Annotated in this window: 46 protein-coding genes and 2 tRNA genes; 31 read left to right on the top strand and 17 right to left on the bottom strand. The window is 47.1% G+C overall.

All coding sequences use genetic code 11. From position 1 onward, the window contains the following. The 4 genes from HC229_RS15420 to HC229_RS15405 form a co-directional block, all read left to right on the top strand. The coding region (locus tag HC229_RS15420) for a type IX secretion system plug protein (protein ID WP_191021400.1) at window positions 1-661 on the top strand (661 nt) is incomplete at its 5' end. A gap of 78 nt (window positions 662-739) precedes the next feature. Continuing rightward, entirely contained in the window at window positions 740-1,126 is a 387-nt protein-coding gene (gene apaG / locus HC229_RS15415; protein WP_191021399.1) for a Co2+/Mg2+ efflux protein ApaG, read from the top strand. Window positions 1,127-1,398: 272 nt separating this feature from the next. Further along, window positions 1,399-3,027 carry an L-glutamate gamma-semialdehyde dehydrogenase gene (gene pruA, locus HC229_RS15410; protein WP_191021398.1) on the top strand — a complete coding sequence of 543 codons (1,629 nt, stop codon included), beginning with the start codon at window positions 1,399-1,401 and terminating at the stop codon, window positions 3,025-3,027. A gap of 82 nt (window positions 3,028-3,109) precedes the next feature. Next, window positions 3,110-4,126, top strand: coding sequence for a T9SS type A sorting domain-containing protein (locus tag HC229_RS15405; protein WP_191021397.1), 1,017 nt, complete (start codon window positions 3,110-3,112; stop codon window positions 4,124-4,126). Between the two features lie 33 nt (window positions 4,127-4,159). Here the strand turns inward: HC229_RS15405 and rsmG are convergent, their stop codons facing one another. Then, window positions 4,160-4,789, bottom strand: coding sequence for a 16S rRNA (guanine(527)-N(7))-methyltransferase RsmG (gene rsmG / locus HC229_RS15400; protein WP_191021396.1), 630 nt, complete (start codon window positions 4,787-4,789; stop codon window positions 4,160-4,162). A gap of 135 nt (window positions 4,790-4,924) precedes the next feature. On the opposite strand from rsmG, the gene HC229_RS15395 reads away from it, so the two are divergent. The 9 genes from HC229_RS15395 to HC229_RS15355 all read left to right on the top strand — a co-directional run bounded on the left by HC229_RS15395 (window position 4,925) and on the right by HC229_RS15355 (window position 14,340). Then, entirely contained in the window at window positions 4,925-6,019 is a 1,095-nt protein-coding gene (locus tag HC229_RS15395) for a fatty acid desaturase family protein (RefSeq protein WP_191021395.1), read from the top strand. Between the two features lie 33 nt (window positions 6,020-6,052). Then, window positions 6,053-7,240: a pyridoxal phosphate-dependent aminotransferase gene (locus tag HC229_RS15390; protein ID WP_191021394.1), complete on the top strand. Its 1,188-nt coding sequence runs from the start codon at window positions 6,053-6,055 to the stop codon at window positions 7,238-7,240. A gap of 72 nt (window positions 7,241-7,312) precedes the next feature. Further along, window positions 7,313-8,479 carry a formate-dependent phosphoribosylglycinamide formyltransferase gene (gene purT, locus HC229_RS15385; protein WP_191021393.1) on the top strand — a complete coding sequence of 389 codons (1,167 nt, stop codon included), beginning with the start codon at window positions 7,313-7,315 and terminating at the stop codon, window positions 8,477-8,479. A gap of 558 nt (window positions 8,480-9,037) precedes the next feature. Beyond that, entirely contained in the window at window positions 9,038-9,712 is a 675-nt protein-coding gene (locus tag HC229_RS15380) for a response regulator transcription factor (protein WP_191021392.1), read from the top strand. 1 nt (window position 9,713) lies between these two features. Beyond that, on the top strand, window positions 9,714-11,102 hold the full coding sequence (locus HC229_RS15375) for a HAMP domain-containing sensor histidine kinase (RefSeq protein ID WP_191021391.1): 1,389 nt from the start codon (window positions 9,714-9,716) through the stop codon (window positions 11,100-11,102). Between the two features lie 70 nt (window positions 11,103-11,172). After that, window positions 11,173-11,889 carry a hypothetical protein gene (locus HC229_RS15370; RefSeq protein WP_191021390.1) on the top strand — a complete coding sequence of 239 codons (717 nt, stop codon included), beginning with the start codon at window positions 11,173-11,175 and terminating at the stop codon, window positions 11,887-11,889. 42 nt (window positions 11,890-11,931) lie between these two features. Further along, a complete protein-coding gene (locus tag HC229_RS15365) occupies window positions 11,932-12,858 on the top strand; it encodes a bestrophin family protein (RefSeq protein WP_223845641.1) in 927 nt (308 codons plus the stop codon). Window positions 12,859-12,964: 106 nt separating this feature from the next. Continuing rightward, the gene (gene fabD, locus HC229_RS15360; protein WP_191021388.1) at window positions 12,965-13,840 is read left to right on the top strand and encodes an ACP S-malonyltransferase; all 876 of its coding nucleotides are present in this window, start codon (window positions 12,965-12,967) and stop codon (window positions 13,838-13,840) included. Further along, entirely contained in the window at window positions 13,840-14,340 is a 501-nt protein-coding gene (locus HC229_RS15355; RefSeq protein WP_191021387.1) for a YcxB family protein, read from the top strand. Before fabD ends, HC229_RS15355 begins: the two co-directional genes overlap by 1 nt. A gap of 3 nt (window positions 14,341-14,343) precedes the next feature. Here HC229_RS15355 and galE read toward each other — a convergent pair whose 3' ends face one another. Both galE and HC229_RS15345 read right to left on the bottom strand, forming a co-directional pair. After that, the gene (gene galE, locus HC229_RS15350) at window positions 14,344-15,357 is read right to left on the bottom strand and encodes a UDP-glucose 4-epimerase GalE (protein ID WP_191021386.1); all 1,014 of its coding nucleotides are present in this window, start codon (window positions 15,355-15,357) and stop codon (window positions 14,344-14,346) included. A 159-nt stretch (window positions 15,358-15,516) separates the two neighbouring features. Beyond that, entirely contained in the window at window positions 15,517-16,647 is a 1,131-nt protein-coding gene (locus tag HC229_RS15345; RefSeq protein WP_191021385.1) for a DegT/DnrJ/EryC1/StrS family aminotransferase, read from the bottom strand. A gap of 81 nt (window positions 16,648-16,728) precedes the next feature. Between HC229_RS15345 and HC229_RS15340 the strand changes: the two genes are divergently transcribed. From HC229_RS15340 to HC229_RS15325, 4 genes are all read left to right on the top strand, one after another. After that, window positions 16,729-17,973 (top strand): 3-deoxy-D-manno-octulosonic acid transferase, encoded by a 1,245-nt coding sequence (locus tag HC229_RS15340; RefSeq protein WP_191021384.1) that lies wholly within the window; start codon window positions 16,729-16,731, stop codon window positions 17,971-17,973. Beyond that, on the top strand, window positions 17,960-18,403 hold the full coding sequence (locus tag HC229_RS15335) for a GNAT family N-acetyltransferase (protein WP_223845640.1): 444 nt from the start codon (window positions 17,960-17,962) through the stop codon (window positions 18,401-18,403). Before HC229_RS15340 ends, HC229_RS15335 begins: the two co-directional genes overlap by 14 nt. Window positions 18,404-18,463: 60 nt before the next feature. Further along, complete coding sequence (locus HC229_RS15330; RefSeq protein WP_191021383.1) at window positions 18,464-20,608, top strand: S46 family peptidase; 2,145 nt, start codon at window positions 18,464-18,466, stop codon at window positions 20,606-20,608. A gap of 206 nt (window positions 20,609-20,814) precedes the next feature. Beyond that, the gene (locus HC229_RS15325; protein ID WP_191021382.1) at window positions 20,815-21,015 is read left to right on the top strand and encodes a hypothetical protein; all 201 of its coding nucleotides are present in this window, start codon (window positions 20,815-20,817) and stop codon (window positions 21,013-21,015) included. 416 nt (window positions 21,016-21,431) lie between these two features. On the opposite strand, the gene HC229_RS15320 is transcribed toward HC229_RS15325, so the two are convergent. The 3 genes from HC229_RS15320 to mutS all read right to left on the bottom strand — a co-directional run bounded on the left by HC229_RS15320 (window position 21,432) and on the right by mutS (window position 24,610). Continuing rightward, window positions 21,432-21,517 (bottom strand) — tRNA-Leu (locus HC229_RS15320). Between the two features lie 11 nt (window positions 21,518-21,528). Further along, window positions 21,529-21,604 (bottom strand) — tRNA-Gly (locus HC229_RS15315). A gap of 438 nt (window positions 21,605-22,042) precedes the next feature. Then, complete coding sequence (mutS, locus tag HC229_RS15310) at window positions 22,043-24,610, bottom strand: DNA mismatch repair protein MutS (protein WP_191021402.1); 2,568 nt, start codon at window positions 24,608-24,610, stop codon at window positions 22,043-22,045. Window positions 24,611-24,813: 203 nt separating this feature from the next. On the opposite strand from mutS, the gene HC229_RS15305 reads away from it, so the two are divergent. Together HC229_RS15305 and HC229_RS15300 are read left to right on the top strand one after the other, a co-directional pair. After that, the gene (locus tag HC229_RS15305) at window positions 24,814-25,260 is read left to right on the top strand and encodes a DUF1573 domain-containing protein (RefSeq protein WP_191021381.1); all 447 of its coding nucleotides are present in this window, start codon (window positions 24,814-24,816) and stop codon (window positions 25,258-25,260) included. 62 nt (window positions 25,261-25,322) lie between these two features. Then, window positions 25,323-25,853 (top strand): RNA methyltransferase, encoded by a 531-nt coding sequence (locus tag HC229_RS15300; protein WP_191021380.1) that lies wholly within the window; start codon window positions 25,323-25,325, stop codon window positions 25,851-25,853. Between the two features lie 213 nt (window positions 25,854-26,066). Here HC229_RS15300 and folK read toward each other — a convergent pair whose 3' ends face one another. After that, window positions 26,067-27,200, bottom strand: a complete 1,134-nt coding sequence (gene folK / locus HC229_RS15295) for a 2-amino-4-hydroxy-6-hydroxymethyldihydropteridine diphosphokinase (RefSeq protein ID WP_191021379.1) — start codon at window positions 27,198-27,200, stop codon at window positions 26,067-26,069. Between the two features lie 135 nt (window positions 27,201-27,335). Between folK and sppA the strand changes: the two genes are divergently transcribed. Together sppA and HC229_RS15285 are read left to right on the top strand one after the other, a co-directional pair. Then, entirely contained in the window at window positions 27,336-29,093 is a 1,758-nt protein-coding gene (gene sppA / locus HC229_RS15290) for a signal peptide peptidase SppA (RefSeq protein WP_191021378.1), read from the top strand. A 263-nt stretch (window positions 29,094-29,356) separates the two neighbouring features. Further along, the gene (locus HC229_RS15285; protein WP_191021377.1) at window positions 29,357-31,981 is read left to right on the top strand and encodes an AsmA-like C-terminal region-containing protein; all 2,625 of its coding nucleotides are present in this window, start codon (window positions 29,357-29,359) and stop codon (window positions 31,979-31,981) included. Window positions 31,982-32,291: 310 nt separating this feature from the next. On the opposite strand, the gene HC229_RS15280 is transcribed toward HC229_RS15285, so the two are convergent. Continuing rightward, entirely contained in the window at window positions 32,292-33,086 is a 795-nt protein-coding gene (locus HC229_RS15280) for a DUF2797 domain-containing protein (protein ID WP_191021376.1), read from the bottom strand. Between the two features lie 37 nt (window positions 33,087-33,123). On the opposite strand from HC229_RS15280, the gene HC229_RS15275 reads away from it, so the two are divergent. After that, on the top strand, window positions 33,124-34,647 hold the full coding sequence (locus HC229_RS15275) for a GH3 auxin-responsive promoter family protein (RefSeq protein ID WP_191021375.1): 1,524 nt from the start codon (window positions 33,124-33,126) through the stop codon (window positions 34,645-34,647). A gap of 369 nt (window positions 34,648-35,016) precedes the next feature. On the opposite strand, the gene clpX is transcribed toward HC229_RS15275, so the two are convergent. The 4 genes from clpX to HC229_RS15255 form a co-directional block, all read right to left on the bottom strand. Continuing rightward, window positions 35,017-36,249: an ATP-dependent Clp protease ATP-binding subunit ClpX gene (clpX, locus tag HC229_RS15270; protein ID WP_191021374.1), complete on the bottom strand. Its 1,233-nt coding sequence runs from the start codon at window positions 36,247-36,249 to the stop codon at window positions 35,017-35,019. Between the two features lie 166 nt (window positions 36,250-36,415). Further along, window positions 36,416-37,093 (bottom strand): ATP-dependent Clp endopeptidase proteolytic subunit ClpP, encoded by a 678-nt coding sequence (gene clpP / locus HC229_RS15265; RefSeq protein WP_191021373.1) that lies wholly within the window; start codon window positions 37,091-37,093, stop codon window positions 36,416-36,418. A 90-nt stretch (window positions 37,094-37,183) separates the two neighbouring features. Then, the gene (gene tig / locus HC229_RS15260; protein WP_191021372.1) at window positions 37,184-38,509 is read right to left on the bottom strand and encodes a trigger factor; all 1,326 of its coding nucleotides are present in this window, start codon (window positions 38,507-38,509) and stop codon (window positions 37,184-37,186) included. Window positions 38,510-38,592: 83 nt separating this feature from the next. Continuing rightward, the gene (locus HC229_RS15255) at window positions 38,593-38,931 is read right to left on the bottom strand and encodes a phage holin family protein (protein ID WP_191021371.1); all 339 of its coding nucleotides are present in this window, start codon (window positions 38,929-38,931) and stop codon (window positions 38,593-38,595) included. Window positions 38,932-39,083: 152 nt separating this feature from the next. On the opposite strand from HC229_RS15255, the gene HC229_RS15250 reads away from it, so the two are divergent. Continuing rightward, entirely contained in the window at window positions 39,084-40,046 is a 963-nt protein-coding gene (locus HC229_RS15250; protein WP_191021370.1) for a T9SS-dependent choice-of-anchor J family protein, read from the top strand. Window positions 40,047-40,099: 53 nt separating this feature from the next. Here the strand turns inward: HC229_RS15250 and HC229_RS15245 are convergent, their stop codons facing one another. Together HC229_RS15245 and HC229_RS15240 are read right to left on the bottom strand one after the other, a co-directional pair. After that, window positions 40,100-40,867 (bottom strand): alpha/beta fold hydrolase, encoded by a 768-nt coding sequence (locus HC229_RS15245; protein ID WP_191021369.1) that lies wholly within the window; start codon window positions 40,865-40,867, stop codon window positions 40,100-40,102. Window positions 40,868-41,008: 141 nt separating this feature from the next. Next, window positions 41,009-41,722 (bottom strand): pyridoxine 5'-phosphate synthase, encoded by a 714-nt coding sequence (locus HC229_RS15240; RefSeq protein WP_191021368.1) that lies wholly within the window; start codon window positions 41,720-41,722, stop codon window positions 41,009-41,011. 97 nt (window positions 41,723-41,819) lie between these two features. Between HC229_RS15240 and HC229_RS15235 the strand changes: the two genes are divergently transcribed. The 8 genes from HC229_RS15235 to murI all read left to right on the top strand — a co-directional run bounded on the left by HC229_RS15235 (window position 41,820) and on the right by murI (window position 50,161). Then, the gene (locus HC229_RS15235; RefSeq protein WP_191021367.1) at window positions 41,820-42,479 is read left to right on the top strand and encodes a CBS domain-containing protein; all 660 of its coding nucleotides are present in this window, start codon (window positions 41,820-41,822) and stop codon (window positions 42,477-42,479) included. A gap of 108 nt (window positions 42,480-42,587) precedes the next feature. Next, complete coding sequence (locus HC229_RS15230) at window positions 42,588-43,472, top strand: NAD kinase (RefSeq protein ID WP_191021366.1); 885 nt, start codon at window positions 42,588-42,590, stop codon at window positions 43,470-43,472. 165 nt (window positions 43,473-43,637) lie between these two features. Then, window positions 43,638-44,321, top strand: coding sequence for a type IX secretion system protein PorG (gene porG / locus HC229_RS15225; RefSeq protein WP_191021365.1), 684 nt, complete (start codon window positions 43,638-43,640; stop codon window positions 44,319-44,321). Continuing rightward, window positions 44,322-45,062, top strand: coding sequence for an isoprenyl transferase (locus HC229_RS15220; RefSeq protein ID WP_191021364.1), 741 nt, complete (start codon window positions 44,322-44,324; stop codon window positions 45,060-45,062). After that, window positions 44,959-47,700 (top strand): outer membrane protein assembly factor BamA, encoded by a 2,742-nt coding sequence (gene bamA, locus HC229_RS15215; protein ID WP_191021401.1) that lies wholly within the window; start codon window positions 44,959-44,961, stop codon window positions 47,698-47,700. The genes HC229_RS15220 and bamA overlap by 104 nt, the downstream gene beginning before the upstream one ends. A 33-nt stretch (window positions 47,701-47,733) precedes the next feature. Next, complete coding sequence (locus tag HC229_RS15210; RefSeq protein ID WP_191021363.1) at window positions 47,734-48,795, top strand: OmpH family outer membrane protein; 1,062 nt, start codon at window positions 47,734-47,736, stop codon at window positions 48,793-48,795. A 25-nt stretch (window positions 48,796-48,820) separates the two neighbouring features. After that, window positions 48,821-49,321: an OmpH family outer membrane protein gene (locus HC229_RS15205; RefSeq protein WP_223845639.1), complete on the top strand. Its 501-nt coding sequence runs from the start codon at window positions 48,821-48,823 to the stop codon at window positions 49,319-49,321. Between the two features lie 63 nt (window positions 49,322-49,384). Beyond that, window positions 49,385-50,161 (top strand): glutamate racemase, encoded by a 777-nt coding sequence (murI, locus tag HC229_RS15200; RefSeq protein ID WP_191021361.1) that lies wholly within the window; start codon window positions 49,385-49,387, stop codon window positions 50,159-50,161. On the opposite strand, the gene HC229_RS15195 is transcribed toward murI, so the two are convergent. From HC229_RS15195 to HC229_RS16680, 3 genes are read right to left on the bottom strand one after another with little or no spacing between them, the layout of a single operon-like run. Beyond that, a complete protein-coding gene (locus HC229_RS15195) occupies window positions 50,158-50,673 on the bottom strand; it encodes a gamma carbonic anhydrase family protein (protein ID WP_191021360.1) in 516 nt (171 codons plus the stop codon). The genes murI and HC229_RS15195 overlap by 4 nt on opposite strands. A gap of 42 nt (window positions 50,674-50,715) precedes the next feature. Further along, entirely contained in the window at window positions 50,716-51,714 is a 999-nt protein-coding gene (locus tag HC229_RS15190; RefSeq protein WP_191021359.1) for a PorP/SprF family type IX secretion system membrane protein, read from the bottom strand. A gap of 5 nt (window positions 51,715-51,719) precedes the next feature. Continuing rightward, entirely contained in the window at window positions 51,720-51,863 is a 144-nt protein-coding gene (locus HC229_RS16680; protein ID WP_332871661.1) for a T9SS type B sorting domain-containing protein, read from the bottom strand. Window positions 51,864-51,877: the final 14 nt, after the last annotated feature.

The following is a 51,877-nucleotide window of genomic DNA, read 5'->3' as shown; positions in this document are numbered from 1 at the left end:
GATGCAAAACGGCCGTTTCGACAATGCGATAGTGAACATCCAGCCGCAATACACTATCGGCAATGACCTGATTTACCGTTACGACAAAGAGACGCAGTTTTACGCCGGAAACGAGTTTCAGTATTTTGAGAACAAGGACGTTCGGGCCGCGGCTTTCAATGTGGCGAAGATCGATTCGAACGGGTCGCTTTACAACGCGTACCTGTTCACGAACGAAGCGCGTGCGGAAAAAGGCTATACGTTCTACCCGGATCAGAACGGGAACTTTATTCCGTGGGTCGTCAACCGCGACGATCCCCGAGTGGAAGCTGATTACGTTTGGGTGTATTTCAGTCTTTCGGCCCCGTCATATTTCGGCAAAAGCGATATTTTCGTAAACGGAATGTTCAACAATTACCAGCATACGCCTGAATTCAAAATGGAGTATGACGAAAAGGCGAAGTTGTATAAAAAGGCCGTCCTGATCAAGCAGGGTTTTACGAACTTCCAGTATGAGATTGCCGATAAATCGGGAAGGATCGATGCCAAGAACGCGATCGATGGCAATTACTGGCAAACCGAATCGAACTATTTCGCCATCGTGTATTACAGGGAGAACAATTCGCGTTATGACAGGGTCGTCGGTAAGGGCGCCGCCAGTTCGACCGACATCACCAATTGATTAAATTTAGTCTGACACTCACGCATCTACGCATATTTTTTGTAAATTTGCGACATTAAATTCCTGAGACACTTTTCAATGGTTTCACAAATCACAAGAGGCATAAAAATATCGGTTGGGACGACTTTTGAAGGCACGTACTTCAAGAATCACAAGATCCACTATGCGTTCAGTTATCATGTGACGATTGAAAACCACGGCAAAGATTCCGTACAGTTGACTTCCCGCCATTGGGATATCCTGGATTCGCTCAACGATCTTGAAACGGTAGACGGCGAAGGTGTCATCGGGAAAAAACCGGTCCTGAAACCGGGAGAAACCCACACTTACAGCTCGGGTTGCCTGCTCGCCTCTCCTTTTGGCGCCATGCGCGGGTATTTCAATATGATCAACTTTACTTCGACGAAAAGTTTTCGCGTAATCGTCCCTACTTTTAAATTGAGTGCGCCTTTCGCATTGAATTAATTTTTGGCCTAACATTATTGTTGAACATTGATCGTGCACGATCGCATCGGATGATCGTATTTTCCGACGGACTTCTTCAAAACTTCAAACTTTAAACTTCAAACCTTAAACTTTAAACCTTGAACTTTAAACCTTAAACTTCAACCCTTAACTTCAAAACCTTAAACTTTAAACCTTAAACTTTAAACTTTAAACCTTGAACTTTAAACCCTAAACTTCAACCTCGATAAAATACCTATTCCTTATCTTTGTGCAACTTAAAAAACAACGATATGCCAAAAGGTTTTTATAACGTACCGAAAGCCGTCAACGAGCCGGTCAAGTCGTACGCCCCGAATTCGGCTGAGAAAGCTGCTGTCCAGGCAACGTATCGCGAGATGTGGAATGCGAAAATCGAAGTTCCGCTCTACATCGGAAGCGAAGAAATCAAGACGGGGAATACCCGCAACATGACGCCTCCGCACGATCACCAGCATGTGCTCGGACACTATCACCTCGCCGAAAAATCCCATGTCGAAAAAGCCATCGCGAATGCTTTGGAATCGCGCAAACAATGGGCTTCATTGCCTTGGGAACAACGCGCCGGAATTTTTCTTAAGGCTGCGGAACTCATTGCCGGGCCGTACCGCTCGAAAATCAACGCCGCGACGATGATCGCTCAGTCCAAAACGATTTTCCAAGCCGAAATCGACGCCGCCTGCGAACTCATCGACTTTTTGCGTTTCAACGTAGAATTCATGACCCAGATTTACGCCGACCAGCCAAAATCTACGTCCGATATGTGGAACCGCGTCGAATACCGTCCGCTTGAAGGATTCGTATATGCCGTTACACCTTTCAATTTTACAGCAATTGCCGCGAACCTCCCGGCCAGCGCTGCTTTGATGGGCAACGTCGTGATCTGGAAGCCTAGCGATTCCCAGGTTTTCTCGGCCAAGGTCATCATTGACGTATTCAGGGAAGCCGGTGTGCCGGATGGCGTGATCAATGTCGTATTCGGAGATGCGCAGATGATTTCCGAGACGGTTTACGCAAGCCCTGATTTCGCCGGAATCCACTTTACGGGATCGACTCATGTGTTCAAGGATATCTTCAAACACATCGGGAACAACATCGAAATTTATAAGACTTACCCGAGAATCGTCGGGGAAACCGGAGGAAAGGATTTTATCGTTGCCCATCCGAGCGCGAATGTCCGCCAGGTCGTAACCGGGATTATCCGCGGCGCGTTTGAATTCCAGGGACAAAAATGTTCCGCGGCATCGCGTGCCTACATTCCGCAAAGTTTGTGGCCATCTGTTAAATCAGAACTTGAAAAGGATCTGAAGTCGATCAAGATGGGATCGCCCGAAGATTTTTCAAACTTCGTTACGGCCGTCATTCACGAAGGTTCGTTCGACAAGCTTGCAAAATATATTGACCAGGCTAAAGCCGATGCGGATGCAGAAGTTATCATAGGTGGAAACTACGACAAGTCCGTCGGATATTTCATCGAGCCGACCGTCATCCTGACAACAAATCCTAAATACGCAACGATGGAAACCGAATTGTTCGGTCCTGTTATCACGATTTACGTTTACGAGGACGCAAAATGGGCAGAAACGTTGAAATTGGTGGACGAGACATCGCCTTACGCGTTGACCGGAGCCATTTTCAGCCAGGATCGTTACGCGATAAACGAAGCAACGAAAGCGCTTGAAAACTGCGCCGGAAACTTCTACATCAACGACAAACCCACGGGAGCTGTCGTAGGGATGCAACCTTTCGGCGGAGCCCGCGCCTCGGGAACGAACGACAAAGCAGGTTCGGCCCAAAACCTTTTGCGTTGGGTGTCGCCTCGCACGATCAAGGAAACTTTCGTTACGCCGGTCGATTACCGTTACCCGTTTTTGGGCGAATAACATAATCGCTGTTTAAATAATTGAGGCCCCGATTTTTATCGGGGTTTTATTTTTATATTTGGCCAAACCAAAACATCGTAAAATGAAAAAAACTTTACTCGCTTTACTTTTCCTGAGCTCGCTTTCGCACGCCCAATTTCAGGTCGACGCTTACATGGGGCAATTGTATAACGGACCAATGCTCGTTATAGATGGAGTCAATCACAGAGCTTATAATCTCGTAGCCAATCCGACGCCTTTGGACCAGACCGCCACCGGAAGCGGCCAGGTCTGGAATTTTGAAGCTTTGGACGAAATCGGGGGAGTTGCGTATGGAGTAGCGAATCCGACCGATCAGGAACTCGAAGTGTACCCGAATGCCACGCAAATCCTTACGATGATATCAGACGGCAATATCGCGCAATTTTTTATGGGTAACGGCGGCGGCAATATCGTGGGGGTCGCGAATCCGGAATTCACGTTATCGTATACGAATCCCGCAGACATCGGGACATTCCCGCTACTTGCAAATCATTCCAATTCAGACACCGTCGCCGGAACGTTTGAATACGATGGCAACAATGGTACGTTCTCGGGAACTTTCAACACCTCGATTGATGCCAGCGGAACGCTGATGACGTACGCTTTTGAAGAACCAAGAGCCGTTACGCGCCTCAAAACCGTGCAAAACCTGACGTTGGTTCATCCGATTTTCGGGAATGTCGGAACATTTTCGCAAACGATTTACCATTATTACGACAACGACCAAACGTGGTTATGGCCGCAGTTCAGGAGCACGACGACTACTATAAATGTTCCGTTGCTGGGAATAAACGACACCCAAAATGTTTACGAAATGCAAGTCCAGGCCTTCCTGCAAACACCAGATGTTGCGCAAAACAAAACCGTGCTGTATCCGAATCCGGCAAACAATATCCTGAACATCCAAACCGATGCGACGATCAAATCGATCTCGATCAGCGATTTGACAGGCAAAACCGTACTCGTGAAACAGGCTTCCGCCACGGGAATCGACATTTCCCAGCTGACATCGGGCGTTTACATCGTCAACATCGCTTCCGACAAGGGAAATACCATACAAAAACTCATCAAGAACTAAACAAAAATCCCGGGCATCTCGACCGGGATTTTTTTATCCTTTGAACTTTACCGGCAGATAAACCACCTTTTTGGTTTCGAAGAATTCCCCGTCGAAAAAATTTGGAATATCGAACAGCTGGATTTTTTGATAATCCTTCAATTCTTCAGAAAGATCTCCTCCTTTAAGGTACAAAATCCCATTCGCCAGGTCGTGCTTTTGCGCCTTGGCGATTTTTGTCTTTACCCACGACACGAAATCCGGCATGTTCGTCACGGCGCGGCTCACGATGAAATCGAATTGCCCTTTGACGTTTTCGGCCCGAATTTGCTCGGCCTTGACGTTTTTTAGGCCAAGTTCGTCCGCGACGGCCTGTACCACTTTAATTTTCTTTCCTATGACATCTATCAGGTAAAAATCGGTTTCGGGGAACAAAATTGCGAGCGGAATTCCAGGAAAGCCGCCGCCGGTCCCTACGTCCATCACCGATGCGCCGGGAGCAAACGATTGCACCTTGGCTATGGCGAGTGAATGGAGTACGTGACGGGTGTACAATTCGTCTATGTCTTTTCTCGAAATGACATTGATTTTGGCATTCCAATCTTCGTAAACCGCCTGGAGTTTACCGAATTGTACCTTTTGGGTATCAGTCAGATGCGGGAAATGGCGAAGGATTTCTTCCATTGTGCTTTGTTTTATGATATGCGATTTGCCGACTTGGGCCGCGGCTCGCAAAAGTAACCATTCGCATCGGAAATTTTATGTTTTTGTAAACCATAAACCTTGTATTAATAATTACCTTTGGCATCATTTTCAACTATGAATTACAACCTTCCGACATTTTCGACCCAAGACTCCATGAAATTTTTCAGGACACTGAATTCACGGGTCAACGCCTACTTCAGGGAGAATAACATCAAAAAAACCGGAAACTGGCAGATCTATCTCAAGACCGCCATCCTTTTCGCCCTGTTCCTCACGCCTTACTTTCTGATTCTGGCACTCGACCTCCCGTTTTGGGCACATTTGCTCCTAAGCGTCGCCATGGGAATCGGAATGGCAGGAATCGGGATGAATGTCATGCACGACGGCAATCACGGGTCGTATTCGTCCAAGACCTGGATCAACAAATTCATGGGCGGAACGATCTACGTTTTGGCTGGAAATGTCTACAACTGGCAAGTACAACACAACGTTTTGCACCATACCTACACTAACATCCACGGTCATGACGAAGACCTCGAAGCCGGACAGATCATCCGTTTTACGCATGAAGCTAAATGGAGGCGCTTCCACAAGTTCCAGCATTATTACTCGATTTTCCTTTACGGATTATTGACTTTCAACTGGGCGATTACGACAGATTTCCGTCAAATGAGACGTTACCTCAAGCGCAAATTGTCGTACGGAAAGTTCAAAAGCCCGGTCATCCAATGGACGACGCTCGTGATCACGAAAGTCATTTATTTTTCGATTTGGATCGTGATCCCGATTATCACGGGCGTGATCTGGTGGCAGGTGTTGCTCGGATTTTTTGTGATGCATTACACCGCCGGACTCATCCTGAGCGTTGTGTTTCAGTTGGCACACGTAGTGGAGGCGACGGATAATCCTATCCCGGACGAAAACGGTTCGATAGAAAACACCTGGGCGATCCACCAATTGCACACCACGGCGAATTTCGCTCCCAAAAACAAAATCGTCAACTGGTTTACGGGCGGTCTCAACCACCAGATTGAGCACCATATCTTCCCGAACATCAGCCACGTACATTATAGCAAAATCTCCGAAATCATCAAACAGACGGCTGCCGAATGCAACCTTCCGTATCATGAATTCCGGACGATGCGTTCTGCTATCGCGGCCCACTTCCGCCATTTGAAGGAATTGGGAACCGAACCTACCGCGGCCTGAAACTAAAACCTCCATCAAACATACGACACAAGCATGAACCATTTACTTTCTGACCGGATCAACAGTATGGCTACTTCCCAGACGTTGGCCATGGCTGCTTTGGCACGCGACCTCAAGGCGCAGGGCAAAGACGTGATTAGCCTTTCGTTGGGTGAGCCCGATTTCAACACGCCTGATTTCATCAAGGAAGCCGCCAAAAAAGCGATTGACGAAAATTACAGCACCTATTCTCCCGTAGACGGTTATGCCGAACTGAAAGAAGCGATTTGCCGCAAATTCAAACGCGATAACGATCTCGATTATAAACCGGCTAATATAGTCGTTTCGACAGGTGCCAAACAATCGCTGTACAACATCGCCCAGGTAATGCTTAATGAAGGCGATGAAGTGATTTTGCCGGCGCCGTATTGGGTTTCCTATTTCGAGATCGTGAAAATGGCGGGAGGCGTTCCCGTAGAAGTCCCGACTTCTGTGGAATCGGATTTTAAAATTACGCCTGGGCAACTCGCGAAAGCCATCACGCCAAAGACCAAAATGGTTTGGTATTCCTCCCCTTGCAACCCGAGCGGATCGGTTTATACGCGTGAGGAATTGACGGCTCTTGCCGACGTTTTGGCGAACCATCCGGACATTTTCGTGGTGTCTGACGAAATTTACGAACACATCAATTTTGCCGGGAATTTCTGTTCCATTGCATCGGTCCCGGGCATGTTCGACCGGACGATTACCGTGAACGGCGTTGCTAAAGCATTTGCGATGACAGGCTGGAGAATCGGATACATCGGCGCTCCTGAATTTATCGCAAAAGCGTGTACGAAAATGCAGGGACAGGTCACTTCGGGAGCGAACTCGATCGCGCAAAGAGCGACAATCACAGCCGTAGATGCCGATCCATCGGTATTGAACGATATGGTAAAGGCGTTCAAGGGTCGACGCGATTTGGTCGTCGGATTGATCAACGATATTCCAGGTTTGAAAATAAACGTCCCCGACGGTGCATTTTACGCGTTTCCCGATGTTTCCTCGTTTTTCGGAAAAACCCTTCGTGGAAAGCAAATCGACAACGCAGACGACTTGGCGATGTATCTTTTGTCTGAAGCAAACGTAGCGGCGGTTACCGGAGACGCATTCGGGAATCCGGATTGCATACGTTTTTCCTATGCGACAAGCGAAGACGTGCTCAAGGAAGCATTCAAGAGAATCAAAGAGGCTTTGGCCTGACCTTCTGTTTAAAGTTTAAGGTTTAAAGTTATTCGGAGCAAACCTTGAACTTTAAGCCTTAAACAAACAAACATGCAACAGAAAATACTACTTCTCGGCTCAGGCGAACTCGGGAAAGAATTTGCGATCGCGGCGCAAAGGATCGGCCAAAAAGTGATTGCGGTCGACAGCTATGAAAACGCCCCTGCGATGCAAGTCGCCCACGGTTTCGAAGTCATCAACATGCTCGACGGGGCCGAACTTGACCGCATTGTGGCCAAACACAAACCGGATTTTATCGTTCCCGAAATCGAAGCGATTCGCACCGAACGTTTCTACGACTACGAAAAACAAGGCATTACCGTCGTACCGTCTGCCAAGGCGGCCAACTTCACGATGAACCGAAAGGCGATCCGCGACCTGGCGGCCAAAGAACTGGGCTTGAAAACCGCAAATTACCGATACGCCACGTCGTCAGAAGAACTCAAAGCTGCTGTTTCAGAAGTCGGCATTCCGTGCGTGGTCAAACCGTTGATGTCGTCGTCGGGCAAAGGCCAATCGACTATCAAAACATCCGAAGACATCGAAAAAGCATGGAAATATGCGGTTGAGGGTTCGCGTGGCGATGTCGTCGAAGTCATTGTCGAAGCGTTCGTGGACTTCAATTCCGAAATCACCTTATTGACCGTTACCCAAAACATGGGCCCGACGTTGTTTTGTTCCCCGATCGGCCACCGACAGGAAAGAGGCGATTACCAGGAGAGCTGGCAACCGGCCCAGGTGTCTGAAAAAGACTTATACGAAGCCCAGGACATGGCCGAAAAAATCACCGAAGCGCTTGGCGGCGCGGGGCTTTTTGGTGTGGAATTTTTCCTGGCAAGCGACGGCGTTTATTTCTCCGAACTTTCTCCTCGACCACACGACACGGGTATGGTCACGCTGGCGGGAACCCAAAATTTCAATGAATTCGAATTACACCTTCGCGCGATACTGAGTCTTCCGATATTCGAGATCAGGCTTGAAAAAGTCGGGGCCAGCGCTGTTATCCTTGCATCCGAAAATTCCGAAAATCCTACCTTTTCAGGAATCGAAGAAATCGCCGGGTTGCCCAAGACCGATTTTCGCCTTTTCGGCAAACCGACATCGCGTCCGTATCGACGAATGGGTGTCGCTTTGGTAAGCGATACTGCCGACACTTCGGTTGAGGAAGTGGTGGAGAAAGCAAAAGCGGCGGCAAAGCTCGTGAAAGTGTTGGCCTGATGAGGTGTTTATTACTCTTCAGTCTGTTTTGTTTGTCCAATTTAACCGCTCAGATCTCACTTCCGGTTTACAAAGAAGGCAGGTAACAACAGGAAATCGAAAACCCAAATCCGACCTGCCTGACAAGTGATATTTCCAGGTCCATCGCCTTAGATACTCAGCGCGATTTTGTGAGCAGGGCGATGAATGTGGGCGATTCCATTCCGTTTAAGGTCAATTTTGTAATCGGAAAAATGGCAAAGTGGTGGCTTCGACCATTAAAATAGACACGGAGTACGATTTTTTCAACCAATATACGACAGACGTAATTTCGCGTTGGAAGGAAAGGTCGGCGACATAAGAGTATTGAGCCATCCGGGCTACGGGAAAACCCATGAAATCCACGGCTCAAATCCCAATCGACATCATCGATTTATAATTAGCAGTCGTAGGAAACGATTTTTTTCTATGTCAAAATTATTTCGGGATTCTGTTCTGAATTCATCAATTCGAAACGACAAACGATCGTTTTAGCGTTTATTTCACACTTCAATCCCTATTTTTGGCGAAATGCCACAAATGAAGTTACTAATAGTAGAAGACGAGCCGAATTTGCTGTCGGTGATCCGCAGGGGATTTTCTGAAAAAGGACATGAAGTAAGCGCCGCTCTCGACGGGAATACCGCCTTGATGATGCTCGAGGAATATGTGTTCGACGCGGTTGTGCTAGACGTAATGCTGCCCGACATCAACGGAATCGAAATATGCAGGCGCCTTCGCGCATCGGCCAATTTTGTTCCCATACTCTTTTTGACGGCTTTGGGAAGTACCGAGAATATCGTGACCGGATTGCAGGCCGGGGCCGACGACTACGTGACGAAGCCTTTTAAATTTTCCGAACTCGAAGCCAGGGTGCACGCATTGGTAAGGCGATCGGCCCAGGAACACAAGCCACAGGAAACCATTGCTATTGGCGATCTGGTCATCGACAACCGAACCAAAACCGTCAAACGAGGCGACGATGCGATTTCGTTGACGGCCAAAGAATTCCGGCTGTTGCAATATCTCGCGAAGAATTCCGAGACGATCTTGTCGCGCGAGCAAATCCTCGACAACGTTTGGGACATCAATTTCGAGATGAACACCAATGTTGTGGACGTCTACATCAATTACCTGAGAAAAAAAATCGACAAGCCGTACGAAAACCAATTGATCCACACTGCGAAAGGTTTGGGCTACACTCTAAAATCGTAAGATGCAGATCCGCAAAAAAGTTGCCATCACCTATGTTGCGCTCTCGGGCCTGAGCACGCTGTTGCTGTGCGTCGTCATGGTCTTTTTATTCAGGAACAACAACCAGTATTACTTCTTGAAACGACTGCAGGACAGAGCGAAGATCGTGTCGTCGATACATTATCAGCAGGACCCGAAAAAGGCCGAGTATTATCGCAACCTCAAGGCTAGCGGTCTCGAAGAGCTTATCGATGAAGGCGATTGGGTACTTCCCGTGAACGGATCGAACTCTTTCGAATATAATACGGAACTCAAGCTTCCGCCGGAATTTTACACGGAAGTGCTTTCGAACGGATCGTCCTGGACCGAAGACGACAGCCAGTACCACTATGCCCAATTGTTCAACGAAAACGGCAAAAAATACATCGTGGTAATCACGGCCCGAGACCGTCGCGGAAACACCAGTACGTTGTACATCATTCGCATCATGGCTATCGGCGGTATTGGATTTTTGATCCTGGCGTATTTCCTCGGGCGCTTGCTGGCCAATAAAGTAATGAATCCGATTTCGAAAATCAATTCCGAAATGAAGCGCATCAGTGCTTCCAATCTACACAACCGTCTCGACCAACCGCAAGGCGACGATGAAATCGCCGTGCTTTCCCACACTTTCAACGACATGCTCGACCGCCTCGAAACTTCATTCGAGATCCAGGCGAATTTTATAAATAACGCTTCTCACGAACTCAAAACGCCGATTACGACAATCATGGCCGAGACCGAAATCATCTTGCAATCCAAACGCGAACCCGAGGAATACCAGGAAGCATTGGCCCACATCAACGCCCAGGCGACAAAACTTGGCAACCTTACCGAAAGCCTGCTCAAGCTAACTCGTACGGGCTACGACGGCAACAAGCAGGTGCTCGACGTAGTGCGTATGGACGAATTGCTGATGGATGTAAAATCCGACCTTGACAAGTTGTATCCCGAAAACAACATCAGCTTGAGACTCGAAGAAATGCCGGAGAACGATGAGCTGCTGCTCGTGCCGTGCAACCGTCCGTTATTGGAATTGGCGTTGTCCAATATTATCTCGAATGCCGTTAAATATTCGGATAACAGCGTTGTTTTTGTCGAACTGATGGCCGACAGGAAGCGGTTGTCGGTTAGAATTACCGATATCGGCATCGGAATTCCCAAAGAAGATTTCCCTTACTTGTACGAACCGTTTTTCCGCGGCCGGAAAGCCTCGAAATACACCGGTTACGGCCTCGGGCTGCCGCTGGCGTTCAAGATCATCCGGATGCACAACGGCGAACTCGACATTCAGTCGGAACAGGAAAAAGGTACGATGGCCACGATCACGTTCCGTCGTCATGACATTAAAGATTCTAATGTAAAATCTTAGGAAATTCTAATTCTTACTTAATCAAGGCCTAATCCTGCGGTTGTTGTTTTGTATCTGTAAAACGACAACCATGAAAAATATACTTATCCCCACCGTCCTTGAACCGGACACGCTATCGGCCGTCACAAGCGCCATTTCCTACTCCAACGGAGAAGATTTCCAGATCGTCCTGTTGTTGTTGAACGAAGTCGAACCTTCTTACTCGGCAGCGGCATTCTTAAGGAACGCCAAACCAACTTTGACATCGGTCCAACAGAAAACCCTTGAGCAATGTGCTGACAAAATCCGGGAGGCGCAGCACGTTTCGCTTCACGTCCAGAGACAAGCTTCCATATCGGCCCCGTTGGTGCGCAACCTGATGCAGGCGCTTGAAATCGGGTTGATCATCGTTCCGAAATCGTTCAGGGAATCGTCCAAAAAGATCAACCGCTACTGCCTCGGACTGCTCTCCAATTGCCAATGCCCGATACTTAACTTGTGCGAGACGCCGGCTTCTGAAATGCAAAAAGCACTTTACCTCGAGTATACGGGAAGCAAATTGCAGGTTTCCGACCTCCAGCGCCACCTCGACGGCAAATTCCCGTTCAGAATCGTGAGCCAGGCCAAAATTTCCCCGGCCGAAGAACAATCGCTGCGACAATTGCTGGCCGAGACGATTACCCGAAACGACATCGATCTACTTGTGGAAACACGCAAACCGGCCAAGGTCAAACTCGGTAAAAAACCGGTGTCGTTCCACGATGAACTTAAGCTGCCGGTCCTGTCGGTTTATGAAGCGATCAGTTAATTCCAAAAACGCCAACTTATGCTGTTAAAAAAGAAAATACCAATGAAATATGTCCTGGGCAAGATCAGAGTTGAACTTGCCCTGGTCTCGCTATACGCCCTTTCGTTCTGGCTTGTCCATTATTTTTACGAAGCCGTCCCGCTCACGATCCCGATCGCGATTCCGGGAATCGTCGGGACGATCATTTCGCTTTTGCTTGCGTTCAAGTCCAACCAGGCTTATGACCGTTGGTGGGAAGCGCGCATCGTTTGGGGCGCTATCGTAAACGACTCCCGCTCGCTGTTGCGACAAGTCGTAGCCTTTTACAAGGATCCCGATTTTTCGGACGAAGCCAACAATTACAAGGAACGCTTTGCCAAAAGACAAGCTGCCTGGTGTTTCAGCCTTGCGAATCGCCTGCGCGGAAAAGATTCGGTAAAACCGGCCAAACAGTTCCTTGAAGACGATGAATTCCAAAAGATCAAACGCCACAAACACGTCCCGAATGCCTTGCTGCTGTTGCATTCGCGCGAATTGATCAAGGCGATGGAGAACGGGCGCATCAACACTTTCCAGCAAGTGGAGATCGACAACACGTTGACGCGCCTGTGCGACTCTATGGGCAAAGCCGAACGCATCAAGAACACGATTTTCCCGACGACGTACAGCATGTACATCCGATTCACGCTTTGCCTGTTCGTGATCTTGCTTCCGTTTGGGATGGTCGAAGACCTCGGATGGCTCGTCGTTCCCGTAACCACTACGATTGGGGCGGCGTTCTTCCTGATCGAAAAAATGGCGATACACTTGCAAGACCCGTTCGAAAACCGACCGACCGATACGCCAATGACCGTAATTTCGGACAACATCCTCAAAGATTTGCTTGAAATGGTCAACGAGTTCCGCGGAGAATACGAACATGAACTTCAAAAAAAGGTTCCGCACCCAACACCTGCTCTCAAGGTAAAACAACCCTATTTCGTACTCTGATTTGGCATTAGCCTACCGAAAGCCTGGATTCGTCCGGGCTTTTTTTATTGCAGGAAACGGTCGGAAAAAATAGTATTTTTGTTTCTGATAATATCGAATCGAATTTATGAAAGCATACGTTTTTCCGGGCCAAGGCGCCCAATTTACCGGAATGGGGAAAGAATTGTACGAACAATCCGATCTGGCCAAAGAACTTTTCGAGCGAGCCAACGAAATCCTGGGTTTCCGCATCACGGATATCATGTTCGAAGGTACGGCCGAACAACTCAAAGAAACCAAGGTAACGCAGCCTGCGGTGTTTCTCCACTCCGCAATCCTGGCCAAGACGATGAATGAATCATTTAAGCCGGAAATGGTCGCGGGACATTCACTGGGAGAGTTTTCCGCACTCGTCGCCAACGGCACGCTTTCGTTCGAAGACGGGCTCAAACTCGTTTCCCAACGAGCGTTGGCGATGCAAAAAGCCTGTGAAATCACGCCATCGACAATGGCCGCCGTTTTGGGTCTCGACGATGAAAAGGTGGAAGAGGTTTGCGCGACTATCGACGGCGTGGTGGTTCCGGCGAACTACAATTGTCCCGGCCAGCTTGTGATTTCAGGCGAAATGTCGGCGGTAGAGAGAGCTTGCGAAGCCATGAAAGCCGCGGGTGCCAAGCGCGCATTGATCTTGCCCGTCGGCGGTGCGTTCCATTCCCCTATGATGGAGCCGGCGCGCGAAGAATTGGCGGCGGCGATCGAAGCCACGAAATTCAACGAGCCTGTTTGCCCCGTGTACCAAAATGTAACGGCAAACGCGGTTTCTGACCCTGCCCAAATCAAGAAAAACCTCATCATACAATTGACAGCTCCCGTGAGATGGACGCAATCGATACAGCAAATGATAGCCGACGGCGCCACATTATTTACCGAAGTCGGGCCTGGAAATGTGCTTCAGGGCTTGATCAAGAAAATCGATAAGGATGCAGAAGTTGCGTCAGCATAATGAAAATCACAACCAAAGTCAGTTTTGGCGAATATGCCAGATTGCTTTTTAGCCTTACCTACCAACGCCCGATAATGAAGGTGTTGGTAGGCATTGCTATTTTGTTGCTGTTGTGGGTGGCTTGCTATTATTTCGGATTGCTGGACCTTCCCGAACCCTTGATCTACCAATTCGCAACGCTTGTCCTGATTCTCGTCGTCCAGCCGATCGTCATTTTTACCACGATCCGAAAGACGTACCATTCGAGCAATCACATAAGCGAAATCCTCAAAATGGAAATATTGAAAGACGAGATCAGAATCGTCGGGGAATCGTTTTATATGGAAGTAAGATGGGACAAAATGTTCAAAATCGTCGAGAAACCGAAATGGTTCCTGATTTACCAGAACAGCTTATCGGCCATAATCGTTCCCAAAAAAGATCTTACGTCGAACGAAAAAGAGACTTTCATCCAAACCCTTAAAGGCCTGAAGAATGTCCCTGTCGAATTGATAGGTTAACGCTTAAGAGCGGATCTTCTGTTCCCACTTCCAAGCGCTCGCCAAGCCGTCTTCCAATGTAGACTGCGCCTTCCATCCCAAAACGTTGTTGGCTTTGTCGGTGTTGGCATAAGCCGTGATGACGTCTCCTTCCCTTCTCCCGACGATTTGGTAAGGAAGTTTCTTACCACTGACCTTTTCGAACGTATTGATGACTTCCAGGACCGTGCTTCCGGTACCGGTTCCTACGTTGAACGTCTCCACTTTTTGCTCGTTCTTGTTTCCGATTAGCCTTTGAAGGGCCACAACATGCGCCTTTGCCAAATCCACAACGTGTATGTAGTCGCGAATGCACGTTCCGTCGATCGTAGGATAATCATCGCCAAAGACTGAAAGTTTCTCGCGCAATCCCATTCCCGTTTGGGTAATGAACGGAACGAGGTTTTGCGGAACGCCAATTGGCAACTCCCCTATTTCGGCCGACGGATGCGATCCTATCGGGTTGAAATAGCGCAGCAAAATGGCGTTGACGTTCGTAACTTTGGCCGTATCCCGGATAATCTCCTCACCGATCTGCTTGGTGTTTCCGTATGGGGAAATAGCAGGTTGAACCGATGCGTCCTCGGTAATCGGCATTTCTTCGGCTTGACCGTAAACCGTGCAGGAAGAACTGAAAATAAACTGAGCTTCAGGCTTTTGCGACAACTCCTGCAACAGGTAAACCAGCGTATTGATGTTGTTCTCGTAATATAAAAGCGGATTTTCGACACTCTCGCCCACTGCTTTTGAAGCCGCGAAATGAATCACGCCGGATACGTCGGAATGGCGAGCGAAAAAGTCCTTTACATCGGCTTTGTCGCGCAAGTCCATTTTCTCGAAAATCGGTTTTTTGCCCGTGATGGCCACAATCCCGTCGATTACTTTTTCTGTAGTGTTCGAAAGATTGTCTATGATGACTACCTCAAAACCTTCATTTTGCAATTCGACCACAGTGTGGGAGCCGATGAATCCGAGGCCGCCCGTTACGAGTATTTTCATATTGTCTGTTTTATCGGTGGCTTTCTGTTGCCGCCGGTTCTTGGTTTGATTGATTCTTGAATTTACCCACGAGATAGCGCGTCCCAAAAAATGCAATGAGAAACACCACTGCAAACAACAAAACCCGCCTTGCCATCGCCGATTTCCATTTTTGGTACATTACGACAGGTATTCGAGTACGCTAGAGGTAATGAACTCTATTTGATCGTCCTCAAGTTCCGTATGCATCGGAAGCGAGATCACTTCTTTGCACAGTTGGTTCGTCACCGGGAAATCTTCTTCTTTATAACGGGCATCGGCATAGGCCTTTTGGGCGTGAAGCGCGATCGGATAATAAATCGCACACGGGATTCCCTTGTCGAGCAAATGCTGCATCAACCCGTCGCGATCCGCATTTTGGATGCGCAAGGTATACTGATGGAAAACGTGGCTGTCCGTATCGCCGACGATCCTCGGCGTGATGATGTTAGGATGATTGGCGAACGCCTCCGAATATTTCGTCGCGGCCGCCCGACGCGCCTGGCAATATTCGTCCAGTTTTGGAAGTTTCGTATCGAGCACCGCCGCCTGGACGGAATCCAAACGGGAATTCACGCCGACGACATCGTGATGGTAACGAACATACATGCCGTGGTTGACGATGCCGCGAAGTTTGTGCGCAAGTTCGTCATCGTTCGTGAAAATCGCGCCTCCATCGCCGTAGCAACCGAGGTTTTTCGACGGAAAAAACGAAGTCGACGCGACGTGCCCGATCGTTCCGACCTTTTGCTTCATGCCGTGCGGATATTGGTAATTAGCGCCAATTGCCTGGGCGTTGTCTTCGATCACATACAAATCGTGTTCGCGCGCAATGGTCATGATCGCGTCCATATCGGCGGCCTGGCCAAACAAATGCACCGGTACGATCGCCTTGGTTTTTGGCGTGATTGCTTTTTTGATCGCTTCTATCGAAATATTGAACGTATCGGCATCGACATCTACAAGAACCGGCGTCAGTTTTAAAAGCGCGATGACCTCGACGGTTGCGGCAAAAGTGAAATCGGCTGTGATGACTTCGTCTCCCGGTTGCAGGTCAAGTCCCATCATGGCGATTTGCAATGCGTCCGTACCGTTGGCACACGGGATTACATGTTTGGCGCCGAGGTATGCTTCCAGATTGGCCTGGAAGGCATGGACAGCGGGCCCGTTGATGTAGGAAGTCGTGTCGAGAACCTGCTGTATGGCAGCATCCACAGTATCTTTTATCTTTTCGTACTGACCTTTCAGGTCAACCATTTGTATTTTTTTCATGCCGAAATTTTAGCCACACAAAACTACTAAATAAGTGAGTTGTGGCAATGAAATTTCTGTAAAGTGCGTATTTTAGCGACCATGTTTGCAATTTATGGACTACTGATTTCGATCGTCGGATTTTTCATTCGGGTTGTGGCGTTTTTCAATCCGAAAATGAGATTGTTCGTCGACGGCCGAAAATCGGTGTTCGAGACGTTGTCCCGTTCCATTTCGGCTGACGAGAAAACAATCTGGTTCCACTGCGCCTCACTTGGCGAATACGAGCAAGGATTGCCCGTGATGGAAGCTATGCGCAGCCGGTTTCCGGAACACAAGATCGTGCTGACTTTTTTCTCGCCTTCGGGATATGAAGTGCGAAAGAACAACGCTGTCGCGGACGTGACCATCTACCTTCCGATCGATACCGTTTCCAATGCCAGACGGTTTCTCGACATCGTGCATCCGGAGTTGGCGTTCATGATCAAATACGAGTTTTGGCCCAACTACCTCAACGAACTCGACAAACGCAACGTGCGGACGTTCCTGATCTCGGGGATTTTTCGTGAAAACCAGGCGTTTTTCAAGTGGTATGGCGGGTTTTACCGAAAAGCACTGGACACGTTCGAACATTTTTTCGTTCAAAACTCCCGTTCGAAAGATTTGCTGGCTTCGCTAAAAAAATACAACGCGACGGTTTCCGGCGACACGCGTTTCGACCGGGTCGCGGCGATTCTGGAAAAAAACAATACGCTTGGTTTCATCTCGGAATTTAAGAACGGCGCGGCCACTGTCGTCGTTGGAAGTTCGTGGCCGAAAGACGAGACACTGCTCGCGGATTTCATCAACAAAACCGACCAAAATGTAAAGTTCATCATTGCGCCTCATAATATAAAAGAAGCCCAGATCGCTGAAATCCGGAATTCCATCACGAGGAAAGTCGTATTGTTTTCTGAAAAAGAAGGAAAAAACCTTGCTGATTTCGACGTCTTTATCATCGACACGATCGGGATTTTGACCAAGATTTACAGCTACGCGGACATCGCCTACGTTGGCGGCGGATTCGGAAATCCCGGCGTCCACAACATTCTCGAGCCCGCAACTTTCGGCGTTCCTATCGTGATCGGGCCGAATTATTCGCATTTTGCCGAAGCCATCGCACTTGTCGATATGGAAGGTTGCATCTCTGTCGACGGCCAGGCCCAATTAAAGGAAGCTTTCGATTTATTGCTTTCGAACGATGACATCCGACACGAAAAAGGCCATATTTGCGCCACCTTCGTGCAGATGAATAAAAACGCTACGTCCACGATCATGAAACATTTTGATACATATGGCGACGTATAGACCGGCATCCGAAAACGACATCGCAACACTCGTCCCGATGATGCAGGATTTCTATGCGATCGACGGTTATCCGATCGACGTCGAAAAATCGGCCTCGTTGTTCCGAAAGTTCATCCGTGAGGAAAACCTGGGCAAATCGTGGCTTATCGCATCCGACGGAGATATTGCAGGATATGTGATCATGACCTTCGTTTTTAGTTTTGAATTCGCAGGAACAATCGCTTTTGTGGATGAGTTGTACATTAAGGACGGCTTCCGCGGAAAAGGGATCGGGAAGGAAACCATCGATTTCGTAAAATCCGAAGCAGAAAAACGCGACCTGAAGATTTTGTATCTTGAAGTGGAACACCACAATTCAAATGCGAAAAAGTTGTATTTGGACAAAGGCTTTTCAGCGCATAAACGGCAATTGTTGGTTTACAAACGATGACACGGTCGCTTCTATCGGCCTATAAACGAACAACATTCAATAATTCATAATTCTATTAAAATGACCAAATTCCTACGACTGTTCCTGCTCTTGTTCGTCGTCCAGGTGTCGGCCCAACAAGGCGGCATGTGGATTCCGTCACTGCTCGAGGGCATGAACGAAAAAGAAATGAAAAGCCTCGGCATGAAAATGACGGCCAAGGACATTTACGACGTCAACAAATCGAGCCTGAAAGACGCCGTCCCTCACTTCAACGGCGGGTGTACTTCGGAGGTGATTTCCCCTAAAGGGCTTTTACTTACCAACCACCACTGTGGGTTTGACGCGATACAGAACCATTCGACAGTCGAGCACGATTACCTGCAAAACGGGTTTTGGGCCTACAAAATGGAAGAGGAACTGCCGAATCCGGACATGGTCGTGACCTTTATCGTGCGTATCGAAGATGTGACCACCAAAGTGCTCGATGGCACGCAGGCACTGGCTTCGGAAGCTGACAAACAGAAAAAGATCCAGGAAAACATTTCGTCTTTGTCGAACTCGCTTCCGAAAGAAAGTTGGCAGGAAAATAAAATCCGCACGTTCTACGAAGGGAATCAATATATGCTTTTCGTAACGGAAACGTTTAAGGACATTCGCCTTGTCGGGGCACCGCCGTCGTCGATCGGGAAGTTCGGATCGGACACCGACAACTGGGTCTGGCCACGCCACACGGGCGACTTTTCACTTTTCCGGATCTATGCCGACAAGGACAACAAGCCCGCGGCCTATTCGAAAGACAACGTTCCATACAAACCGAAGCACTTCCTTCCGATCTCGCTTGACGGCATCAAAGAGGACGATTTCACGCTGGTCTTCGGCTATCCCGGACGAACTACGGAATACTTGCCTGCGGTTGCCGTTGAACAAATCATCAACGAACTGAACCCGGCGAAGATCGAGGTGCGCGACGCCGCCTTGAAAGTAGAGGATGGCTTTATGAGAAAAGACCAGGCGATCAAAATCCAGTATGCGTCGAAATACGCGAGCATCGCCAATTACTGGAAAAAATGGATTGGAGAAACGCAAGGATTGAAAAAGTCGAATGCCGTCGGAATCAAGAAAAAAGACGAAGCGGAGTTTACCAAACGCGTCGCCAAGGCCGGAAAACAATCCGAATACGGAAATCTTTTGCCGGAATTCGAAAAAAATTATAAAGAAATCGCGCCTTACTCACTGGCTCGAGACTACTTTCAGGAAATCGCGTTGCGCAACACCGAACTGACGAGCATCGCCTTCCGACTTTACCAATTGGAACAGGTTTACGTTACGAAAGGCGAACAAGCGTTCAACGCTCGAAAGGCAAATATGATCGACGCACTTGGGGATTTCTACAAGGATTTCAACAAGACTGTGGACGAAAAGGTTTTTGAGCAGCTTATCGGAATTTACTCCAAGAAATATCCGACACAATTTCTGCCTGCGAGTTTGAAAAACGTAAACGCTTCGGCTCTGGCCTCGGAAGTTTACGGACAAAGCAAACTCACATCTCTTGAAAGCCTCAAAACGCTTTTGAACGGAGATGCGAAAACGGTAATAGCGAACCTCAACAACGACAAGGCGTTTAAGGTGACCAAAGAAATGGCCGAATCGTACTTCAATTCGGTTGCCCCGAAATTCGAGGAAATCAACCTCAAAATTTCGGCTCTCCAGCGAACCTATGTGAAGGCTCAGCTGGAATTGTTCAAGGACAAGCGCCTGTTTCCCGACGCCAACAGTACATTGCGCGTGACCTATGGAAAAGTCAAAGGATACGAACCGAAAGATGCTACGGTTTACAATCCGGTTACGTATCTCGACGGTGTGATGGAAAAATACGTTCCCGGCGATTATGAGTTCGACGTTCCCCAAAAGCTGATCGACCTTTACAATAAAAAAGATTACGGGCCTTATGCGGAAAATGGCAAAATGCCGGTTTGTTTTATCGGCACTAATCACACGACAGGTGGAAACTCAGGAAGTCCCGCGATTGACGCAAAAGGAAATCTGATAGGACTCAATTTTGACCGCGTTTGGGAAGGAACGATGAGCGACATTCACTATGATCCTGCAATTTGCAGGAACATAATGGTGGACGCGCGCTACGTTCTTTTTATTATCGACAAGTTTGCGAATGCGCAGAATATAATGTCCGAACTCAAACTGGTGCATCCGAAAAAGAAGTAAATCAGTAACTTTCAAAATGTTACAGTCATTTTGAAAAATTTATGTTTTTTTAGCATTAATTGTGTTTTTGGCACGATGCTTGTAAATAAGCGACCGAAGCAAATGTTAAAGTTTTTTTCTAAAAAAGATTTGAAAAAATTTTTCCGAATTAAAAAATTTATATCTTTGCCTCGAATTAATAATTAACCTTTTTATAATTAAGTAAGATGAAAAAAGTATTTTTGAGCTTGGCTATGATCGCTGCTTTGACAGTTGTATCTTGCAAAAACAACGAAGAGAAACCAGCTGAAGAAGTAACTCCAACTGAGGAAGTTGCTCCAGTTGAAGAGGCTGCTCCAGTAGCTGATACTACTGCTGCTCCTGCTGACACTACAGCTGCTGCTCCTGCTGCTACTCCAGCTCAGTAATTAAAGCTAAGAGAAGAAAATAAAGCTCCGCACTGCGGGGCTTTTTTTATGACATATTTTACCGACGTCAACTTACGAACTTAATCTATCGGAGATGTTTGCCTGAACGATGTACACTCCTGTTTAGCGATCGCACTTCCTTGCGAATCCAAAAACGATTGAAAGTAATCCAGCATCCGCTATGCTTTTGTAGTTAAAGCACGATTAACAGTTACGGTCTAAGAATCACTCCAAGAAAAAGAGTTGAGTACGGCATCGAAATCGCTTCCGCAGCAAACAAATGCGAATTTCCCGATACATCCAAACCGAATTCAACGCCTGAAATTCTCGTCCAAACAAAACCAGGCAAAGGCTATACAGCCAAAAACAAAAAACCCGTAATGAATTAACAATTAATTCGTTACGGGTTTGTTCTGTACTCGGAGCGGGACTTGAACCCGCACAGGCATTACTGCCCACTGGATTTTAAGTCCAGCGTGTCTACCGATTTCACCATCCGAGCGGTAGTCACCTTGGAGCGAAAAACGGGATTCGAACCCGCGACCTCCACCTTGGCAAGGTGGCGCTCTACCAACTGAGCTATTTTCGCATTATTTCAATATGTCAAGTGCGTTACATTGCTGTATTGCGAGGGCAAATTTAAGACAATAAAATAAAAATGCAAGTGTTTCCAGAAAAAAAATAGGAGCAAATTTATAAGTGGTTGATTTTTCGAATTTTGCCCGATCGTTTATTTGCGCATCGGTCTATTTGGATTTTTCGATTGCCTATAGTGAGGCGTTCTTCAAAAAAAGGGCACGCTGGCAAGGTCTTATATGATTGCAATTGATAAGCGTTTGAAAAGATTGTTCCCTAAAAAATTTGTTTTTTTTTTTGATGATGCGGCCCCCACCCGCCACCCAACAATTTACGCTTCCCTCACAAACCTCATTACACTAATTCTGCCGAAATTGTTAAACCTGCATTCTCTCCACAACCACACTTCTCTACTCCAACGCCCAATCCGCCAGAACACAACGCAAACCTCTCATTTTCCTGTCAGCATTCGTTTAATCTCGTTAAGCTTCATCAATGCCTCCACAGGCGTAAGATTATCGATGTTCGTGTTCAGGATTTCTTCTTTTATTTCTTCCAGAAGCGGATCGTCAAGATTAAAAAAGCTCAGTTGCAAATCATCTTCCCTTACCATGTTGCCATTGAGCGCCTCCCCAGAATGATCTTTCTCCAGCTTTTTGAGCAATTTCTGCGCCTTCTGGATCACCATCTGAGGCATTCCGGCCATTTTCGCAACGTGTATCCCGAAACTGTGGGCGCTCCCGCCTTCTACGAGTTTCCTGATGAAAAGCACATTGTCTTTGAGTTCTTTGACCGATACGTTGAAATTCCTGATCCGCGTCAAAATATCAGTCATTTCGTTGAGTTCGTGATAGTGCGTGGCAAACAACGTTTTCGGGCGTCCGGGATGCTCGTGCAGATATTCCGCAATCGCCCACGCAATCGAGATTCCGTCGTAGGTACTCGTTCCGCGACCGATCTCATCGAGCAAAACCAGACTCCTGTCCGACAAATTGTTGAGGATCGAAGCGGTCTCATTCATTTCCACCATGAATGTCGATTCGCCCATCGAAATATTATCGGACGCGCCGACACGCGTAAAAATCTTGTCGACCACGCCCATCCTTGCGCTTTTCGCGGGAACGAAGCTTCCCATCTGCGCAAGCAGGACAATCAAAGCGGTTTGCCGCAAAATCGCCGATTTACCCGACATGTTCGGACCCGTAATCATGATGATTTGCTGTTTTTCGCGGTCGAGATAAACGTCATTGGCGATATACGGCGTTCCCACCGGGAGTTGCTTTTCGATAACCGGATGGCGCCCTTCCACGATTTCGAGCTCAAACGAATCGTCCAGTTCCGGTTTTACATACTTGTTTTCGATGGCCAGTTGCGCGAACGAAGCCAGACAGTCGATCTGGGCCACGAGATTCGCATTGGATTGTACCGGCTTTATATAACCCGCTATCCACGAAACCAATTGTTCGAACAGTTCAGATTCGAGTTTCTGGATTTTTTCTTCGGCGCCCAGAATCTTTGATTCGTATTCCTTGAGTTCTTCGGTAATGTAGCGTTCGGCGTTGACAAGCGTCTGTTTTCTGATCCATTCCGCCGGGACTTTGTCTTTATGCGTATTGCGGACTTCAATGTAATATCCGAACACGTTGTTGAACGAAATCTTGAGAGAAGTGATACCCGTCCGTTCCGACTCCTGTCGTTCGATACGCTCCAGAAATTCCTTGCCGGAAGTCGAAATCGCGCGCAGATCGTCGAGTTCGGAATTGACACCCTTCGCAATCGCATTTCCCTTCGCTATTGCCACAGGAGCTTCCGGATTGAGCATCGAAGCGATTTTCTCGCGCAATACATCGCAACTTTCCAGGCTTTCGCCCATTTTCCTGACGGATGTATCGCCGCTTTCGGAAGCTAACTTTTTAATGGGGACGATGGCGTCAAGCGATTCCTTGAGAAACATCACTTCACGCGGCGAGACTTTACCGGTCGCAATTTTGGAAATCAGGCGTTCGAGGTCGGACATTTGCTTGATCTGAACCTGCATGCCATCCAACACCCCGGCATTGCCTTTCAAATATCCGACGATCTCATGGCGGTTCCTGATTCTGTCCGCATCCTTGAGTGGAAGCGCGAGCCAGCGTTTGAGCAAGCGTCCTCCCATAGGCGACAGCGTGCGGTCGATCACATCGAGAAGCGTCACCGCATTCGGATTATAACTATGGTACAATTCGAGATTGCGTATCGTAAACCGATCCATCCAGACATAAGCGTCTTCGGCTATGCGCTGGATCGCTGTGATGTGTTGCAGCTTGTTGTGTTGCGTCTCGGATAAGTAATACAGGATCGCACCCGATGCCACGATGCCTTCCTGTAATTCCTCTATGCCGAAACCTTTCAGGGAGGTAGTTTTGAAATGATTGTTGAGCGATTCCGAGGCATAGTCCGATTTGTAAATCCAATCCTCAAGATAAAACGTGTGGAACTTGTCGCCGAACAACGCCTGAAAATCTTGTTTGCACGCTTTCGGAACCAAAATTTCGCTCGGACTGAAATTCTGCAGCAGTTTGTCCACATATTCCGAATTGCCCTGGGACGTAAGGAATTCTCCTGTGGAAACGTCCAGGAATGAAACACCGAGCAACTTCTTCCCAAAGTGGACAGCAGCCAGGAAGTTATTCGATTTGGATTGCAGCACCTCGTCGTTCATCGAAACACCCGGAGTCACCAATTCCGTGACGCCCCGCTTGACTATCGTCTTGGTCATCTTGGGATCTTCGAGCTGATCGCAAACCGCCACGCGCAAGCCTGCCTTTACCAATTTGGGCAAATAAGTGTTTAGGGAATGGTGCGGAAAACCAGCCAAAGCGGTTTCAGAATCGGACCCGGCTCCTCTTTTGGTAAGCGTGATCCCAAGGATTTTCGAAGCGCGCACGGCGTCTTCGCCAAACGTTTCGTAAAAGTCGCCTACGCGAAACAAAAGGCAGGCATCGGGATACTTGCGTTTGATTTCGTTGTATTGCTTCATCAACGGCGTTTCCTTCGCTTCTTTTTGCTTTATTGCTGCCAAAATAGAGGGGATTTTATCAATAAAATTGGAAGGGCGAATTTAAAGATTTTCGTCCCGACTTTATTTGGAATCAAAAATTAAATTAATTTTAAGACCTTAATTCGGACGCGTTTGCAATTTTTCAATAGATTTGTCCGTCACTTTTAAAAAAATTCAAAATCATGAAAAAATACTTGTTGTTAGCCATGCTAACTATCGGTGGTTTAACGGTTTCCCAGGCTCAGGCCAAGAAGACCACAGCCAAGAAAGCCAATGCTGCCGCGAACGCTCCAAAAGTTGACGGGCCGGGAATGACTTTCGAGAGCGAAACCATCGATTACGGAACGATCAACAAAAATGCCGACGGAAAACGCGAGTTCGTTTTCGTAAACAACGGTAACAAGCCTACGATCATTACAAGCGCCACCGGTTCTTGCGGTTGCACGGTTCCTACAAAACCAACTGAGCCTATCATGCCGGGTGCTAAAGGTGTCATCGGTGTAAAATATGCTACAGATCGCATCGGTGCTTTTACCAAAACGGTAACGGTGAACTCCAATGCTTCTGAGACTCCAAAAGTACTGACCATCAAAGGAACCGTACTTTCTGACGAAGCTCCAAAAGGCTAATCAATCTTACTTATAATTTGGAAAGCTTCCCTTAAACGGGAGGCTTTTTTTATACTTTCATTATGCGAAAACTTGCCAATAGCGAGCTCGACCGACTCTCCGTTACGGATTTCAAAGCGGCGCAAAAAACACCGTTGATCCTTGTTTTGGACGATATCCGCAGCCTGCATAACATCGGTTCGGTGTTCCGTACCGCCGATGCGTTCCTGATACAAAAAATCGTGCTTTGCGGCATAACGGCCGTTCCTCCAAACAAGGAAATCCACAAAACGGCGCTCGGCGCCACAGAAACCGTCGATTGGGAACATGAGAAGGATGTAGTGTCGGCAATCGAAAAGCTCAAACAAACGGGCGCAAAGGTATTTGCCATAGAGCAAGTCGAAAACTCGATTTCTCTCGAAGCGTTCCAACCTCAAAAAGACGGTGTTTACGCGTTGGTTTTCGGAAACGAGGTTTTTGGCGTCAATCAGACCGCAATCGAGAATTGTGACGGGACGATCGAAATTCCGCAATTGGGAAGCAAGCATTCGTTGAATATTTCGGTTTCGGCGGGGATCGTCGTTTGGGATTTGTTTTGTAAGATGAGGAATTGAGCTTGGCTTAAAATTGCGGATAGTTGGCGATTGTTGAAGGGATGTTGCTGCGTATGGACGCGGTGGTTGGGTTGATGAACTTTAAGAATTAGTGTAGTTTTTCTGTATTTGGGGAATTGGTAAATCCGGTATTTTTACGGGTGGGTGGTGGCGGCTTTTTTTTCGTCCGAATCGTTCAACGAATTCATTGACCTTACCTTTTTGCAGCAAAATTTACGGAATTTTCGATTGGATTTGTTGCAAAATAAAAACATAGTCTTCCTGATTCTTCACGAAGTCCTTATCGGAAACATCGATGATCAAGACATTGAGGTCGGTTTGTGATTTTATGTAATCGAGGTAGCCCCGGTTGATATTGTCGAGGTATTTCGCGGGAATCTCCTGCTCGTAACCGCGACCGCGTGTTCGTATATTCTCAAGCAAACGCTCGGTGTTCTGGTACAAATACACGTAAAGATCCGGCTTGGGCATTTCCTTGTAAATGATTTCGAACAACTTGCGATACAAGCGGTATTCGTCTTCTTGAAGCGTGACTTTTGCAAAAATCAACGACTTGAAAATGTGATAATCGGCAATCACAAAATCGCTGAACAAATCAAATTGGGCCAAGTCGTCGGAGATTTGTTGGTAACGGTCGGCGAGAAACGACATTTCCAACGGAAACGCATATCGCCCCTGATCTTCGTAAAATTTCGGCAAGAACGGATTATCCGCAAAGCGCTCCAAAACGGTCTTGGCATTGAAATCGGCGGCGATCTTACACGCCAACGTCGTCTTCCCGGCGCCAATATTGCCTTCTATGGCGATGTATCGGAAGCGGTCCAGCGGGATGTCGTTTAAAGGCCAATGCAGCTCGCCAATTACTTTACACACACTTTTATCGGCCGACAGATCGAGCAATTCGTGAAGGTATTTTTGAAAGATCGGATGGCGCCAGTCGAGCTCGAGATCGCGCATCGGAAGCAACACGAACAGTCGCTCCTGCATAAGCGGATGCGGCACATGAAGTTTATCGGTCGTGATGATGTCTTCGTTAAATGCAATCACATCAATATCGATGGTTCGCGACTGGTAACCGGATTCAGAGTTGCGGACGCGCCCTAAAGCTTCCTCGGCCAAAAGCGCCAGGTCAAGGATTTCGTGAGCCGGTTTACCCGTATGGATAAGGACCGCGCAATTGTAAAAAGGGTCTGCGTCAAAGCCCCAGGCCGGCGTTTCATAAAGCTTTGAAACCTTCACGACCGTACCTATATGACGGTGAATGTGCGCAATGGCAGCGTTGACCCTTTCCAATCGATCGCCCTGGTTGCTGCCAATGGCCAAAACTACGTGATGTTCGCTGCTCATATCCGCCACAAAATAAATAAAACAAATCAGAATAGGCTTATCTTTGGGCCAACTGTTGATAATTTTGTCGGACGCTAAATCGCAACCGATTTGTAACAAATCCCTTACCCGGACTTCTAACGAAAAAACCTTCCTATGAAATTTTTTGGAAACGTAATGGCGACTGTTGTCGGCCTTTTCCTGTTCTTCATGCTTTCCTTTTTTATGTTGATACTGTTCAGCGCGTTGTTTGGAGGCGATCCCGACGTCGTAAAAGTCGACGACAATTCCGTTCTGGTTTTCGATATGGAAAACGTCTCGAACGACTACGGCGGAAAGTATACCGATCCTTTGGTAACGATGTTCTCGGAAGGGAAAAGCATTGGAGTTTCCGACATCCTGAATGCGATTTCCGAAGCCAAAAAAGACGACAAAATAAAAGGAATCTCCATCCTGAACGACAACACGAACACCGGAATTGCCCAAACCAAGGCACTTCGCGACGCGTTGATTGATTTTAAAAAATCCGGGAAGTTCATCGTCGCCTATTCAAACGGCTACACGCAAAAAGAATATTACCTCAATTCTGTGGCCGATACGATCTACCTTAATCCGCAAGGAGAAGTCGACTTCAAAGGTTTGGCTACCGAAGTTATGTATTTCAAGGATTTCCAGGAAAAATCAGGCATCACGATGGAAGTTATCCGCCACGGCAAATACAAAAGCGCCGTCGAACCGTTTCTCGACAACAAGATGAGCGAGGCCAATCGTACCCAATTGACGGCGATGCTCAACTCAATTTGGAGCTCAATCGTTACCGAAATATCGCAAAGCCGCAAAGTTACCGTCGAAAAACTCAACGAACTCGCCAATAATCTCGGCGCGCGAACTCCGGAAATGGCAAAAGCCAACAAGCTCGTCGACAGGATCGCATACGAAGACGAATACCACGACGCTATCCGCAAACGTCTCAAGGTCAACAAAGATGAAAAGTACAACAAGGTAAAATTGCTTGACTATGCCCGAAATGTAGCCACTTCTCCATCTAATTTCGCCAAAGACCGGATTGCGATCGTATACGCACAGGGCGAAATCCTGAGTGGCGAAGGAGACGTTGGTTATATTGGCGAAGGTTCGATCAGGCGCGCGCTCCAGGAAGCGAGAAAAGATGAAAACGTAAAGGCTGTCGTACTTCGCGTGGACAGTCCCGGTGGAAGTGCGCTGACTTCGGATTTGATTTGGCGCGAGCTTGAGCTGACTAAAAAAACAAAGCCCGTCGTAGTTTCCATGGGGAATTATGCGGCCTCAGGCGGCTATTACATTTCGTGCAACGCCAATACGATTTTTGCCGAAAACGGAACGATTACGGGTTCGATAGGCGTTTTTGGAACTTTGCCTAACCTGACGAAGCTTTCGAACAAGGTCGGAATCAATTCGGTACAGGTCAAGACACATACGAACGCCTCAGGTTACAGCCCGTTTGTGCCGCTCGACGACAATTTCAGGAATACGATACAAAGCGAGATCGAACGTATTTATACGACGTTTACGACAAAAGTGGCTCAAGGCCGGAAATTGACGGTCGCCCAAGTGGATTCTATCGGGCAAGGCCGTGTTTGGACAGGAGCCGAAGCGTTGAAAATCGGGCTTGTGGATAAAATCGGCGGAATGGACGATGCGATCAAAGAAGCCGCTAAACTCGGAAAAACCACAGATTATCGCACACAGGACTATCCGGAATACGACAAGAAATTCGCCGATTTGCTAGCCGGTTTCCCGTTCGCGAAGTCAAAAGAACAATTGATTAAGGAAGAACTCGGGACTGAAAATTATGAAATCCTCCAGGCAGCCAAGCGGATGACGCAGCGCAAAGGTGTCCAGGCATTGCTTCCCGTAAAGATTGACATTCACTAAGTGCTGAAAGTCGCTATGGAAAGTATCGACAGCTCAACATTCCGCGCATTTCCTATCATTTGCCATTTCTAAAAAGATGGTGAATAAAGGATTTGACCACCGGCGCAATAAACATTTCGCGACGATCGTATTTTCAAAGCGCGACACATTAAATTGTTCTTAAAAATAACGCCGCCGCTTCGCAAAATTTAAATAAATCTGCTAAGTTTACTCCCGATGCCCGACGTATCGGGAGTTCTCTTTTATCCCAAATTTCGCTCGTTATGGTAAAGAAAATCCTCAAATGGACCGGAATCGTCCTCCTGGTCCTCATTGCGCTTTTAGTCGCCACGCCTTTCCTGTTCAAAGACAAGATCAAACAGATGATCGTCGAGACCATCAACAAAAATGTCGATGCGAAAGTCGCTTTTGAAGATGTCGACCTGAGCCTGCTCAAAAGTTTCCCTCAGGCGAATGTTACCGTAGACAAGCTCAGCATCATCAACAAAGCGCCGTTCGACGGTGATACGCTGGTCTATCTGGGCGAAGTCAACCTCAAAATGTTTGTAAAGGAATTGTTTAAGGACGCAAATGAAGGTATGAACATCGAGTCGATAGCTACGAAAAATGGCGTCGTGAACATTCTCTTCAACAAAGATGGTTTGGGAAATTTCGACATCGCAATCAAAAACGCCGAAGAAAAAAACAAGGACAAGAAAGAAAGCGACCCGCTGTCCTTAAAAGTGCAAGAATACAAAATCGAGAATTACCGCTTTCAATATTTTGACGAACGGTCGAAGGTAAAATTAGTGTTCGATAGCCTTAACCATTCCGGGACGGGCGACTTCACCGCGAAAAAGCTGGATTTGGACACAAAATCGTCGACCGTAGTTTCACTCGATATGGACAAAGTCAATTATCTGAACAAGGTCAAACTCAATCTCGATGCTATTTTGGGGATCGATCTCGAAAACAGCAAATATTCGTTTAAGAAAAACAAGGCTTTAATCAACAAATTGCCGCTCGAATTCGACGGTTTCATCCAACTTTTGGACAATGGCCAACAATACGACCTGACGTTTAAAACGCCTGTTTCAGGATTCCAGAATTTCCTCGGTTTGATTCCGTCGGCTTATTCGGGAAGCCTCGCCAATGTTCAGACGACAGGTGATTTTAAGGTGGAAGGGTTTGCCAAAGGTTCGTTGACCGACACGACGATCCCGAAATTCAACATTGCCATCGCATCGAATAACGCCTCTTTCAAATATCCGGATTTGCCGAAATCGGTAGAGAACATCGTCATCGATACCAAAATCATCAATGAGACCGGCCTGATAAACGATACGTACGTCAATCTCGACAAGCTTTCGTTCCGAATCGACCAGGACGTGTTCAATGCGAAAGCGAATGTGCGAAATCTATCGGAAAACCCGCTCGTGGACGCAAAACTCGACGGCCGGATCAATCTCGCCAACCTCACAAAAGCGTATCCGGTCAAACTCGACAAGCCGCTTTCGGGAATACTCGATGCGAATGTGCAGACGAAATTCGACATGAAATCAGTGGAAACCAGCCAGTACCAAAACATGCAGAATTCCGGAAACCTCGCCCTGACCGGATTCAAATATGTAGGTGAAGACAACAAAGCCATCAATGTGAACAAGGCGATCGTGCAGTTCAATCCGTCGCGTATCAATCTCCAGGAACTCGATGCCACGACGGGTAAAACGGATATGAAACTCTCGGGAACGCTCGATAACTTTTACGGATTTCTGCTCAAAAACCAGACGCTCAAGGGCAATTTCAATTTGTCGTCGAATCAATTTGCGGTTTCCGATTTCATGACGGAATCCGATCCTAAAAAGGAACAGAAAACCCAACAACCGAAAGAAGCCGTCAAAATCCCGGCATTTCTCGATTGCACTTTGTCCGCGAAAGCGAACACCGTTTTATACGACAATCTCGTGTTGAAAAATGTGTCGGGGAAAGTCATCATCAAGGATCAGGCGGCCAAACTCCAGGATGTCAAGACCAATATTTTCGGCGGAATGGTAGCTGTTACAGGCAATGTTTCTACGAAAGAGACCGTTCCGACGTTCAACGTCGATCTTGGACTGAACTCGGTGGACATCCAACAAACGTTCACACAACTTGAGATGATGAAAAGCATTGCGCCTATCGCGGGTGTGATCAATGGTAAGCTCAATTCTAAAATCAACGTTTCGGGCAAACTCGACGCAAAGGAAATGACACCGGTGTTGAACACAATCAACGGCGATCTCATGGGACAACTGTTGTCTACGACGGTAAACGAGAAAAATTCCAATTTACTCAACAAACTTGACGAAAGCGTGAGTTTCATCGACTTAAAGAAGCTGAACCTCAACGATCTTAAGGCGGCCCTTACGTTTACTGACGGACGTGTCAACCTCAAGCCGTTCACTTTGAAATATCAGGATGTCAAGGTGGATATCGCCGGTTCCCACGGATTCGACCAAACGATGAATTACAATGTCAAATTCGACGTTCCGGCGAAGTATTTTGGGAAAGAGGTAAACAACCTGCTTGCGAAATTGTCTCCGGGCGAACAGAACAAGATTGAGAATATCCCGGTGACCGCGCTGTTGACGGGCAACTTCAGCAATCCGAAAATCGCCACCGACATGAAATCTGCGATGTCGAACCTTACCAACCAAATCGTAAAAGCGCAAAAGGAAAAGTTGGTCAATCAGGGAACATCTGCATTGACGGATTTGTTGAACAAAAACAAAGAAAAGAACCAGTCCGCTTCCGATACCACAAAGCCGAAAACGAACACTAAGAACGACAATATCAAGAATGCCGCTCAGGGCGTGATAAATTTATTCGGCAAAAAAAAGAAAAAGGAAGAACCTAAAAAAGCAAATTAACACCAATTCGCGAGAAAATTTTTTAAGAAATAGTACGGAAAAACTGTAAGCGGATTTTCCTGAAGCGCATTATTTTTACAAACATAACATATCTTAAAAGATATGTTATGTTTACCGCGCCTTTCCGCATCTCTGCGTTTCCTGCATCTCCCGCAAGTTTAGCCTCTCCGTAACTTTCGGAATTTCCTATCGCCTGCATCTCCCACAAGTTTAGCATCTCCCGCAACTTCCGAAACTCCATCCGCTGCATCTCCGCAAGTTTAGCATCTCCCGCAACTTCCGCAACTCCCAGAAAAAAACTCTACGGCCACTAAACCGATAAATTCACTACATATCCTTCAAAAGATCGCACATTAAATACCGTCCCGTCCTGGAATATCAAATATTGCCCCTTGATTCCGACAAGTTTTCCCGAGTAGGACGTGGTCTTATCGAGATTGAGGCCATGCACTTTTTTCGGATGTTCCACAACCGGATAATTGATGATCAGATGCTCGTGAAGATCGGTATTGAAGTATGGCTTTACCTCATCCGGAAGAAAATCGAAAATGCGCGTTTTCTCTTCCAACAAATCCAGCGTCAACGTTTCATTTTGCAGCATTTTGCGCCAGTTGGTCTTGTCGACGAAGTGCTTTTTAAGTTCCACTTCGGTAATCCCGGCGAGATAACGGTTCGGCACTTCTAAAATAGAAACCGCCTCGCACGCACCCTGATCGATCCAACGCGTCGGAACCTGAGTTTTGCGCGTGACGCCCACTTTTACTTCGCTTGAAAGTGCCAAATAAACGATATGAGGCTGTAGTTGCACGCGGGATTCGTAATCGAGATCGCGGTCGGCAATTCCAAGATGGGCCGTGCTAAGTTCGGGACGCATGATCCAATCGCCTACCTGAGGACTCGAATAGAAACAATCGTAGCAAAATCCTTGTCGGAAAATTTTCTTGCGCTTTGAACAATTCAGGCATTGATACCCTTTAAAGCTAATCGACATCTCACGGCCAAGCAATTGGTTCACGTTCAAGAAACTGTCTTCGAACACTAGATAATATTGGATAGGCTCGCCGATTTCAGTCGGCATTTTCGAAAGCGTGCCTTCGTACTGCATGTAAAAAGTAGTATTTTAGTGCGTAAATATAGAACAAATGCCGCTACCGATCATCAATTCAATTGCTTCCTGGGTACTCAAACAGCGCATCCACCAGATTGAATTGTTCCTCAAATATCCCAATGAGGTACAAGAGGAATTGTTGCTGAACCTGATACGCGCGGCTGAACTGACAGCGGTCGGAAGGCAATACGACTTTTCATCCATAAAATCTTATCAGGCCTTCTGCGACCGCGTTCCTATCTCAACTTACGAAGATCTGCAACCCATGATCGAGCGCACCCGTATGGGCGAACAGTTCGTATTCTGGAACACACCGATCAAGTGGTTTGCAAAATCAAGCGGTACGACGAACGCAAAAAGCAAGTTCATTCCCGTTTCAAGTGAAGCTCTCGAAGATTGTCACTACAAAGGCAGTAAAGACTTGTTGTGCATGTACCTCAATAACAACGAAAATTCCCAGTTGTTCCTTGGGAAGAGCCTTCGCCTTGGCGGAAGTTCCCAGATTTATGAAAACAACAATACGTTTTTTGGAGACCTGTCGGCCATACTGATCGAAAATATGCCGATGTGGGCCGAATTCAGTTCCACGCCAAGCAACAAAACCTCGCTCATGAGCGAATGGGAAAGCAAGCTCTCAGCCATTGTCGCCGAGACACGAAACGAAAATGTCACAAGTTTTGCCGGCGTTCCTTCCTGGCTTTTGGTGCTGATGAACCGCGTCCTCGAAGAAAACAACAAAACAACGCTTCACGAGCTTTGGCCCAATCTCGAGGTCTATTTTCACGGTGGCGTCAGTTTCGAGCCTTACCGCGACCAATACAAAAAACTGCTTCCGAAAAGCGACTTCAAGTATTACGAGATCTACAATGCGTCCGAGGGATTTTTTGCGATACAGGACCAAAACGGCTCAAGCGATCTGCTGTTGATGTTGGATTACGGCATATTTTACGAATTTATTCCGATGGACACGTTTGGAACTCAAAATCAAAAAACGGTTCGTCTGTCTGATGTCGAAACCGGAAAAAATTACGCCGTGGTCATCACGACAAATTCCGGTTTGTGGCGTTACCTGATTGGCGACACGGTCAGATTTACTTCGCTTAGCCCTTATCGCATCCGCATTACCGGACGCACCAAACACCATATTAATGTTTTTGGTGAAGAGTTGATGGTTGAAAATACGGATGCCGCGCTGGCCAAAGCATGCGAAGCCACCGGCCTCGAAGTCATCGATTACACCGTCGCCCCGATTTTTATGGATGGCAAAGAGAAAGGCGCGCACGAGTGGATGGTGGAATTCCGCAATCCGCCGATTGATTCTTCAGAATTTGTAAATGCACTCGACAAAGCGCTTCAATCGCTGAATTCCGATTACGAGGCGAAGCGCTACAACAATATGACGTTAAATCCTTTGATTCTCAACGTCGCCAGGCCTAAACTTTTCTACGATTGGCTGCGCGACCAAGGAAAACTTGGCGGACAACACAAAATACCTCGGCTTTCCAACCAACGCGACTATCTCGAACAGTTGAAGTCCATGCAGCTTACCACAGCGTGACATCAACCATCTTATCCGATTCGGATACAGGTGGCGGCGTATCATATAGCGATTCTATTTCCGACGACATCGCAATTTCGTTGGTTTCGACTTGTATCATTTGCCGACATTGTCCCTGAACCTAAGCTTTCTTCAAAAAAAAATGTTTCGAAAATAAAATAAGCATCTTGATATTGCGTTAGTTAGGCATGAAAAAAAACATTGCCCTACTATTTACTGCTGCAATCCTGATTTGTTCGTGTGGTCCCCGCCGACTTGGATGCGGTCCCTACAGAAGATGCTTTGTAAAGCCTCCGAACGACAAACCTCGACTGAATGAAAACGAAAAATCCCGCGATATAGCGGGATTTTCTATTTTGAACAAGTCGTTCACGATGCTATTTCCAGTCGCTTGAGCAAGTTTCGCGACAAACTATCCTGGGCATAGGTGCGATCGATTCGAAGCACTTTTTCGTCCGAGCTTGGCAGATCGTACATGGCGTCCGTTAGGATAGCCTCGCAAAGCGATCGCAGTCCGCGCGCGCCTAGCTTGTATTCGAGGGCTTTGTCTACGATGAAATCGAGTGCCTCTTCGGTGATGTTGAAGTCGACGTCGTCCATGGCAAACAACTTTTGGTATTGTTTGATGAGGGCATTTTTAGGCTCGGTCAGGATGGCGCGAAGCGTGGCACGATCAAGCGGATCCATATGCGTCAAAACCGGCAAACGGCCTATGATTTCAGGAATGAGCCCGAAGTCTTTGATGTCTTTCGGAATGATATATTGCAGAAGGTTATCTTTGTCGATCGCATCCTGGTTTTTCGACGCTCCGTATCCGACAGCCTGGCGATTCAAACGCTTGCCGATAATGCGATCGATTCCGTCAAACGCGCCGCCTGCTATGAAAAGGATGTTCTGCGTATTGACTTCGACAAATTTCTGGTCAGGATGCTTTCGCCCACCTTTTGGCGGAACGTTCACGACAGTGCCTTCGAGCAATTTGAGCAACGCTTGTTGAACGCCTTCACCGGAGACATCGCGAGTTATCGACGGATTGTCGCTTTTGCGCGCGATTTTGTCGATCTCGTCTATAAAAACGATACCTCTTTCGGCTTTGGCCACGTCGTAATCGGCGGCTTGCAACAAACGCGTCAGGATACTTTCGACGTCTTCGCCTACGTATCCGGCTTCCGTCAGTACGGTCGCGTCGACAATTGCCAATGGGACGTCCAGCATTTTAGCAATGGTTTTCGCCACGAGCGTTTTACCGGTTCCGGTTTGCCCGACCATGATGATGTTGCTCTTCTCAATTTCGACATCGTCTTCATGGCTCTTTTGCATCAACCTTTTGTAGTGGTTGTACACTGCCACGGACATGACTTTTTTGGTCTGGTCCTGCCCGATCACGTAATTGTCGAGGAAAGCCCGGATTTCACGCGGCTTCTTTAAAACAAGATCGTTGGACAACTTGGAGTGTCCGCTCGATTTAAGTTCTTCCAAGACGATACCGTGCGCCTGTTCAATGCATTTGTCGCATATATGGGCGTTGATTCCCGCAATCAGCAGATTGGTTTCAGGCTTTTTCCTTCCACAAAAAGAGCAATCCAATACTTCTTTAGCCATTTGTTTTGTCTAGTGTCGAAAGTCTGATGTCGAACGAAGGTGCGACCAAACTCTTGACTGTTATAAAGTATGCCGAATGCCAAAATCGAATGTCGAACGAAAAGTAGGATAAATAACTATCCCTACAGTCCCGTTCGACTTTCGACATTCGACATTCGACGTTCACTTACACTTTTCTTCTCAATACTTCGTCGATCATGCCATATTCTTTGGCTTCGTCGGCTTTCATCCAATAATCGCGCTCGCTATCCTTATGGACGCGGTCGTACGATTGACCCGAATGCTGGGCGATGATCTTGTACAATTCTTCTTTCAACTTGAGCATCTCGCGCAAATTGATCTCCATATCGGTAGCCACGCCTTGCGCTCCTCCCGAAGGTTGGTGGATCATGACGCGGGAATGCGGCAGAGCCGAACGCTTCCCTTCAGCACCCGCGCAAAGCAGAACAGCTCCCATGGAAGCGGCCATTCCGGTGCAAATCGTTGCGACATCGGGTTGGATGAATTGCATCGTATCGTAAATGCCGAGGCCTGCATAAACGCTACCGCCTGGCGAATTGATATAAATTTGGACGTCTTTCGCGGAATCCACACTGGCCAGAAACAGCAACTGCGCCTGGACGATGTTGGCGATCTGGTCGTCTATCCCTGTTCCAAGGAAGATAATCCGGTCCATCATCAAACGGGAAAAAACGTCAAGTTGCGAAACGTTGAGTTGTCTTTCTTCGATAATGTAGGGTGTCATGTTCGTCGGCGTCATCGCACCGACTATTTTATCGTAATACAAGGAATTTACGCCGTGATGCTTGGTGGCGAATTTCCTGAATTCTTTACCGTAGTTCATAGTTGTCTGAGCGTTAAATGCTTTAAGGAAAGTAAAAGCGCCGAAACCACAACGATTTCGGCGCTCAAAGATAATACTTTTTTTACAAAGTTATTCTCCGTAGCTAGCTTTAACGAACTCTTCGTAAGAAACTTCCTTAGTTTTAGCCGATACTTTTTCTTTGAACAAATTGAGCATTTTCTCGCTCATGACCTGTTCGCTCAAGCGCTTGACCTCTTCCTGGTTCGAAAGCACACGCATCACGATCCCGTCGACATCTGCATCCGTCGGGTCCATTTGCCCGAACTGCGCCATTTGCTTGCGGATCAATCCATTTGTATAGTCTTTCAAATCGTCGAACGTGATTTGCAAACCGTTTGACGTGATGATCTTGCCTTCGATTAGTTGGTAACGCAAACCACTCTCGGATTTGTTGTATTCGGCTTCAGCCTGCTCCGCGCTAAGTTGGTTTTCGCCGGTTTGCTGTATCCATTTTTTCAGGAATTCCGCCGGGAGGTCGAACTTGGTCGTGGCCAGCAACGACTCGGTTACGTCGTTCAGGAATTTTTGGTCGGCCTGTACAGCGAATTGCTTCTCGGCATCTTCCTTGATTTTGTTTTTAAGTGCGTCAAGATCGGCGACATCGCCTTCGCCAAACAACTTCTTGAACAATTCCTCGTTCAATTCGGCTGGTTCGGTAGCGGTGATCTCTTCGATTTTGAAATCGACGTCGATATCAAGACCGTGCACATCGTCGTGGCCTACTTTCAGGTAGTCCATTAATTTGTGATCGTCGTCGAACAGCCCTTTTGTGGACAACGTGACAACATCGCCCACTTTTTTGCCGTTGAATTTGGCAGCTTCAGTCTTGTTTTTGAAAATATCTGTCGTGATCGAGGTAGAATTGTTGATGCCTTTTTCCTCGTTGATGAAAGTTCCGGTAATGTCGTCACCTTCTTCGACCGTATCTTTCTGGATCATTTTCCCGTACTGCTTGCGGATGCGCAACACCTGTTCGTCAAGCAATTTATCGTCGGCAACTATTTTATATTGTGTAAGATTCTTTACCGTCGCAAGATCGACGTCAAAAGTCGGAGCAAGACCCAACTCGAATTCGAACGTAAAATCGTCTCCGTCAAGGTTGAAATCTTCGTTTGCTTTCGGAAGCGGATTGCCCAAAATCTCGAGTTTCTCGTCTTGCATGTATTGGTTGAGTTTCGCCTGCAAAAGCTTGTTCACTTCTTCGAGCAAGACCGCTTTACCATATTGTTTTTTGATGAGGCTCATCGGCACCTGGCCTTTGCGGAAACCTGGAACATTGGCCGTTTTGCGGTAATTGGAAAGGACTTTCTCTACTTCTGGCTCGTAGTCGGCTTTTTTCATTTCAACCGTAACGACTGCATTCAAAGCATCGACGTTATTTCTCGTGATATTCATGTGTGTACGTACTAAAATTGGTCGGCAAAAGTAATATTTTTTTACTTGAGCGACAAGTTAAAGCAACGGTAAATTTCTTGGCGTCAATCCTTACCGGAAGAAAATATCAGCGATTGCACGACCGATAAAATCAGGCTGAACAACAGTGCGGTCAAAAACGAACTCACCTCGAATCCGCCGACGATATAATCACACAATATGATGACCACGGCATTTATGACCAGCAGGAACAAACCGAAGGTCACGATAGTGACGGGCAACGTGAACAGGATCAATATCGGCTTTACAAAAATATTGAGCAATCCGAGAACGACCGCTACAATCAAAGCGGTGACAAAATCATCTACGTGGACTCCCGGCAAAAAATAAGAAAGTATCATGACCAGCAAAGCCGTAACGATCAAGCGAAGTATCATATTCATAATCGAAGTTTTTCTTAAAATTAGCGATTTAAGGCAAGGATTGAAAGTCGGAAATCAAATTTGTACGAAAAATGGTAGCAAAACATGCTTCGTCTTGGCAAAGCAACCAAATAAATTACTAAATTTGAGTTTGTTAAAATAAAATCAATCATATGAAAAAACTATTACTTTCGATTTTTGCGGTAACTTCTTTCGGCGCTGCAGCCCAGGTTACCGTATTCCAGGATGGCTTTGAAGCCTATGAAGACTTCGCCATTACGGGCTATGGAGGCTGGATCACACTAGATAAGGACGGCTTGGGAACCTATGTAGGAGGTCTCGATACTGAACCAGGAGTCGATCCGTGGCCGAACGCTTACGATCCACAGGCATGGCAGATTTTCAATCCTTCTACTTCCGGCGTTACCAACAGTACGGACGCTTGTAATTCTACATTAGGTACTGAAAGCCGTAATTTCGATCCTCACGGAGGTGCAAAATTTGCTGCAAGTTGGGCGGGAAGCCCGGCCGCCGGTGTTACGAGAAACGAAGATTGGTTGGTAAGCCCTCCAATCAACATCGGAGCATCCAACAACCAGGTTTCTTTTTGGGTAAAGCAACTTTCTTCTTGCTACGGCGTTGAGAGCTTCCGCGTTGGCGTGGTTTCCGGTACGGCGACAATCGACAACTCGACTGTGTTTACCTATATCGGTGGAAATCCTCCAGGAAGCGTTAGCGCAACGGTAAACTGGGAGCAAAAAACGTATAACATTCCCGCTTCTTTCGCAAATGGGTCTGTCCGTATCGCTATCCTTAACAGAAGCGCAGATGCCTATATGTTGATGATCGACGACGTAACCGTTACATCTTCAAATCTTGGCGTAAACGATGTGTTGGCTTCTAAATTCTCGGTATTCCCGAACCCGGCTAATAATTTCGTCACCGTTTCAAGTACGGACGCCATCGCCGTAAACCAAATCAGCATCACAGATTTGAACGGACGCGTGGTAAAACAAAATTCATTCGACAATGTTTCCGAAGCTCGCGTCAACGTTTCTGACCTTTCGGCTGGCGTTTACATGATGAACATCGCAACTCCGGAAGGCGTCGCTGTAAAGAAAATCGTACGCAACTAAAACAGTTTTAAACGATTTACAAAAATCCCCATCCGTAAAAGGTGGGGATTTTTTTATTGCTTCAGAAAATACAGCGTCGCATCGAAGAACTCTTTTGGTTTCTCGGCGTGAAGCCAGTGTCCCGCATCCTTGATCGTGGCAAAAACCGCTTTGGGAAAGTGCTCTCTGATTTGCGGCATGTCTTCGTCTTTGACATATCGAGAATCACCTCCCCTCAAAAATAGCGTCGGCTTGGAAAAAACGGCATCTCTCGGCAACGCTTGCCCGATGTTCTCGATCTTTTGGGTAAGTACGGGAAGGTTCATCCGGAATCCGAGTTGTCCGGGCTCGACCCAATACAGGTTTTTCATCAGGAATTGTATGGTGCCTTGGTCGTCGCCCAAATGTTTTTTGATGATCGCTTCCACATCTGATCGGCTTGGCTTTACTGAAAAATCGACTTCGTTGAGTGCAAGGAGAATATCCTGGTGGTGTGGCTTGTAATACTTTGTGCCAATATCGGCAACCACCAATTTGTCTATCCATCCGGGATGAGCAACCGCATAAAACATCGCGATCTTACCGCCCATCGAGTGTCCGATGAGATCGAACGACTTGAGGCCGTGATGCTCCACATAGCCTTGAATGTCTTCAGCCATCGCCTCATAGGTAGATTCCTGAGAATGAAAGCTGCGCCCGTGGTTGCGCATGTCGAGCGCGTGTACCTGATAGCCTTCGGCGGCATATTGCCCGGCGAGACTTTTCCAGTTGTCGGAAGTCCCTAAAAAACCGTGTAGGATGACGAGTGGTTTTCCTTCTCCTTCGATTCGTGAATATAACATGTCCATGGGTTGTGAAACTTTATGATTTTGTACAGTTTTTCTGTATTGGGCGAAAAGGTGAACGCCCGAAATTTACGGGTGGGTGGCGGCGGCATTTTTTTTGGTCGATAAACCTGAAGAAGCCTTTAAGACCGGTCCGAATTATTTCAAGCGATGCAAATACATGCTTACGACGTTCTCCAGGCCTAAATACAACGCTTCCGAAATCAACGCGTGCCCAATCGAAACTTCGAGCAAATTCGGAACGTTTTGTTTAAAAAACTTCAGATTGTCGAGACTAAGGTCATGTCCGGCGTTCACGCCAATGTGCAACTCGCCTGCCCTTTTTGCCGCAGCGGCGTACACGATGACGCTCTGTTCGTTCCCATTTGCGTATTCGGTGGCAAAACTTTCGGTATAGAGTTCGATGCGATCCGCTCCTGTTTCAGCGGCACCGTCGATCATTTCAATGACAGGATCGACGAATATCGAGGTCCGGATTCCATTCCGCTTGAATTCGGCTATGACGTCAACTAGAAAATCTTTGTGCTTGATCGTATCCCAACCCGAATTCGAAGTGATCGCATCGACGGCATCCGGAACCAACGTAACCTGATCCGGTTTGACCTCGAGCACAAGGTCTACGAATTGCTTCTCAGGATTCCCCTCGATATTATATTCCGTATAAACAACCGATTTCAAGTCACGCGCATCCTGATATCGGATGTGACGTTCGTCCGGCCTCGGATGTATCGTTATACCCTGGGCGCCAAATCCCTGTATGTCTTTTGCCGCCTTGAGCAAGTCAGGGACATTTCCACCTCGTGCATTGCGCAAAGTGGCAATTTTATTGATGTTGACACTAAGTTTCGTCATGGTAATCATCGTAGTTTTCCCTACAAAAATACAAACTAGACAAGGGCGATTGTCCCATTTTTTGATTAATTTGCGTGCAATAACGATGATTGGCCCCATGAGCGAGATTTCCGAATATATCAACAACGATTACAGACCTATCGATTCGCGGGAAACCGTCGCATCGATAAAGGACTTTTTCGCCGAGGAACACTTCACGCATTTCCCTATCGTAGAAGAATCCGTTTATATAGGATCGATAGGCGCCGACGATGTCGATACGTTCGAAGACGCAAAAGACATTTCGCATTATCGCTACGCACTCGAAGGCTTTTTTGCCCGCACCACGATGTTGTGGCTCGACGTGCTCGAACTTTTTGCACGTTATGAGACCAACGTTGTTCCGGTTTTGGATGAGTCCAACAATTACGTCGGATATTATGAAAGTGCGGACATCATAAAACTGTTCAACGACACACCGTTTTTGAAAGAACAAGGCGGCATCATCATCGTCGAAAAAGGCATAGCCGACTATTCCATCGGGCAGATCACGCAAATTGTCGAAAGCAACAACGGCAAAATTCTCGGCATGTTCATTTCCGAAGCACGCGTCGACACGGTACAGGTGACAATAAAAATTACGATTGGCGGCATGAATGAGATTTTACAGACGTTCCGACGCTATAACTACGAGATCATTTCGGAACATCAGGAAGACAATTACCTGAACAGTTTGCGCGACCGTTCGGATTATCTGGACAAATACCTCAATATTTAATCCGATGCGCCGACCTTCCCTTATTTACGCGATTACCGACCCGACCTCTAACCCGATAACAGTCGAGCCGCTGAAAGGGCATCCGGCATTCGACATCCGACTTAAGCAATGAAAGTCGCCATATACGGACAATATTATCAAAACAGCACGGAGCCTATCATTAAGGACATTTTCGTGTTTTTCAACAACAACCAGGCTGATCTTTATATAGAAGCGAATTTCCTCAAGCTGCTGTACGATAAGCAAATCGTTAAAAAAGAGTACAAAACGTTCACCTCCTATGCCGATCTCGATTCCAACTTCGACATCCTGATAAGCATAGGCGGAGACGGCACGATTTTGCGCGCGGCGACATTGGTGCGCGATCTCGGCATTCCGATTTTGGGAATAAACGCGGGTCGCCTCGGTTTTTTGGCCAGCGTACAAAAAGACCACATAGACGAATTCATGCAATATGTCATCGACCGCAATTTCACGATTTCCGAACGGACGCTGCTAAGCCTGGAAGTGGAACCCGAAATCGAATCGGTGACCCAAATCAACTTTGCGATGAACGAAGTCTCTGTGAGCCGAAAGGATACCACCTCGATGATTACGATCGACACCTGGCTCAACGGGGAATTCCTGAATTCGTATTGGGCTGACGGCCTCATCATTTCCACGCCGACCGGCTCCACGGGATATTCGCTGAGCTGCGGCGGACCTATCCTCACGCCGAACGTCGAAAGTTTGGTCATTACACCTATCGCGCCCCATAACCTGAACGCCCGCCCGCTCGTGATCCCGGACAATACCGAAATCAAATTACGCGTTTCAGGTCGGGAAGAACAATACCTGGTTTCGCTTGATTCGCGTATCGCGTCAGTCAAAAACGAATCGGTCCTGACGATACGGAAAACACCATTCCGCATCAACATGGTTGAAGTGCCGAGCGAAACGTTTCTCAACACCTTGCGCAACAAACTTTTGTGGGGAGAAGACAAGAGAAATTAAGCGAATTTTCCCACCGCCGATACTATTAACGCTACGCCAGCCGTTTCCTAGTAGTTCTTTACAGGAAATTTATTCATTAACAGTCAGGTATAATTTGACAGAAATACTCCTAAAAGCCTTTCGGAGTGCTCTTAATTGTTATATTTGCACGCTATTTTCAAATCGATGAACAGGATTTTTGTCTTTATCGTTTGCATTTTTGGTCTGACCGCCTCTAACGCGCAAATCCACGAAATTGGAGCGTTTTTGGGCGGCAGTAATTTTATTGGGGATGTCGGAAAAACCAATTACATCAGCCCGAACGAATTCGCTTACGGCATTCTTTACAAATGGAATCGAAGCCCGCGTCACAGCTGGCGTTTTTCGTATTCCCAAACCAAGCTTACGGCCGATGATAAGAAATCGGATATGAAAGCCCGCAACACAAGAGGTTTCAATTTCGAGAACGATGTTAAAGAACTGTCCGCCGGACTGGAATTCAACTTTTTTGATTTTAATTTGCACGATGGCAAGCGACTGGTGACGCCTTACGTTTTTACGGGGCTTAACTTCCTGATTTACGATGAATTGTTTCATTTGCAGGAAGGTTACGAAGTGGATCACCGCGATTTTTCGTTCGCTATTCCGATGGTTGTCGGAATCAAGACAAATATCGCCGACCATTGGGTGCTTGGAGCGGAAGTTGGCGCCAGATGGACATTTACCGATAATCTCGACGGCAGCAATCCGAAAAACAAAGATCTCGAAACTTTGGCCTTCGGAAACCTGAACAACAAAGATTGGTATATGTTTTCGGGCCTGACCCTAACGTATACTTTCGGCAACAAACCGTGCTACTGCGCAGAATAAATGAAACTTTCAGACCACATTAACAACGAAAACCTTCCAAAACATTTGGCCATCATCATGGACGGCAACGGACGCTGGGCCAAACAAAAAGGCATGATGCGGGCCTTCGGGCATGAAAACGGTGCGAAATCGGTCAGGATGGCGGTCGAAACCTGCGCGAAACTCGGCATTGAGAACCTTACGCTTTACGCTTTTTCATCAGAGAATTGGAACCGCCCGAAACTCGAAGTCGACATGCTGATGAAGCTGTTGATGAAATCGTTGAAATCCGAACTCAAAACACTTCAGGAAAACAACATAAAACTGAATTGTATCGGCAATTTGGACATGCTTCCCAAAGGCACGAAACGCGAGCTCGAAGACGCGATCGAAAAGACAAAAAACAACAGCCGGATGACACTGACACTGGCCTTGAGCTACGGTTCCCGGGAGGAATTGACAAGCGCCGTAAAGCAGATTGCGACTAAAGTTAAAAATAATATAATTGTAATTGACGAGGTTGACGAATCAATTATTAATCAGCATCTTTACACGCATAATTTACCCGATGTAGATTTGTTGATCCGCACCAGCGGAGAGCACCGCATCAGCAATTTCCTCCTTTGGCAAATCGCTTATGCGGAGCTTTACTTTACGGATGTATTGTGGCCCGATTTCAAGGAGGAAGACTTGTTTCAGGCCATTATCAGCTATCAGAAAAGGGAGAGGAGATTTGGTAAAACCAGCGAACAAATTAAATAATTTCTTAGTGTTACAAAAAAACTTAGGGCTAGCTCTTATCGTATTGATTTTCGGAACTTTTTCGCTCCGCGCCCAAGACCGGCTCCAGGGTAAAAAATACATCTTGGCCGACGTCGCCGTCACCGGGAAAATTACCTTCAACGAGCAAACTGTCGTAACCTTTACCGGACTTCAGAAAGGCCAGCAGATACAGGTTCCCGGGGAACAAATCAGTAACGCGATCAAGAAATTAGGTAAACTTGGCCTCTTCAGCGACATCGATTTTTACGTCGATCGCGTAAGCAACGACAGTATCTGGCTCGAACTCAACATCAACGAGCTTCCGAAGCTCAGCGAGGTGAAACTCACGGGAGTCAAGAAAGGTAAAATGGAAGATTTGCTCAAAGAGACGGGTCTCACGAAAGGCAAAGTCGTCAATGAAAACCTGATTACCACGACAAAAAACTACATCGAGAACAAATACAAAAAGGACGGCTTTTACAGCGCTAAAGTCAACATCAACACGATTCCTGACACTACTGCGGGCAACCTCGTGAAAATGGTGGTGGCGGTAGACCGAGGCAAGAAAATCAAGATCGACGATATCGATTTTGACGGGAACACTGTCTTTACCGATGGACGCCTCAAGCGAAAAATGGGAACGAAGGAGCGCAATTTCCTTCGCGTCTGGAAAGCGTCCAAATTCATCCCGGAAAAATACAAGGAAGACCTTGCGGCAGTTACGGATCTTTACAAGGAAAACGGTTATCGCGACGCCCGTATCGTATCCGATTCCGTAAGCTATAACAAAAAGGACAACGACATCAACATCAAGATCAAGCTTGAGGAAGGTCGTAAATATTATTTTGGGAACATCAAATTCCTGGGCAACGCCGTCTACTCCGATCAGATGCTGCAACGCATGCTCGGCGTTCAGAAAGGCGATACGTACAACGGCGTCATGCTCGAAAAACGAATCGCGGATCCGAATCCTGAAGCGGAAAGCATCAAAAACCTATACGAAAACAACGGCTACCTGTTTTCATCTGTCAACGCGGTCGAAACGCGCACTTACAACGATACGATCGATTTCGAAGTCCGAATCATCGAAGGTCCTATCGCCTACTTCAACAAAATCACTGTTCGCGGCAACGATCGTACGAACGACGAGGTGATTTACCGAGAATTGCGTACGAAGCCTGGTCAAAAGTACAGCAAGGAAGACATCATGCGTACGATGCGTGAATTGGGAGCTCTTGGATTCTTCGATCCGGAAGCCATACGTCCTGACCTTAAAAATATAGACCCTTCGGCCGGAACGGTTGACGTCGACTGGAGCCTTGTCGAAAAAGGATCAAGCCAGGTCGAATTGCAAGGTGGTTACGGAGGTGGCGGTTTCATCGGAACCTTAGGACTTTCGTTCAACAACTTCTCGATGCGCAACATTTTCAAGAAAGACGCTTACCATCCGCTACCGATGGGCGACGGCCAGAAAGTGTCGTTGCGTTTGCAGGGAAGCTCTTATTTCCAAACGTATAGCGCTTCGTTCTCAGAGCCTTGGTTCGGAGGAAAAAAACCAATCCAGTTCAGCGCCTCGGTTTCGCATAGTAAACAGTTCCTTGCCAATTATTCCGGAGGATCGGCCAACGTCGACCGGGACAAGAGTTTCAACATCACGTCGGTTTCCGTCGGCTTGCAAAAGCGTTTGACGGTTCCGGATGACAACTTCTACATTTCCCACTCGTTGAGCTTCCAATATTATGATCTGAACAATTACAACACCGGATTGTTCACATTTGGTAACGGATCGGCGCGAAATCTCGCATACACGTTCGGTATTTTGAGGAACAACAAAGGAACCAACCCGATCTATCCGATGTACGGTTCCGAATTCTCGCTCACGGCCAAGCTTACGCCACCGTATTCGTTGTTCAACGACATCGATTACCGCAATCTAAAAAACCAGTTGGATTACAAATTGACGAACCAAACCGGATCCGGCTATTTCGACAGCAACAACGTTTGGGTTCCGGAGGGCGCTTATATCAACGCCAACGGAAATTACGTATCGCCGAACAACGCCTTGACGGACGCTGCGGTCGACCAATCGAAAGTAGACCAGAAGAAGTTCGACTGGCTGGAATACTACAAAATAAAGTTCAAAGCCGACTGGTATACCAAAATTTATGATAAATTAGTGCTTCGTACCTTAGGCGAATTCGGATTCCTGGGCGCCTATAACAACCAACGCGGGCTCGTTCCGTTCGAACGTTTCTTCCTTGGTGGCGATGGCTTGGCGAACTTTTCGATGGACGGAAGGGAAGTCGTTCAGTTGCGCGGTTACCCGAATTATTCGCTTTCCTCTACGGACGGTGGTACGATTTACAACAAGTTCTCAATGGAATTGCGTTATCCGATCTCTCTCGCCCAAACCGCCTCGATTTACGTGCTCGGTTTTGCGGAAGGCGGTGCGTCCTATGACAATTTTAGGGAATATAATCCGTTTGTATTGCAACGCTCTGCCGGTTTCGGATTGCGCGTGTTCATGCCGGCTTTCGGATTACTCGGTATAGATTTCGGACATGGATTCGATGCCATTCCTGGTCAAACCGGAAGAAACGGATGGGAAACGCACTTCATTATCGGTCAGCAGTTCTAAATTGGCACGATATTTAGTAAAGCACTTTTAGCTATGAAAAGAATTCTTTTTTTACTCTTCCCTGCGCTTTTGCTTACGGCTGGCGCCAACGCCCAAAGCCGTGGAATCCGCATCGGTTACATCGATATGGAGTACATCCTGAAAAGTGTCCCGGATTATGCGGAAGCAAAAAATCAGCTCGAGCAGAAAGCACAAGGCTGGAAACAGGAAATAGCAAGCAAACAGAACGACGTCAATAAACTCAAGGAAACCCTCAAAACCGAACGCGTTCTCCTGACAAAAGAATTGATCGAGGAACGCGAGGAAGAAATCGCTTTCCAGGAGAAAGAATTGCTTGATTATCAGCAAAAACGATTCGGACCAACCGGCGATCTCGTTACCCAAAAGGCTGTTTTGATCAAGCCGATACAAGACCAGGTTTTTACAGCGGCCCAAGATATTGCTGAAGCAAAGAAATACGATTTTATTTTCGATAAATCTTCGGACCTCACGATGCTTTTCGCGGCCAAAAAATTTGACATAAGCGATCAGGTTATCCGGGTTTTAGGTCGCGCAAACCGCCGTTCCCAATTGTCTCCCAAAGAGCTCAAGGAAGAACAGAAACAGGAAGCGCTCCAGGATATGGCTGAGGCAAATCCGGCCCAGGAAGAGCGCCAGAAAAAGTTGGAAGCCAAAAAAGCCGAACGCGACAAGATTGTCGAAGACCGTAAACTCGCCCAGGAAGCCAAGAAAAAAGAATGGGAAGAAAACCGCGCACGTCTAAAAGCGGAACGCGAAGCCAAAAAGAACGGAACTGCGTTGCCTCCGCCTCCATCTGAAAAAGACAATGCGAAAACGGAATCGGACAAAACAACGACCGATAAAAAGACGCAGCCAAAATCTGAACTATCCGAAAGCATAAAAACCGCAGATTCGACGACAGCCGAGCCGAAAACGAACTCAGCCGAGATTCGCGCCAAAGCGCTGGAGGAACGAAAAAAAGCCGCTGAAGACAGGAGAAGAAAAGCTCTTGAAGCACGAGAAGCACTCAAGAAGCAAAAAGAGGAGGAACGACAAAAAGCGACTCAATCGAAAGATTCCACCAAAACAAATTAAAAACAAATAATAATTAATACTAAAAATGATGAAACAATTGAAAACTTTGCTGATAGCTGCCGTTGCTTTTTTGGGAACCCAGGCGATGAACGCCCAAGCCAAAGTAGCTCACGTAGATGTTAGCGAGATAATGCAGAAGATGCCCGCAATGCTTGATGCGCAAAAACAATTGGAGAAATTGAGCACTACTTACGATACGGAATACAAAACGATGGTTGAAGAATTTCAGGCGAAAGTAAAAAAATACGAAGAAGACTCTACCAAAGTTACCGAGCAGGTAAACGAGGAGCGTTCCAAAGAGGTTCAGGACATGCAGAAGCGCATCGTCGATTACCGCGACAACGCACAGAAAGAACTTCAAAAGAAAGAAGCTGACCTGGTGAAACCAATCATGGACAAAGTAAAAGCGTCTATCCAAAAAGTTGGTAAAGCAAAAGGGTACCAATATGTTTTGAACGCTGCGGACCTTTTGGTTGCAGATGGCCCGAACATCACAGCTGACATCAAAAAAGATCTAGGGTTTTAATTAACACCGATCCTACTACCTAAACTGCTCCGAAACGGGCAGTTTTTTTTTATTTTTGTTTTTATGCAGAACGACAAGCCGATTGGCCTATTTGATTCCGGAATTGGAGGAACGTCCATTTGGCGCGAAATCCGACAGCTCTTGCCAAACGAGGATACGATCTATCTCGCCGACAGTAAAAACGCTCCGTACGGAATGCGTCCGAAACAGGAAATCGTAGCACTTAGCGAAAAAAACGTGGACTTTCTTTTGGACCGCGACTGCAAATTGATCGTCGTTGCCTGCAATACCGCTACGACAAATGCGATACAAGAACTTCGGCAGCAGTACAAGGTTCCGTTCATTGGGATAGAACCCGCGATCAAACCGGCCGCTCTGAAATCCAAAACCAATTCTATAGGCGTTTTGGCCACAAAAGGAACGCTCAGCAGCGAACTTTTCAGTAAAGCCGTCGAAACGTTTCAAGACACCAATATAATCGAGCAGGTTGGCTATAATCTCGTCGCCCTGATCGAGGGGGGACAAATGGAGTCCGAAGAGATGACGCGGCTTCTCAACCAATATCTCCAACCGATGATAGAGGCCAATATCGACCACCTTGTGTTGGGTTGCAGTCATTATCCGTACCTGATTCCCCAAATCAGGAAGATTCTTCCGGAAAACGTCCAAATCATCGATTCCGGGAGTGCCGTCGCCCGCCAGACGCAGCACTTACTGAAAATGGTTACCGGAACCGCTGAAAAACGTATCGGCACCTCCACATTCTTCACCAATTCAGATCCGACCGTATTGTCGAAAATCCTGGGATCGGGATATCCGGTAGAGCGCGTTGACTTCTAATCTTCCTTAAACCAGGAAGAATACATCACGTAGTTGTTTGAAATACGACCGATTTCGCCTGCAAATGCCGATTGGTCGATACCTTTTACTTTCTTGGCCGGTACGCCTGCATAAATGCTGCCTGATTCCACCACCGTGTTTTGGGTCAGCACTGCTCCGGCAGCAATAATGGAATTGCTTTCGACCACGCAATTATCCATCACTATCGCGCCCATCCCGATCAACACATTGTCATGGATCGTACACCCGTGAACAATGGCGTTATGTCCTATCGATACATTATTTCCGATAACTGTCGGATGCTTTCGATAGGTGCAGTGAATGATAGCGCCGTCCTGAATATTTACTTTGTCTCCGATCCTTATAAAGTGAACATCGCCTCTTATGACGGCGTTGAACCAAACGCTGCACGAGTCGCCGAATGTCACATCTCCGACAATCGTCGCGTTTTCGGCGACGTAGCAATCCTCCGGAATGACCGGGCTTTTTCCGTTTACTGATTTAATCAACATAGCTATAAAAAATAAGTCCCGATAAAATCGGGACCGTTTGTATTAGTTTACTGCCGGACAGTTGCAATGGTACTTTTCGCGTTGGCAGAAGAGGTTGATACCCAAAGTGATTTGGTGGTAGCCTCCATTGTCAAATTTGATCGCGCCTGTAACGGCGGAATACGTATAAGCGAACATAAAGTTCTTGTAGTTGATTCCTACAAGTGGCGTTATGAATTGCAGATGCTGTTCTTCGCGGCTGTTTCCGTCAAGGTATTCGGCCCCGTCAAATTGTCTTCTGTAAGACAAACCTCCCCATATTCTTCCCCAATCCATCGATTTATATACCTTTAGGTTGGCATCGATCGACTTCTCAGAAGTTTCACCCGTATACTGGAATAATACCGATGGCTCCCATAAAAGACTGTCCTCATTCCCAAAAACATAACCTGCACTCAAGAGGAATTTTCTTAGGTTATCCGATTCGTAACCCGAATAAATTTCTCTCCTCGTCTCGATCACGTTCTTGACCGTGAAGTGGGCGTAAAAGTCCAGAAAATTATAAGAGGCTCCGATGTCAAGGTTGAAATAAGAATCTTTTTGTACGATCGTACCGTCCACGTTCGGATCGTAATCGCCCGAGTTCAAAAAATCCGTCTCATCAAGTCGGCTTTGGATAAGCCCCGCGCTGATACCGAACGACAATTGGTTCAAATCAACTTCATCCCTTGAAAACATAAGGTGGTGAGCATACGTCAATTTCGCACCGGTTTGGGAATGGTAACCGTTCCTGTCGTTGAAAACGATAATACCCGCTCCGGACCTTTCCCCTACCCGTCCGTTGAAGCTCAAGGTTTGGAGTGCCGGTGCATCCTCCTGGCCAAACCATTGGTTTCGCGCCGTCAACCTGACTTTGGCGCAATTCGCCGCACCCGCCATCGATGGGTGGATCAGGTAATAATTGTCGGTAAGATAATCTGAATAAACTGCTATTCCCTCCTGTGATACTGCAAATTGTGTTATGAATAATACTACTAATAAATACCTCTTTTTAAGATTCATGGGGTTTATCGTTTTAATGAAAAATGGGCTTTAAATTCTTTCATGGCTCCGTTTGCATTCGGGTCCGGGTATTCCACGGTAAACCAGTAATCGGTCGATGGCATCTGGCTTCCGTTGAAGGTTCCGTCCCATCCGTTGGCTCCATTGATATCCGGGGCGATCT

It is taken from the genome of Flavobacterium selenitireducens (assembly GCF_014748335.1).
In the GTDB taxonomy this organism is placed as follows: domain Bacteria; phylum Bacteroidota; class Bacteroidia; order Flavobacteriales; family Flavobacteriaceae; genus Flavobacterium; species Flavobacterium selenitireducens.
The sequence above is the reverse complement of the archived record's forward strand: the minus strand, read 5'-3'. Positions and strand labels throughout refer to the sequence as shown.

Bases quoted from the DNA above. Each gene is read 5' to 3' on its own strand.
- apaG (WP_191021399.1), top strand. From the start codon at position 740: ATGGTTTCACAAATCACAAGAGGCATAAAAATATCGGTTGGGACGACT.
- pruA (WP_191021398.1), top strand. From the start codon at position 1,399: ATGCCAAAAGGTTTTTATAACGTACCGAAAGCCGTCAACGAGCCGGTC.
- HC229_RS15405 (WP_191021397.1), top strand. From the start codon at position 3,110: ATGAAAAAAACTTTACTCGCTTTACTTTTCCTGAGCTCGCTTTCGCAC.
- rsmG (WP_191021396.1), bottom strand. From the start codon at position 4,789: ATGGAAGAAATCCTTCGCCATTTCCCGCATCTGACTGATACCCAAAAG.
- HC229_RS15395 (WP_191021395.1), top strand. From the start codon at position 4,925: ATGAATTACAACCTTCCGACATTTTCGACCCAAGACTCCATGAAATTT.
- HC229_RS15390 (WP_191021394.1), top strand. From the start codon at position 6,053: ATGAACCATTTACTTTCTGACCGGATCAACAGTATGGCTACTTCCCAG.
- purT (WP_191021393.1), top strand. From the start codon at position 7,313: ATGCAACAGAAAATACTACTTCTCGGCTCAGGCGAACTCGGGAAAGAA.
- HC229_RS15380 (WP_191021392.1), top strand. From the start codon at position 9,038: ATGAAGTTACTAATAGTAGAAGACGAGCCGAATTTGCTGTCGGTGATC.
- HC229_RS15375 (WP_191021391.1), top strand. From the start codon at position 9,714: ATGCAGATCCGCAAAAAAGTTGCCATCACCTATGTTGCGCTCTCGGGC.
- HC229_RS15370 (WP_191021390.1), top strand. From the start codon at position 11,173: ATGAAAAATATACTTATCCCCACCGTCCTTGAACCGGACACGCTATCG.
- HC229_RS15365 (WP_223845641.1), top strand. From the start codon at position 11,932: ATGAAATATGTCCTGGGCAAGATCAGAGTTGAACTTGCCCTGGTCTCG.
- fabD (WP_191021388.1), top strand. From the start codon at position 12,965: ATGAAAGCATACGTTTTTCCGGGCCAAGGCGCCCAATTTACCGGAATG.
- HC229_RS15355 (WP_191021387.1), top strand. From the start codon at position 13,840: ATGAAAATCACAACCAAAGTCAGTTTTGGCGAATATGCCAGATTGCTT.
- galE (WP_191021386.1), bottom strand. From the start codon at position 15,357: ATGAAAATACTCGTAACGGGCGGCCTCGGATTCATCGGCTCCCACACT.
- HC229_RS15345 (WP_191021385.1), bottom strand. From the start codon at position 16,647: ATGAAAAAAATACAAATGGTTGACCTGAAAGGTCAGTACGAAAAGATA.
- HC229_RS15340 (WP_191021384.1), top strand. From the start codon at position 16,729: ATGTTTGCAATTTATGGACTACTGATTTCGATCGTCGGATTTTTCATT.
- HC229_RS15335 (WP_223845640.1), top strand. From the start codon at position 17,960: ATGGCGACGTATAGACCGGCATCCGAAAACGACATCGCAACACTCGTC.
- HC229_RS15330 (WP_191021383.1), top strand. From the start codon at position 18,464: ATGACCAAATTCCTACGACTGTTCCTGCTCTTGTTCGTCGTCCAGGTG.
- HC229_RS15325 (WP_191021382.1), top strand. From the start codon at position 20,815: ATGAAAAAAGTATTTTTGAGCTTGGCTATGATCGCTGCTTTGACAGTT.
- mutS (WP_191021402.1), bottom strand. From the start codon at position 24,610: ATGAAGCAATACAACGAAATCAAACGCAAGTATCCCGATGCCTGCCTT.
- HC229_RS15305 (WP_191021381.1), top strand. From the start codon at position 24,814: ATGAAAAAATACTTGTTGTTAGCCATGCTAACTATCGGTGGTTTAACG.
- HC229_RS15300 (WP_191021380.1), top strand. From the start codon at position 25,323: ATGCGAAAACTTGCCAATAGCGAGCTCGACCGACTCTCCGTTACGGAT.
- folK (WP_191021379.1), bottom strand. From the start codon at position 27,200: ATGAGCAGCGAACATCACGTAGTTTTGGCCATTGGCAGCAACCAGGGC.
- sppA (WP_191021378.1), top strand. From the start codon at position 27,336: ATGAAATTTTTTGGAAACGTAATGGCGACTGTTGTCGGCCTTTTCCTG.
- HC229_RS15285 (WP_191021377.1), top strand. From the start codon at position 29,357: ATGGTAAAGAAAATCCTCAAATGGACCGGAATCGTCCTCCTGGTCCTC.
- HC229_RS15280 (WP_191021376.1), bottom strand. From the start codon at position 33,086: ATGCAGTACGAAGGCACGCTTTCGAAAATGCCGACTGAAATCGGCGAG.
- HC229_RS15275 (WP_191021375.1), top strand. From the start codon at position 33,124: ATGCCGCTACCGATCATCAATTCAATTGCTTCCTGGGTACTCAAACAG.
- clpX (WP_191021374.1), bottom strand. From the start codon at position 36,249: ATGGCTAAAGAAGTATTGGATTGCTCTTTTTGTGGAAGGAAAAAGCCT.
- clpP (WP_191021373.1), bottom strand. From the start codon at position 37,093: ATGAACTACGGTAAAGAATTCAGGAAATTCGCCACCAAGCATCACGGC.
- tig (WP_191021372.1), bottom strand. From the start codon at position 38,509: ATGAATATCACGAGAAATAACGTCGATGCTTTGAATGCAGTCGTTACG.
- HC229_RS15255 (WP_191021371.1), bottom strand. From the start codon at position 38,931: ATGAATATGATACTTCGCTTGATCGTTACGGCTTTGCTGGTCATGATA.
- HC229_RS15250 (WP_191021370.1), top strand. From the start codon at position 39,084: ATGAAAAAACTATTACTTTCGATTTTTGCGGTAACTTCTTTCGGCGCT.
- HC229_RS15245 (WP_191021369.1), bottom strand. From the start codon at position 40,867: ATGTTATATTCACGAATCGAAGGAGAAGGAAAACCACTCGTCATCCTA.
- HC229_RS15240 (WP_191021368.1), bottom strand. From the start codon at position 41,722: ATGACGAAACTTAGTGTCAACATCAATAAAATTGCCACTTTGCGCAAT.
- HC229_RS15235 (WP_191021367.1), top strand. From the start codon at position 41,820: ATGAGCGAGATTTCCGAATATATCAACAACGATTACAGACCTATCGAT.
- HC229_RS15230 (WP_191021366.1), top strand. From the start codon at position 42,588: ATGAAAGTCGCCATATACGGACAATATTATCAAAACAGCACGGAGCCT.
- porG (WP_191021365.1), top strand. From the start codon at position 43,638: ATGAACAGGATTTTTGTCTTTATCGTTTGCATTTTTGGTCTGACCGCC.
- HC229_RS15220 (WP_191021364.1), top strand. From the start codon at position 44,322: ATGAAACTTTCAGACCACATTAACAACGAAAACCTTCCAAAACATTTG.
- bamA (WP_191021401.1), top strand. From the start codon at position 44,959: ATGTATTGTGGCCCGATTTCAAGGAGGAAGACTTGTTTCAGGCCATTA.
- HC229_RS15210 (WP_191021363.1), top strand. From the start codon at position 47,734: ATGAAAAGAATTCTTTTTTTACTCTTCCCTGCGCTTTTGCTTACGGCT.
- HC229_RS15205 (WP_223845639.1), top strand. From the start codon at position 48,821: ATGATGAAACAATTGAAAACTTTGCTGATAGCTGCCGTTGCTTTTTTG.
- murI (WP_191021361.1), top strand. From the start codon at position 49,385: ATGCAGAACGACAAGCCGATTGGCCTATTTGATTCCGGAATTGGAGGA.
- HC229_RS15195 (WP_191021360.1), bottom strand. From the start codon at position 50,673: ATGTTGATTAAATCAGTAAACGGAAAAAGCCCGGTCATTCCGGAGGAT.
- HC229_RS15190 (WP_191021359.1), bottom strand. From the start codon at position 51,714: ATGAATCTTAAAAAGAGGTATTTATTAGTAGTATTATTCATAACACAA.